A 57,671-nucleotide genomic window follows, 5' to 3' on the forward strand; every position below is an offset into this window, starting at 1 on the left:
GGGGTGAGGGGGGTGACCGGCTTGTCCTTGGCCTGGGACAGGTCCGGTCCGGCCTTCGTGGCGGTGTCGATCTCCTTGGCGGAGGTCTGCTTGCCCTGGCTGACCTGTCCGTCGACCTGCCCCTTGACGGCCTCCGCCTTGCCCGACCCGGAGAAGTTGTCGGCCTCGTCCAGGTTCTTCGGCGCCTGGGCGGCGATGGCCTGGTTGACGGCGGCGATGAACCCGGCCTTGTCGAACACGCCGGGCTTGGCGGCGTTCATCTTCTCGGCCTGCGCGGCCTTGCCCTGGGCCTGCTTGTCGTCCGGTGGGGCGACGGCGGCGTCCTGCGCGGCCTTCGCCTCCGCGGCGGCGGGAGCGTGCCGGGAGGCCGTGGTCTTCTTGACCCGCACCTCGGACTTCAGGCCCTGGAAGGCGGGCGACGCCGACGGCGGCGGCTTGACCGGCGGGGCCGGGGCGGCCGTGGAGGGCGGAGCCGCGGTCTGGCGCTGCGCGACCAGCCGGGCCACCGCCGCGTTCCCCGCCCGTGTCTGCAGCAGACGCAACTGCTGCGGGGCGAGTTCCGCCGGAGGGCCGCTCTCCGGCCCGGACACCGTGGTGGGTGAGGCGGACTCCTCGACCGTGGACCGGGTCTGGGCAGGGGCCGCCGGGCGTGCCGGCGCCGCGGTGGTCCTCGCGCTGGGTTTTTTGTCCGGCGCCGACTTCATGGCGGCAAGTGTTCGGGTTCGTGGCCACTCGTACACGAGAACGGTGGGAACGGCCGGGGGAAGGGCCGCGTGCCTGATCGGGCAGCGGGCTGTGCACCGCGCCGCGGACGACGACACGTTCCGGGTGATCGCGACCGAAAGTCAGAATCTGCTTCGGCCGCTGGTCAAGGGAGGAGTCAGTATGCCGTCGTATCTGTCCCCGGGCATCTACGTCGAGGAAGTGGAGGCCGGGGCACGACCGATCGAGGGAGTGGGCACCTCGGTCGCCGCGTTTCTCGGCTTCGCCCCGCAAGGGCCTCTGAACGAGCCGACACTCGTCACCAACTGGAGCCAGTACGTGGGTGTCTTCGGCGACTTCGTCGAGGGTTCCTACCTGGCGTCCGCCGTGTACGGGTACTTCGCCAACGGGGGAGGGAACTGCTACGTCGTTCGGATCGGCGACGGCGGGAACGGCGTCGCGGGAGAACTGCCGGGCGGGGCCGCCGGCGGGACGACGGGCGGTGAGTCCGCGGCCGAGGCGCTGCTCGGCGGATTCCGGGTCCGGGCGCTGCCGGGCGTCACCGGTGAGGTCACGGTGGAGGTCGGCGGGGCGGAGGGCGAGGCGCCGCCGAACGAGGCGTTCAAGCTGGTGGTCAAGGTGGACGGGGAGGAGAAGGAGACCTACCCCTCGGTGTCCGCCCGTCGCGGCAAGGACAACGTCGTCACCAAGGTCAAGGAGAAGTCGCGGATCATCGCCCTGGAGGAGGTCAGCCGGGCCGCCGCGTCGGCCAGGCCCGACACCGGCACGGTCGTCCTCGCGGCCAAGTCCGGCACGGCGCCCGCTCCGGCGGGGTCCGACGCGGTCGCGCTGTCGGCCGACACCTACATCGGTGACGCGGACGAGCGGACGGGCTTCGGCGGGCTGGAGGCCATCGACGAGATCACGATGGTGGCCGTGCCCGACCTGATGAGCGCCCACCAGCGGGGCATCGCCGATGACGAGACCGTCATCGCGGTGCAGCAGGCCCTGATCGCCCACTGCGAGCTGATGGGCGACCGGGTCGCCATCCTGGACGCTCCCCCCGGGCTGTCGCCGCAGCAGATCAAGAACTGGCGGATGGACACGGCCGGCTTCGACTCGAAGTTCGCGACGCTCTACTACCCGTGGATCAAGGTGTTCGACCCGTCGGTCGGCCGTAACACCTTCGTCCCGCCGAGCGGGCACATCGCCGGCGTGTGGGCGCGCAACGACGAGTCGCGCGGTGTGCACAAGGCACCGGCGAACGAGGTCCTGCGCGGCGCGGTCGGCCTCCAGACGCAGATCACCAAGGGCGAGCACGACCTGCTGAACCCCATCGGCGTCAACTGCGTCCGCTCCTTCCCGGGCCGCGGCATCCGGGTGTGGGGCGCCCGCACCCTCTCCTCCGACCCCGCCTGGCGCTACCTGAACGTACGCCGGCTCTTCAACTACCTGGAGGAGTCGATCCTGACCGGCACGCAGTGGGTCGTCTTCGAACCGAACGACGACGCCCTGTGGGCGCGCATCCGGCGCACGATCTCGGCGTTCCTGGTCAACGAGTGGCGCAAGGGCGCGTTGTTCGGGCTGACCCCGGACGAGGCCTTCTACGTCAAGTGCGACCGGGAGACCAACCCCGCCGAGAGCATCGACGCCGGCCAGGTCATCTGCGAGGTCGGGGTCGCCCCGGTCAAGCCCGCGGAGTTCGTGGTGTTCCGGCTGGCACAGCTGTCGGGCGGCACGGGATCGGTCGACGAGTAGCAGAACGGCAGGCGGATCACGGCCCGACGGCAACGGGCCGCCCGCGGATCGGTCCCGGGGCGGTGGAAGACCACCGTCCACACACGAGATGAGCCATGGAGGCTGGGATGGCACTCCCCGAACTTGACAGCTCTGTCGGCCACTCCTTCGGGCTGGAATTCGACGGCGTGGTGATCAAGCAGATCACCGAGGTCAGCGGCTTGAAAATGGAACAGGACGTCATCGAGCTCAAGCAGAACACCGCCGACGGAAAGTACGCCATCAAGAAGCTGCCGGGCCGCCCCAAGGCCGGCGAGGTCACCGTCACCCGCGGTCTGACCGAGGACAACAGCTTCGAGGCGTGGATCAAATCGTCCCGGTTCGGCAAGATGGGCGACGCCCGCAAGAACGGCGCGATCATCGTCTACGACTACGAGGGCAGCGCGATCAAGCGCTACCAGTTGATCAACGCCTGGCCGAAGTCGCTGGAGATCGGCACCCTCAAGGCCGGCGACACCTCGGTCCTCACCGAGAAGCTCTCGATCACGTACGAGAGCATGGAAGTTGAGTGATGCGCAGGACGGCGCCCGCGCAGGCGCGGCAGGCGGCACCGCCGGTCCCGGACGCACCGGGGCACGACCACATCGGGGAACCGGGCGAGAGCCCGAACGGTGCGGGGCGTGACACGCTCCGCACCGAGTTCGCCTTCGAACTGCCCCGGGGGTACGTGGACGCGTCCGGCACCGTGCACCGGCACGGTGTGATGCGGCTGGCCACCGCCCGGGACGAACTCATCCCGCTGCGGGACGACCGGGTGCGGGAGAACTCCGCGTACCTGTCGGTGGTCCTGATCGCCCGTGTGATCACCCGGCTCGGCACCATCGAGGACGTCCACGCGGGCATCGTGGAAGACCTGTTCGCCTCGGATCTCGCCTTCCTCCAGGACTTCTACCGGCGGATCAACGCGGAGGGCCACACCCGCGCCGCGGTCACCTGCCCCTCCTGCCAGGAACACTTCGCCGTGGACCTCGCCGGGGGCCGCCTGGGGGAATCGTGACGTACGCGGTCGACCGCCTCTACGAGGAGATCGCGTACCTGGCCTATCACTTCCACTGGCCGCTCGAAGAGCTGCTCGATCTGGAACACCCCGAACGGCAGCGGTACGTCGAGCAGATCGCCCGTCTCAACGGGCGGTGAGAGGACACCGAGATGGGACTGCTGTCCTGGCTGACGAGGAGCCGTGAAGGCTCGGGGGGCGTTCCGGAGCCCGGGCCACGAGCGCGCGCCGACGCCGGGACGACGCCCCCCGGACCGGACGCGGCGACGGACGCACCGGTCCCGGCCGGGTGGCGGTCGACGCCGCCCGTGCAACGCACGCTGGGCGCGGCCATGGGGCTGGTCACCGACCCCGGCGGGTTCGGCCGGCGCCTCGGTACCTGGCAGGATCCGACGGTCAGCGGACCGCTCGGCCATCTCGTGAGCCCGCAGGCCCCGTCCGGCGTCGGCCACGGGCTGGCGGAACCCACGCCGGTACAGCGGACGAGTTCACGGCCCCAGGCGCCGGCGCAGGCGTGGGCGGGCGAGTCCGGCGTGGACGCAGCCATCGCCTCAAGGGTCGGGGACCGGCAGGACATCGACGGCGGGTCCGTGGACCTGCGGGGTGACCCTCACGGCGCGGGTGACCCTCACGGCGCGGGTGGCCCGGTCATCTCCCGGTCGGTGTCCCCGGCCGGGGGCACGGCACGGCACCCGGACCATGCGTCGCACCCGACGCCGAGCCCGACGCCGAGCCCGACGCCGAACCCGATGCCGAGCCCGGACCGGGGCGCGGGCCGCGACCCGTCGGTGTCCGACGGCGTACGAGCGGCCACTTCCGCGCCGCTTCCCCTCGCGCCGCTCCAGCGGACGACCTTTCCGTCGCCCGGCCCGGGGCCGGACACGGCACCGTCCGCTCCGGTGCCGGTCCTGCGCTTGCGGTCCGTTCCGGCAGCCCCCGAGGGCCCCGCGCCCGCCCGCCCCCTGGTCGTCGCCGAGCCACCGGACGTACCCGTACGGGAACTCGAGGCGCTCCCCCCTTCCGCGCCGGACGCGGACCCCGGCCCCCTGGCCCCGGGCACGCCGGCCGAGCCCGTCGCCGACCTGCTCGCCACGCCCGGCACCCGTGCGGAGCGGGACGAGGAGGGCGGCGTCGTGCAGCGGACCGAAGCGTCGCCCGCCGGCCGGCCGACGGCGGCAGCGGACACGGCCGCACTCCCGCTCGCCGCGCCACGCACCGGCACAGCCGCCGGCCAGGGACCGGACGCCGCGCCCACCGCGCCGCTCGTCGGCGGCACGGACGGAGCGGAGCCCGCCGTGCAGCCGGTGGTGCAGCGTGATGTCACGGCCCCGCCGCGTCCGCGTCATCGGGGTCTCGGTGAGCCGCTCGCCGCGCTGCCGCCGACCGCCGTGCCCCTCCCGGGCCCGCCGGCGCCACCGGCCGGGTCCGCCGTTTCTCCTTCCGTCGCCTCCGAAGCGCAGGTCTCCCGAACCGTGGAGGTCCCGTGGACACCGGCGGCACCGCAGGATCCGCCCGTCCCGCACGCTCCGCCGGCGCCGGCGCCGCTGGACGCGGCAGGCTCGGCCGACCCTGGTGTGCCGTCGTCGGACGGCGAGGGCACCGCGCCGCTGCTCGGCGACGCGCCACCGTTGACCACGGACCCGGTGGACCTCGGCACCGGCCTCTCGCCCGAGACGGCGACCGGCTCCGGCGCCGACGCCGTGGAGGTCGGTCCCGTGTCCGTCCCCTCAGGCCCAGGCACCTTCCCCCTGGGCCCGGGTGCAGGACCGGATGCCGGCTCCGGACCCGTCACCGGTTCCGGTGGTGCCGCGCCGCTGGGCCCGGTCGCGGTGCAGCGACTCGACGCTCCCGGCGGCTCGCCCGACACACCCTCGTCGACCGGTGCGACGCCCGTGCTCGCGGAGGCCGGCCGGGCGCCGCTGCTCGGGGACGCCGGACCGCTGGGGGTGAGCGACACGGTGGTGCGTGAGGCGCCCGGCCCGGGCGAGATGGTGACGGCGTCGACGCCCATGCCGGTGCGGAGGCTGGACGCCGTGAACGCCGTGGACGCCGCCACGCTTCCCGGCGCGGTGCCCGAGGCGGGGGCCGGCGCCGGGTCGGCGGCCCGGGGCACCGGCCCCGTGTCCCCGCTGGTGGCGCAGCGCTCGCTGCCTCTCTTCACGGTGCCGGAACCGGGACCGTCCGCCGAGGCGACCGTCGCCTCCGAGCCGCCGGTCGCGGTCCCGGTCCGCTGGGAGCCGGTCGGGGGCGGGGCGTCCGTCTCGGGGGCCGGCGGTTCCGGAGGCCACGCTCCTCGGGCCGGCGGTTCCGGAGGCCATGGCCGGTCCGCCGACGCCGCGGCCGACGGCTTCGGCGGGCCCGGCGACCACGGCGGCCCCCGCGACGGGCACACCCCGACCGGCGGCGGCAGCGCGTACCCCGGCGCCGGCGCAGTCTCCGCCTCCGGCGACGCGGGCGGCGTCGTGCAGCGGATCGCGGGCACCGGTGCGGTGGCCCTCGCCCACGGCGCCCCGTCTGCCTGGTCCTCCGGAGACACCGCACTCCGAGGCGTCTCGGGGATCCCCGGACTCCCGGGACTCCCCGACGTCTCCCGACTCCCCGGGTCCCCGGAACCCTTCGGTGGCTCAGGTGCCGGTGCCTTCGGCCTCGGCGGCGCCCGCCAGCCGTTCACCCGGGGGCTCCAGGGGCCGGGCGCCCTCGGTCCCGCGGTCCCGCTCCAGCGGCTCCCCGAGGCGCCCGGCGCCGCTCCGCCGCCCACGCGCCGCGCTGTCCCGCCGGTGCCCCCGACCCCGTCCCCTCAGGGACGGACGCCGTCGGATCCCACGCTGCCCGGCGTCAGCGCGGGGGCCGCGGCGGTCGCCGCCGGAGTGGCCCGGTGGATGCCGGACGGCTCCGTGGAGTTCACCGCGCCCGCCGTGCAACGCGCCGAGGACGGCACGCCGGTCACCGAACCGCCCGCCGACCCGCCGGCGCAGGGCGAGCCGGCCGATCCACCGGCGCCGCCCGCCGGCGCCGAGGCCCCCGACGCCGCCGGCGGCTCCTCGACCCCGGCCGCCGGCCCGGGGAAGGCCGGCGGGGCCGGCGGGGCCGGCGCCCCCAAGGTCACGGACGAACTCGTCCGCGCCCTCGTCGCCCCCCTCAGCAGGCTGCTCAAGGCGGAGCTGCGCATCGAACGCGAACGCGCCGGGTCCTTGATCAACCTCCGGCACTGACAGAGCACCCGGTACCGACAGAAAGGCAGGGCACCCGATGTCCACGACCCAGGACCCGGCGGTCTCGGTCTGCTTCGTCGTCACGATCGACGGGATCGAGCTGGGGTCGTTCAACAGCTGTGAGGGGCTGGGCTGCGAGGTGGTGCTGGAGACCCGCGAGGAAGGCGGGAACAACGGCCACGTCTGGCAGTTGCCGACGCGCCTGAAGTACCCCAACGTCAAACTCTCCCGGCCGCTGACGAAGGAAACCCAGAAGGTGGCCCAGTGGTTCGCCAGCATGACCACCGGCTTCGCCCGCAAGACCGCGCACATCGAGGCGCGTACCGGCGACGACGTGATGGTCGCCCGCTGGGGCCTGCTGGAGGTGGTGCCGGTGCGCTGGACCGGGCCGACGTTCAACCCCGAGTCGCCCAAGGTCGCCATCGAGACCATCGAGATCGCGCACCACGGTTACATGATGGAGCCCGGAGCATGAGCGGGCCCGTGGCGTTCAGCGCGGCAGGCGGCGCGAAGTCGGCGTCGGCCGCGGGCGGTGGCGCGCGCCCCAAGCTGGAGCACGCCTACCTCGAACTGCGCACCCCGCCCTCGGGCGGCAGCCTCACCCCCGGCGGACCCTGCGGCCGGATCGACTTCCAGTTCAATCCCAAGGAACTCAGCCTGGGCAAGTCGGCGTCCTGGAAACGCACCCCCGCCAAGGGCGCCAAGAGCGCGGGCCCGCCGGAGTACCAGGGGCCGCAGCCCAGCAAGCTCACCGTCGAGATGTTCTTCGACGCGAGCGACACCCAGGACACCAGTGTCGTCAAGGCCGTGGAGAGTCTGTTCGCCTGCTGCGTACCGACCAACGAGACCCGGCAGGCGCAGCGGTCGTCGCCGCCCTGGGTCATCTTCCACTGGGGCGGCATCACCGGCTTCCCCGGCTACGTCAGCCAGGTCCAGGTCAAGTACACGCTGTTCACCACGTCCGGGGTGCCGATCCGCGCGGTCTGCCAGGTGACGATGGAGGAGATCAGCGGAGAGACAGCCGGCCAGAACCCGACCTCGGGGGCGCTCACCGCCCGCCGTGTCCACCGGCTCCGCGCCGGCGACACGCTCCAGGGGCTCGCCTGGGCCGAGTACGGCGACGCGGCCGCCTGGCGGGCCATCGCCGAGGCCAACGGGATCGACGATCCGATGCGGCTGGCCGAGGGGCGGGAACTGCTGCTCCCCGCGGTCGACGAACTGGACGCGGTGCCGGGCGGGGCGGCGGAGCCCCTCGCGTCCGGGTCCGCGGCGACCGGCGGCAGGAGGGACGTCTGATGGCCAATGACACCGTCGCCAAGATCCTGGTCGTGGAGATCGGCGGCACCAGGCTCCCCGCCGACCTCGCCAACACCCTGGTGGACGGCTACGTCGACGACAGCCGGATCCTGCCCGACACGTTCGTCCTGCGGTTCCGCGACCCCAGCCGGGTACTGCTCGACAAGGCCGGCATCAAGATCGGCTCCGAGGCGCGGCTGCTGGTCGCGTCCGGCGCGGGCGGCTCGCCGAAACCGCTGCTCAAGGGTGAGGTGACCGCGCTGGAACTGGACTTCGACGAGACCGGTACGTTCACCGTGGTCCGTGGGCTGGACAAGGCGCACCGGCTCTTCCGGGGCCGTCGCGTCGCCGCCTACCAGAACATGACCGTCGCGGACATCTGCCGCCGCGTCGCCCAGCGCGCCGGGCTCGGGACGGGGAAGATCGACGTGTCCGGCCCGGTCCTCGAACACGTCGCCCAGGCGAACGTCTCCGACTGGGACTTCGTCCGCGACCTGGCCGAGGACGCCGGAGCGCAGGCGTACGTCATCGACGGCGCCCTGCACGTCACCAAGCCCACCGACGCCTCCGGTGCGCCCGGCTCCTCGGCCCGCGCCGACCGGGACCCGCTCGTGCTGGAACTCGGGAAGAACCTGGTGCGCTGCCGCGCCGGGGTGACCGCCGCCGGGCAGGTCTCCCAGGTCCAGGTGCGCGGCTGGGACACCAAGACCAAGCGGGCACTGGTCGGCACGGCCGAAGCGGGCAAGGCGGACACCGTCCAGCTGGGCATCGGCCCGGCGGACGCGGCGGGCCCCTTCGGGAAGGCCGACTACCTCGTCACCGACAACACCTACGGCGTGCAGGCCCGCGTCGAGCAGGTCGCCAAGGCGCTGGCGCAGCGGATCGCCGGGTCGTTCGCCGAGATGGAAGCGGTCATCCAGGGAAACCCCGAGGTCAGGGCCGGTGGCGCGGTCGCGCTGTCCGGGGTCGGTGCCCCGTTCGAGGGCCGGTACACCGTCACCGCCTCCCGGCACGTGTTCGACGCACGGCGCGGCTACGAGACCTGGGTGACCGTCTCGGGCCAGCAGGAACGCTCCCTGTCGGCGCTGGCCGGCGGCGCCACGGGCCGGGCGGGCCGGCTCCCCGAGGTGGACGGCGTGGTCATCGGTCTCGTCTCCGACACCAAGGACCCGGACAAGCTCAGCCGCGTCAAGGTGAAGTTCCCCTGGCTGTCCGACGAGTACGTCAGCGACTGGGCCCGCTGCGCGCAGACCTCCGGAGGAGGGGGCAAGGACGGCAAGGGAACGTCCGCGTTCGCCCCGGAGGTCGGTGACGAGGTGCTGGTCGGGTTCGAGCAGGGCAGGCTCGACCGCCCGTACGTCCTCGGCTGCCTCTTCAACGGGCAGGACAAGCCGTCCACGGCGAGCGGCGACCTGATCGACGCGACCAGCGGCGCCGTCAACCGGCGGTCGTTCTCCTCCCGCAGCGGCAACCAGCTCGAACTGCTCGACAACGCCTCCGGCCCGCAGGGCGTCCGGATGGTCACCGGCGACGGCAAGCTCACCATCGACCTCGACCGCAAGGGCACCAAGATCATCGTGCACAGCGACGGAACGGTGGAGATCGACGCCAAGGACAAGGTCACCGTCAAGGCGGGCAACGGCGCGCTGATGGACGCCGGCAGCGGCACCCTCGAACTGACCGGCAAGTCGGTGAAGGTGACCGCGCAGACCGGCGTCCAGGTCGACGGCGGCAGCGGCCAGGTCGGGCTCACGACGAGCGGGGGAGTGGAGGTGAAGGGCAGCCAGGTCGCGGTCAACGGCACCGCGCGCACGGAGATCAAGGGCGGGGCGACCTGCACGATCAACGCGGGCCTGGTCCGGATCAACTGACGGGGCGCCGCGTGGCACGTACGACACCTCGCACGACGGCGACCGGCTCCACGGCCGGCCCCGGTACGACGAAGCGACGACGAGAAGCGAACAGCCGACGAGAAGGAGCCTCCTGCATGCCACCCGCCGCCCGCGTCGGCGACCCCACCGGCCACCCGGGGACGGTCGGCCCGCCCGGCGCACCCACCGTCCTCATCGGCGGCATGCCCGCCGCCACCGTCGGTACGACCCACACCTGCGCCTTCCCGCCGCCCGCCGTGCATCCGCCGTCCGTGATCATTCCGCCGGGGTGCCCCACGGTCCTGATCAACGGCAAGCCCGCCGCCCGCATCGGTGACACCGCCGCCTGCGGGGCACCGATCGTCGCGGGCTGTCCGACCGTCCTGATCGGCGGGTGAGCGGCTGATGGGACAGCAGTTCGTCGGCGCGGGCTGGGCGTTCCCGCCGCGCACCGACGCCACCGGGAGCATCGCCCTGGTGCGCGGCGAGCGGGAGATCGAGGAATCGATCCGGCTCGTGCTCGCGACCTCCCCGGGGGAGCGCCCCATGCGGCCGGAGTTCGGCTGCGCCATCCACGACTACGTGTTCGCCCCCGCCGACGCCGGCACCGCGGGCCAGGTCGCCTACGAGATCCGGCTCGCCCTGGACCGCTGGGAGCCGAGGATCGAGGTCGTGGGCATCGACGTCCGGTTCGACGCCGTGGAGGACGGCGTGCTGTACATCGACATCAGCTACACCGTGCGCGGCACGAACGACCCCCGCAACCTCGTGTTCCCGTTCTATGTGATCCCCGCACACGAGGAAGGAGCGGGTCCGTGACGCTGCCCAGCCCCAATCTCGACGACCGGAGGTTCCAGGGACTCGTCGACGACGCCAAGAGGTTCGTCCAGCAGCGTTGCCCCGAGTGGTCCGACCACAACGTCTCCGATCCGGGCGTGACGCTGATCGAGGCGTTCGCCACGATGGTCGACCAGCTCCTCTACCGCCTCAACCGCGTACCCGAGAAGAACTACCTGGCCTTCCTCGACCTGATCGGCGTCCGGCTGCACCCGCCCACCGCCGCCCGCACGGACGTCACGTTCTGGCTGTCCGCGCCGCAGCCCGAGCCCGTCCGGGTCAGGGCCGGTACCGAGGTCGCCACCGTGCGCACCGAGACCGAGGAGGCGGTGGTGTTCACCACCGTCCGTGACCTGTCGATCGTGCCGTGCGGGCTGACCCGGCTGGCGACCTGCCCCGGCGGGGGCGGCGCCGCCGACCGCACGCAGGAACTCGCCCTCGGCCGCGACGTGCCCTGCTTCGGTAGCGAGCCCGCCCCCGGCGACGCCCTGTACGTCGGCCTGAGCAACCCGGTCCCGGCCGGCGTCGTCGTGCTGCGCCTGGACTGCCGGGTCGACGGCGTCGGCGTCGACCCGCGGCGCCCGCCGCTGCGCTGGGAGGCGTGGGACGGCACGGTGTGGGCGCGCTGCGACGTCGAGGAGGACACGACCGGCGGCTTCAACCGCCCCGGCCAGGTGGTTCTGCACCTGCCGGAGAACCACACGGAATCCACGATCGCGCGTGAAGTCGCGGGGTGGGTGCGCTGCCGGCTGGTCTCCGCCGAGCCGGACCAGCCCACCTATCTCCAGTCGCCGACCATCCGTGAGGCCGAGGCCTTCACCATCGGCGCGACGGTCGAGGCCGTGCACGCCGAAACGGTGACGGACGAGGTCCTGGGGCTGTCCGAGGGCGTGCCCGGCCAGTCCTTCCACGTCGCCCGGCCCCCCGTCGTCCCGGGCGACGAGCCGTTCGTCGTGGAGGTGGCGGACGGCTCGGGCTGGTCGCCGTGGCACCGCGTCGACGACTTCGCCCACTCGGGCCCCGGCGACCGGCACGTGACGCTGGACCCGAACTCCGGCCGGATCGACTTCGGCCCGGCCGTTCGCGAGCCGGACGGGACGATCCGCTACTACGGCGCCGTGCCGGCCAAGGGCACCCCGGTGCGGATCCGCTCCTACCGCACCGGAGGCGGCAGCCAGGGCAACGTCGCCAAGGGCACGCTGCGGGTGCTGCGCACCTCCCTGCCGTTCGTCGCGCGGGCCGAGAACCGGCGGTCCGCCGTCGGTGGGGTCGACGGGGAGAGCGTGGAGAGCGCCAAGGTCCGCGGCCCCATGACGCTGAGCACCCTGTACCGGGCGGTCGTCCCACGCGACTACGAGGTGCTGGCCCGCGAGGTCGCCCCGGACGCGGCGCGCGTCGCCTGCGTCCCCGCGGGGGAGGGCGAGGAGGGCGGCGTACGGCTGCTGCTGGTGCCGGCCGTGCGGAGCGACGAACAGGGCCGGCTGCGCTTCGACGACCTGGTGCCGCCCCGGGAGACGCTGCGGGGCCTCGCCGACTACCTGGACGAGCGCCGTCCCATCGGCACCCGGCTGGTGGTCGAGCCGCCCTACTACCAGGGGGTCACCGTCGTGGCGTCCGTCCTGGCGGCCCGCGGCGTGGCCGCCGACCCGGTCCGCACCGCTGCGCTGGCCGCCCTGTACGGGTATTTCAACCCGATCACCGGAGGCCCGAGCGGACAGGGATGGCCGTTCGGGCGGCCGATCCACGCCGGTGAGGTGTACGCCGTCCTCCAACGGGTGCCGGGCGTCGACCTCGTCGAGGACGTCAGGCTCTTCCCGGCCGACCCGCTGACCGGGCAGCGCGCCGAACCGGTCACCAGGATCGTGCTCGACCCGCACGCCCTCGTCTTTTCCTACGAGCACCAACTCCGAATGCGGGAGGCCTGAATGCGCGCAGCGGTCGCGGGACTGCCCACGCCCCACCCACTCATCTACCAGCTCCCCGCCGTCTACCTGGGGGAGGACTTCATCCAGCGGTTCCTCGGGGCGCTGGACGAGGTCCTCGCGCCGGTGCTGCTGACCGTCGACAACCTTCCCGCCCACCTCGACCCGCGTACCGCCCCGGAGGACTTCCTGGCGTGGATGGGCGAGTGGGTGGCCACGGACCCGGCCGCCGGCCAGTCGGCCGGGCAGCGGCGGGCCGCGGTCCTCGGGGCGGTGGAACGGCACCGCAGACGGGGAACGAGAGGCGGACTCGCCGAAGCCGTACGGCTGGAGTTCGGCACCGAGCCGGAGATCGAGGAGACCGGCGGGACGTCGTGGTCCGAGACGGCACGCAGCCCCCTGCCCGGGCCGGCCGGTGCCCCGCCGCGGGTCACCGTACGGGTGCGGGTGGCCGACCCGGACGCGGCGGGCGCGCAGCGGCTGCGCCAGCTGGTGGCCGGTGAGGTGCCGGCGCACGTCGGATACGACACGCACCTGCTGCCCCTCGCGGACGCGTCATGAGCGGCCCCGGCGGGCCGGCCTGCCCGGACTGCGGCCACCGCAACGCGCCGGACGCGGCGTTCTGCGCGTCCTGCAACGCCTTCCTGGAGTGGGAGCAGAACGGCGCCGGCTCCGCGAGCGGCGGCCAGGCCACCGGAACCGCGCCCCGCACGGCGGCCGCGGGGACCGCCGTCTCCGGCCCGGCGGTGCCGAGTCCCGTGGCGTCGGGCACCGCGACACCGGACGCCTCCGGTTCCGGGCCGTCCGCCCGGACGGCCGCGGCCGCCGGTCCCGCGCCGGAGCCGGCGGCCACCCGGACCGCTCCCGTCCTGCCCCGGCCGCAGACCTCGGCACCCGCTCCGACACGGCCCGGGACAGAGGAGCCGCCCGCGTCCGCGCCGGAGCCGGCCGCCCCGAGTCCGGCGAACCCGTCCCCGTCCGTTCCCGCCGCGCAGGCCGGGCCGGTCCGGCCCCGGACGCCCGCGGATCCCGGCGTCTCGGGCACCGTGCGGCGGCCCGGTGAACGGTCGGCCGACCCGGACGACGTGCCCGCGCCGACGGACCCCCAGGACACCCCCGCGACCGGGACCGCGCCCCGCTCCCCGACCCCGGTCCACGACCTGGTCTGTCCGGCGTGCGCACAGGCCAACCCCCGTACCCGCACCCTGTGTCTGCGCTGCGGCGCCGTTCTCACCGCGACCGTGGTGACGCGGGAGCGGCTCTCGTGGTGGGAGCGGCTGCTGCGGCGGTTCCGCCGTCCGCCGCGCAGACTCGCGGCCGGACAGCGCCCTCCGTCCCGGGCCTGGCGACGGCCGAGCCTCGCGATCCCGATCACGCTGGCCCTCCTGCTCGGCGGCGGCTACCTCGCCCGGCCCCACCTGGGCAGCCTCATCGACAACCTGCGGAACAAGACGGCCGAACCCACCCCTGTCAACCCGAAGTTCGCGGACGCGTCCAGCCACCTCAGGGGCCATGGGCCGAACCTGGCCTTCGACGGGGCGAACAACACCTACTGGGCGCCGGCGCCGGTCGGCGCGGGGACGGGTGAGGCTGTGGAGGCACGCTTCGAACAGCCCGTCACGCTCGAGAAACTCATCATCCACACCGGCGTCTCGGTCAACAAGGACGAGTTCCTCAAGCAGGCCAGGCCGTCCGTCCTCGATGTCGAGCTGGGCGAACCGGGCGGCGCCATGGTGAAGAAGCGACTCGAACTGGAGGACAAGCCGGGGCCGCAGACGCTGGACCTCCAAGGGAAGAACGTCAGCTCGGTGCGGTTCATCGTCCGGTCCAGTTACGGAGCGGAGGCGAAGGGCCGGCACACGGCGATCCTGGAAGCCGAGTTCTTCGGCCGGCGATGACGTCGGCCGGAGCACACGGCGAGTTCGGCGGCCCGGTTCTTCGGCCGGCGATGACGGCGGACGGCGGCGACCGGGGGGTGGCGGCTCGTCGAACGGACGTGATCGTCCCCGGGACCGTCACCGAGCGTTGTTCCCGCGCACCCCGGCGCCCGCCGCTACATCGGGTGGGAGAGCCCGCCGGACGACGGGATCCCCAGCGAGGCCAGCATCGCCGAGTAACCACGCCGGGCCCGCGCGCTGTCGGCCGCGAGCCCCGCGGCGTCGCAGGCCCGGATCAGGACCCGCCAAGCGGCGTCGCGGTGCCCGTCGATCTCGAGGCAGCGCTCGGCCGCCTCCACGGCCTCCACGGGCCGGCTCTGGGCGAGACGTATCTCGGCCAGGGCCACGGCCGAGTTGGCCGCTTCCCGACGCAGCCGTTCCCGGTCGGCGATCACCCACTCGGCCAGCCCGTCCTCGGGCAGCAGCTCACCCGCGTAGTGGTCCAGAGCGACACGGAACGCCTCCGCCGCCTCCTCCAGCCGGTCCTGCGCCCGGGCGCGTCGGCCGTCGCGCACCGCCCGCTCGAACGCCACGACGTCGCTCACATCGCCGGGTGCCAGCACCAGCCGGTAGGAATCGCCCTGCCGGGCGATGAGCCGGGAACCGCCCCTGGGACGTTCCGGTTCCAGGAAGGAACGCAGACTGGAGACCGTCACCTGGAGGTTGTGCAGCGTGGACGGGGTCGTCACTCCGTCCCAGAACGCGAGCAGCAGATGGTCACGGTGGACCGCCTGGCCGGCGCGTACCGCGAGGAGCCGCAGTACCGCCTGTGCCCTGGGGCGCAGCTTCGCCCAGTCGTGCGCGCGCCCGGCCAGGGTGAACTCGAAACCACCGAGGCAACGCACCGTCAGGCCCGGTGCCGACGGTGCCGACGGTGCCGCGAGGACGCGTCCGGGCGCGGTGGGGTGGTGCCCGCCCGCTCTGGTCCTGCCCGTCGCCGCCGCGCCGTCCCCGACCGGGCCGGCGGGGGCCGCGAGCGCGGTGAGCCAGGAGCGCAGCCCGGCCACCGGCAACCCCGCGGACCGGGCGGTCGACCAGGCGGCCTCCTGCAGCTCGGCCCTGCTCGCCACGTCGGGCGCCGCCAGGGCCATCGCGCCCATGGCCAGCGCGCGTGCGCCCGGTACACCCGCCGACCGGGCGAACGCCTCCGCCTGTGCGGCGCGCTGTCCCGCGTCCGGCAGGTCGTGCGCGGCCTCCACGACGGCGAGGGCGGCCCGGCCCCACGCCTCCAGCGTGCCCCAGCCCAGCGCCCGGAACCGCCGCACGACGTCCTCCAGCTCGCCGATGCCGGGGTGCCCCGCCCGCACCGAGCGCAGGCACCCGGCCAGCGCGGCGAGCGCCGCCCCTTCGGTGTCGCCGAGCCGGGTGCACTCGTCCAGCACGACGACCGGCTGCCCGGCGTCCTCGGGATGCGGCCCGAGGCCCAGCAGGCACCGGGCGGCCCGGCTCAGCCACAGCAGGTCCAGCCGTTCGGCGTCGTAGGCGATCCGCTGGAGTTCCGGGTAGGGGACCGGCCCGGCCGGGCCCTCGGCCAGCACGTCCAAAGCCACCCGGACCAGCTGTCCGGACAGCGCGACCAGGGCGTCGTCCGTCGCCTCCGCCACGGCCCGGCGCACGATGGTGCCGGCCGTCCTGTCGCCGGTCAGGGCGGCGGCGATGCCCTGGACGAGGAGCGCGGCGGAGCTGTCGGAACCGCCCTCGGTGACGCGCCCGGGGGAGCGGCCGAGGCACGCGTCGGGGGTGCCCGCGACGACGGCGCGCAGCGGGTGGGGCCAGTCGGCGGGCCCGCGGGGGCGCACCGCCGAGAGCGGCGGGTCCAGTTGACCACCTGCCGCGGCGCAGGCGGCGGCCCGGCTGCCCAGCCGCGCCCGTTCGGTGTCGGTCAGCGTGCTGGTGAGCCACGCGCGCAGGGATTCGCGGAGCAGGGGCTCGGCGCCGTACGTCCGTCCGTCCGGGTCGGCGCGCAGGACCCCGTGGTCGTGGGCCAGGGACCAGAGCATCTCGGCGCTGTCGGCCCGGCCGGTCAGCGCCTGGCAGGCGTCGGCGGTGAGCCGGGTCAGCAGGCAGGTCTCCGTCAGGAACCGTCTGAGACGGTCGGGGAGCGGGGCGAGCACCTCCCGGTCCAGGTATTCGCGGCCGAACAACCCCTCGGCCAGGATCCGCTGCTGACCCGTGTCGGGGCGGGCCGCCACGGCCTTGGCGAACAGCCTCAGCGTCGCGGCCCTGCCGCCGGTGGACCGGACCAGGGGCAGTGCGATTCCGGGGCGCAGCGCCGTGTCGTACAGGTGCCGGAAGAGGTGCTCGACCTCCCAGGAACGGAAACGCAGCGCGTCGGCGTTCACCACCGTCGCGCTCGACGCCTCCAGCGCGGCCACCGACAACCCTGCGGCGGGGCGCGTGCCGATCAGTACCCGTGGGTGCGGCGGTGCCAGCTGCCCGAGCCGGACCACGAGCGCCCGCGCGGCCGCTGAGAGCAGGTGCATGTCATCGATGACGACCAGTCGTCCGGCCGCTCCGCCGCCGCCCGCGTCCCGGCGCCGCGCCACCTGCTGGGCCGCGCCGGACGGCCAGACGGCGCCCGCCAGGACGTCTGCCGGGTACCCGAGCGTGGTCAGCAACTCCCGCTCGTCGGCGCCGGGCCGGGCCTGGTACCACGTCACCGGGCCCGCATGCGCCTGGGCCGCGTGGGCCAGCAGCGCGGTCTTCCCGAAGCCGGGCGGGGCGACCACCAGGCCCGACGAGCAGTGGGTGAGCTGCTCGGTCAGACGACCCCGGGACATGGTGGCAGAGGCCGGTATCCGGAATGCGGTCCACTGCTGAGCCGGTAAAAGACTCGTCATATGTCTCATCTCCGTGGTTCCCGGACGCTCTTACGAGAATGTCCCATTCTGACGGTTTTTTCTTTTGTGCTGTTTTTCGTACGACAAAGCCTGGCAGATCATGGGGCGTAGGACTTGCGTGACCGTGGGGTGTCATTTTCGTGCTTTTCCCTCATCGGATGTGCCCGGAAACGGGTGATGACCAAGAGAGTTCTGTTCCGGGGCGCGGGGGACTGCTCGGCGCTCTCCCGCGGCATCCGGCATCCGGCAGCCGCTGGTGCTGCTGATGTCCGCTCTGACGAGCGCGCCGGGGAGCCGGCGAAACGCGAAAGGCCGCCCGACCAGGTCCTCCCTCTGGTCGGGCGCCCTTCCTCGCTCCGATGCCCTCTCCCGGACTACCAGGCGGCCAGTGAGCCGTCCGTGTTGCGCCAGACCGGGTTGCGCCAGCGGTGGCCGCGCTCCGCCGCGGCGCGGACCGCGTCCTCGTCGATGGTGATGCCGAGGCCGGGTGCGGTGGGGCGCTCGATGTAGCCGTCGTGGAAGGTGAAGGGTGTGGTGTCGGCGAGGTAGTCCAGCAGCCCGCCGCTGTCGCCGTAGCCGATGCCCAGTGCCTGTTCCTGGATGAGGAAGTTGGGGATCGCGAAGTCGAGCTGGAGGCTCGCCGCGAGGGCGATCGGGCCGAGCGGGCAGTGCGGGGCGACCAGGACGTCGTAGGTCTCGGCCATCGCGGCGATGCGGCGGGTCTCGGAGATTCCGCCGGCGTGGCTGATGTCGGGCTGGGCGACGGCGATGCCGTCGCAGAGCACCGAGCGGAAGTCCCAGCGTGAGTACAGCCGTTCGCCGGTGGCGATGGGGATCGAGGTGGAGCGCGCCACGGCGCCGAGGTCCTGGGAGAACTCCGGCAGCACGGGTTCCTCGACGAAGAGCGGCAGGAGCGGTTCCAGCAGGGGCAGCACTCGGCGGGACATCGCCCCGCTGAAGCGGCCGTGGAAGTCCAGCGCGAGGTCGCGGTCCGGCCCGATGGCCTCGCGGACCGCGCTCACGCCGTCCACGATGGCGTTGATCGCGGCGGGTGTGGCGAGCGGCTCCAGCTGGCCGCAGGGGTTCAGCTTGACCGCCGTCATGCCCTTGGCGACCTGTGCGGCCGCCGACTCGGCGAGTTCCTCGGGGCTCTCGCCGCCGACCCAGCCGTAGACCCGCACCCGGTCGCGCACATGGCCGCCGAGGAGCTGGTGCACCGGGACGCCGTGGGTCTTGCCCGCGATGTCCCACAGGGCCTGGTCGATACCGGCCAGGGCGCTGCTCAGGACGACACCGCCGCGGTAGAAGCCGCTCTTGGCGAGCACCTGCCAGTGCTCCTCGATCCGGGCGGGGTCCTGGCCGAGCAGGTAGTCGAACATCTCCTCGACGCAGCGGGCGACCGTCTGGGCCTTGCCCTCGACGATGGGCTCGCCCCAGCCGGAGATGCCCTCGTCGGTGTCGACGCGCAGGAAGAGCCAGCGCGGCTCGACGAGGAACAGCTCGTATCCAGTGATCTTCATGGAGTGGACCTCCGGGTCCTGTGTGAGGTGCGGCCTGGCGCGGGGAACCGCCCGCTCGGGGGCGGGGGGAGGAGGCGGGTGCGAAGGGGGTGCCGTGCGGCGGGAGGGGAGGGGGCCGCCGGCGGTTCTACTCGTGGGAGCTGATGCTGCGGCCACCGTCCACGAGCAGGTTCTGCCCGGTGACGAAGGCGGCGTCCTCGGAGGCGAGGAAGGCCACGGCGGCGGCGACGTCCTCGGGCACGCCGAGCCGGCCGACGGGGGTGCGCGCGATGGTCCGCGCCTTGTACTCGGGGGGTGTCTCGGCCCACAGCGCGGTGGTCACGGCTCCGGGCAGGACGGCGTTGAACCTGATCTGCCCGCCGTACTCGACGGCGAGCTGGCGGACCAGGGCGTCGATCCCGCCCTTGGCCGCCGCGTACGCGGGAAAGCCCTTGAAGCCGACGGCCGCGTGCACGGACGAGGTGACCACCACGGCGCCCCGGGCCGACCTGAGCAGGGGAACGGCGGCCCGGACGCCGTAGAACACCGAGTCGAGGCAGAGTCGCAGCTGGTCGTGCCAGAGAGTGTCGTCCAGTTCGTGTGCCGCTGCGGGCAGATTGCGGCCGGCGTTGAGGTGGAGCACGTCCAGACGCCCGGTCCAGGACTCGACGTCGGTGACGGCGGCTGCCCACTGGCTCGGCGAGGTGACGTCGAGGGGCCGGTCCCGCGCCCGCCCTCCCGCGGCGCGGATCTCCTCGGCCACGCGGTGGGCGCCCTCGGCGTCCACGTCGGTGACCAGGACGGACGCTCCCTCCGCGGCCAGCCGGTGGGCGGTGGCCGCCCCGATGCCGGAGGCGGCCGCGGTGAGCAGGGCCGTACGGCCGGTGAAACGCGCCGGTGCCGCGGCGACGGTCATGGTGTTCCTCCCGGTCCCGCCGGTCTGGTCGTGGATTCGCGCAGCACCAGCCGCGGCTCGGTCGGTACGACGACATCTCCCACCGGCGCACCCCGGACGGCGGCCACCAGGGCGTCCACGGCCGCGGTCCCCAGCTCGTACAGGGGCATCGCCACGGTGGTCAGCGGGGGATGGAGATGCGCGGCGACGGGCAGGTCGTCGTTGCCGATCACCGAGACGTCCTCGGGGACGCGCAACCCGAGACTGCGGATCGCGGCCATCGCACCCATCGCCTGAGCGAGCGAGCTGGTGTAGAGCGCGGTGACCGGCGGACGGCCCTCGCCGTCCAGGGGCCGCAGCAGTTCCAGCGCCGCCGACCGGCCGCCGTCCTCGGTGAAGTCCCCGGACGCGACCGGCGCGGCCGACAGCCCCAGCTCCCCGGCGTACCGCAGGAAGGCGTCCTTACGGGTGTCACTGGGGGTGATCCCGGGCGGGCCCGCGATGTGGCCGACCGCGCGGTGTCCGAGGCCGTGCAGGTGGTCGAGCGCGGTCACGCTGGAGCGGGCCACGTCCATGGTGACGTTGCGGCCGGAGCCCTCGACCGAGCGGTTGAGAAAGACATGCGGGACGGGGCTGCGGCTCAGCGCGTCCAGCAGGGGGTGACCGGGGCGGGCCGAGGCGATGAGCAGTCCGTCGACCCTGCCCTCCTGGACCAGGTCGTTGAAGGACTCGTCGGCCTCCTGCCCGTCGAAGTCCTCGGCCAGCAGGGAGAGATAGCCCAGTTCACGGGCGCGCTGGTAGGCGCCGCGGGCGATGGTGACGTACGTGGGGTTGTCCAGGGCGGGGACCAGCAGGGCCAGGGCGTGGGTGCTCGCTCCGGCCAGCGCCCGGGCCCCGGAGTGGGGGCGGTAGCCCAGCTCTTCGGCGGCCTCGTGGACTCGTCGGCGGGTCTCGGGCCGGACGTTCAGGTCCTGTCGGCCGTTGAGCACCTTGGACACGGTCGCCTTGGAGACTCCGGCCCTCTCCGCCACGTCCACCAGCCTCGCCCTGACGGGCTGTTCCGACACGTGGATCTCCCCTTCTCGGTGGGCGCCAGGGACCGCTCGACGTTGCGGCGGTGGCGCGTTCTGTTCTCTCAGCAACCTCTTGACACCTTCTGGCGCTGCAACCTAACGTTCGCCGCAGTTCGAGTCAACCGGTTTCCCCAGACGGAAATGAGCGACATGTCTGGGCAGAGCCCCGGAAACCGGTCCGTCGAGAACGCAGCAGTTCCATGGCCGAATACCGGCCATGGGCGGGGGTGTGACATGACGCCCCCGGACGAGTCACCGCGGACGCGACCACCGTCGCCGTCGCGGACGACGGTGCGGTGCCGACACACGTGCACGACAGCCGTGTGGGCGCCCGGTCCGGACATCTCGCGCCAGGGCGGTGCTTCCCGCCCGATCCGTCCCGCTCCTCTACCCCGTGCTCCTCCGCCGCTCTCCCCACGGCAACTCCGTATGCCTCGTTCGAGCCGCCCGAAAGGCAGTCCAGCTATGACCATCCCGACCGCAGGGTCCCTCGACAGACGTCGTTTCCTCACCTACTCCGGTGCCGCGCTCGGCGCGGCCGCGCTGTCCGGCTGTGCCGCTTCCGTCGACGACGGCTCGGGCGGCGGCGGTGCGCGGAGCGGCAGCACGACGCTCACGGTCATGTGCGAGAAGGACGACTTCGACATCAAGGCCGCCCAGGAGGCACTGGGTGTGAAGATCACGTACCTCAAGAGCGACCCCACCAAGCTCAACGCCATGCTGGCGAGCAAGACCCCGCCGGACCTGGTGCGCGGCCTCGGTGCCGTGGAGACCCCGTACTTCGCGGCGCGCAAGCTGATGACCGACCTGGACCCGTACTTCGCCAAGAGCACCGTCCTCAAGCCCTCCGACCTCGACCCGGTCAACGACCTCTGGCGTTACGAAGGCGGCAAGCAGGGCACGGGCCCCCGCTACGGCATGGCCAAGGACTTCTCGCAGGACCAGATGTTCTGGTACCGCACCGACCTGTTCGAGGCCGCGAAGCTGGACCTGCCCAGCGAGACCGAGGCGCTCTCCCGCGACGAGTGGCTCGACCTCGGCAAGCGCCTGGTCAAGCGCCGGCTGGGCAAGGTGAAGGTGTACGGCATGAACGCCACGGGACTCGGCTACTTCACCCAGATGATGGGCATGACCGCGTCGGCCGGCGGCAGCCTGTTCGCCGAGGACCTGGCCTCGGTGGACTTCTCCTCGCCGGAGGCGCTCAAGGCGCTCCAGTGGTACCTGGACTACACGAAGGCCGACATCGGACCGAGCGTCGTCAACCCCAACCCGGACGGCTGGGACTGGCCCACCTACCAGGCCGGCCGGATGGCGATGGCCTGCGACGGCTACTGGTTCGGCGGGGCGATCGCCGGCGATCCCAAGGTCGCCGAGGTCTCGCGCCTCGCCCCCGCGCCCCAGCTCGGCAGCGACCGCGTCAGCCCCTGTTTCGGCGCCACCGGCTTCTGGATCCCCAGGGACGCCAAGAACAAGGACGCGGCCTGGAAGTTCTTCGAGTGGTTCTTCGGCGGAGCGCCGGCCCAGGCCCGGGCCGCCGGCGGCTGGGGCATTCCCACCCTGAAGTCACTGCGCTCGAAGATGCCGCAGGAGAAGCCGTACCAGAAGCAGGCCTTCAAGGTGCAGGAGCAGGAGCTCGCGCACTTCTCGGCCCTGACCTTCACCCCGTACGCCCAGATCTCGTCCCTGGACGGAGTGATCAGCAAGGTGCTGCCGGGCGCGGTCAAGTCCGGCCACTCCGCGGGCAAGGTCGCGGACCAGCTGAACAAGCAGATGAACGACGTGCTCGCCCAGGGCAAGGACGTGCTGGGGTGAGCACCGAACAGCTCGCCGAACCCGCTGCCGGGCTCGCTGTGCGGGGCCCGGCCGGGGCCGCGGCCGCCGGGCCGCCGCGCCGGCGCCGCTCGTTGACGACGCGCAGGGCCTGGGCCTTCTACCTCTTCGCCGGCCCCTGGGTGCTGGGCTTCCTGACTCTGACGGCCTTCCCGCTCGGGTACGCGCTCTGGCTGAGCCTCACGAACTCCGACGGGCTGTCGGAGAACGCCCGCTTCGTGGGCCTGGACAACTACAGGGAGGTCCTCTCCGACTCGGAGACGCTGGCGTCCCTGGCACGCACGGGCGTGTTCACCGGGATGACCGTGCCGCTGACGATCGTGGCCGGGCTGTTCCTGGCGGTGCTGGTGAACCAGCCGATACGGGGCCGCGGCCTGTTCCGCACACTGCTGTACCTGCCCGCCGTGGTGCCGCCGGTGGGCGCCGCCCTCACCTTCAGGATGATCTTCGACCGTGACTCCGGGGCGGCCAACGGCCTGCTGGACCTCTTCGACGTCAACGGGCTCGCCTGGCTGGCGGATCCCTACGCCCGCTGGGTGCTGATCGTCCTGACCCTGTGGGGCGTGGGCAACGTCATGATCATCTCGCTGGCGGGACTCCAGGACATCCCCAGAGAGCTGCACGAGGCGGCCCGGGTCGACGGCGCCAGTCCCTGGCAGTCCTTCACCCGGATCACCCTGCCCCTGCTCTCGCCCGTCCTCTTCTTCCAGGTCGTCACCGGGATCATCGCCGCGCTGCAGACCTTCGCACCGCTGCTCATCTCGCTCGACCCCACCCCGAGGGGCCTCGGAAGCGTCCCGGAGAGCAACAACCTCTTCATGATCCACGTCCTCGACCAGTACCTCGTCGGAGGCCGTTACGGCTACGCCTCCGCCCTGCTCTGGGTGCTGTTCCTGATCATCGTCGCCGTCACCTTCGTCGTCTTCAAACTCAGCAAGGGCGCGGTCTTCTACTCCGTGGAACCGGAGCGCGCGAAGACCAAGACCCGCACGATCGGAGGCGCGTGATGGTGCTCTCCCGGCGCAGTGTCGTCTACATGCTCCTGGTCAGCGTCCTCGTCCTCATGCTCAGCCCCTTCGCCTGGCTCGCGATCACCGCGTTCAAGGACCCGTCGGAGCTGCGCGCCGTCCCCATCCACTGGTGGCCGCACCACCCGAGCCCTCAGAACTTCCTGGACGCGCTGACCAGTTGGGACTACCTCGGCTACGCCCGCAACTCCCTGACGATCGCCGTCATCTACTCGGTCCTCGCGACCCTCGCCTCGGCCTGGGCCGGGTACGGCTTCGCCCGGCTCGAAGCACCCGGGAAACGGGTCGTCTTCGGCGTGCTGCTGTCCACGATGATGCTGCCGCAGGTCATTACCCTCATCCCGACCTACCTGCTGTTCGCCAAGGTCAACCTCATCAACACGTACATGCCGTGGGTGCTGTGGGGTCTGTGCGGCGCACCGTATCTGATCTTCCTGTTCCGGCAGTTCTTCACCAACATGCCGAAGGAACTGGAGGAGGCCGCGATCGTCGACGGCTGCGGGCAGATCCGCATCTTCTGGCGGATCTTCCTGCCTCAGTCGTGGCCGGTCATCGCCACCAGCCTGATCCTGTCCTTCTCCTGGACCTGGGGTGACTGGATCGCGCCCGCGCTGCTGCTGGACACCGGCCGCACCACCCTCGCCGTCCAGCTCACGTACGGCTATGTCAACGCGCACGGTGGCCAGCTCAACAACCTCGTCGCGGCAGGCACCCTGGTGTACGTCGTGCCCGTGCTGGCGCTCTTCCTCATCCTGCAGCGCGGCTTCGTCGCCGGGATATCCACCTCCGGACTCAAGTGACGCTGTTTACCAACGCACCACAGTGCAAAGGAACTTCCCATGACCACTACCCAGGGCTCCGGCACGTCGTCCGCGGCGGTGAGGCCATGACGGAGCGTCCGGCTCCCACCCCGCAGCTGGGCCGGGCCCGGGTCATGGCCATCCTGCGGTCGGCCGACGCGACGGGACTGCCCGCCGTGGCCCGGGCCCTCGCGGACGGCGGCATCACCTGCCTCGAGGTCACCCTCACCACACCGGGCGCCCTCGACGCGCTGGCCGCCATCCGGCGGGAACTCGGCCCCGAGGTGGCCGTCGGCGCCGGCACGGTGATCACCACCGGGCAGGCACGGGACGCGCTCGCGGCCGGAGCCGAGTTCCTGGTGGCCCCGGCCGTGGACACCGACGTCATCCGCGACACCGCCGACAGAGGCATCCCCTGCTACCCGGGCGCCTGGACACCGACCGAGGTCTCCACCGCCTGGCGGGCGGGCGCCGCCGCCGTCAAGCTCTTCCCGGCGAGCACCGGCGGCCCCGCCCACCTGCGACAGCTGCGCGCCCCGCTCCCGGACGTCCCGCTCATCGCCGTCGGCGGAGTCGGCGTCGAGCAGGCCCGCGACTACCTCGACGCGGGCGCCCTCGCCGTCGGCATCGGCTCCCCGCTGCTGCACGGAGCGGACCGCGACCCGGTACCGCAGACCCTGCACGCCCTCACGGCGAGGACCCGCGTCCTGCTCGACGCGGTCCGGGCCACGCCCGGTCATCAGGAGGTGGGCCCGTGAACGCCCCCTACCTGGTGACCGTCGGCGAGGTCCTCGCGGTCCTGGCCGCACCGGACGCCGGTCCGCTGGCGCTGGGTTCGGGTCTGCGTCTCGGGCTGGCCGGAGCCGAGTCGAACGTCGCCGTGGGCGTCAGCCGGCTCGGCGGGTCCGCCACCTGGATCGGCCGCGTCAGCGACGACCCGCTCGGCGACCTCATCCTGCGCGAACTGCGCGCCGAAGGCGTCACCACGGTCGCCGCAAGAGACCCCGCCCCCACCTCGCTGCTGCTGCGGGAACGCCGCACGGCCACGCACAGCCGTACCCGCTACTACCGCACCCACACGGCCGGTTCCCGGCTCGCCCCCGACGACATCCCCGAGCACCTCGTCGCCGGCGCGGCGGTCCTGCACATCACCGGCATCACCCCGGCGCTGGGCGAGGGCCCGGCCCGTGCCGTCGCCCGGGCGGTGGACATCGCCGTCGACGCCGGCGTGCCGGTCTCCCTGGACATCAACTACCGCTCACTGCTGTGGACCGAGACCGAGGCCAGGCACACACTGTTGCCGCTGTTGCGCAGGAGCGACCTGGTCTTCGCCGGAACGCACGAAGGCCGGCTCGTGGTGCCCGACGCCGAAGGACCGGGCCAGCTCGCCAAGGGCATCTGCGACCTCGGCCCCGCCGCAGCCGTGATCAAGCTCGGCGCCGAAGGCGCGTACGCCCTCCTCGACGGGCGGTCCTACCGGCAGCCCGCCCTTCCCGTCACCGCGCTCGACTCGGTGGGCGCGGGAGACGCGTTCGCCGCCGGGTACCTCGCCGAACTCCTCGCCGGTGAGCCCCCGCAGCGGCGGCTGCGGACGGCGGCCCTGCTGGGCGCCTTCGCGGTCAGCACCACCGGCGACTGGGAAGGCCTGCCCCGGCGCTCCGAACTGGGGCTGCTGGACCACCACGACGACATCGTGCGCTGATCCCCCACCGGCGCCACGTCCGCTCGAGCACCCACCCGCTCAAGGAACTCCCAGGGATCACACCCATGCCCACACATGCCTCCGACGACGAGGTCCTCGTCCTCACCGGCTCCCACACACCCGACTCCGGCGGGGACGGCGCCGGGATCGCCGCCCTACGACTCGCCCCGGGGACCGGTCACCTGACGTACGACACCTCGGTGCCGCCGGTCCCCGTCAGCGGGGCGTCCTTCCTGGCGGCCCACCCCTCTCTCGACGTCGTCTACAGCACGAACGAGACCGAGCCGGGCACCGTCAGCGCCCTCGTCCAGCACGGCGACGGCCACCTCTCCACGCTCGGCGACCCGCTGAGCAGCGGCGGCACCAACCCCTGCCACCTCACCGTGCACCCGGACGGGGGCTGGCTGCTGACCGCGAACTACGGCAGCGACACGGCGCCCGGCAGCGTGGCCGCGCACCGCCTCGGCACGGACGGACGTCTGCTGGAGCCGACCGACGTCGTGGTCCACGAGGGGTCGGGCCCGGTCACCGGACGGCAGGAGGGCAGCCACGCCCATCAGGTGCTCGTCGACCCGGCCGGCCGTTTCGTCCTCGCCACCGACCTGGGCGCGGACGCCGTCTTCACGTACCGGCTCGACACCCGGACCGGCGCCCTGGAGCGGTTCGCGGTCAGCCGGCTGCGCGCGGGGTCGGGGCCTCGCCACCTCGTCTTCGCCCCCGGCGGTGAGCTGGTGTTCAGCGCGGACGAACTGTCCTCGACCGTCACCTGCCACCGGTACGACGCCGGTACGGGCACGCTGACGGCGCTCTCCAGCGTGCCCGCCACGGCGCTGAGGGACGTCGCCAATCAGCCCGGCGGTATCGTCGCCTCGCCCTGCGGCCGTTTCGTGTGGGTGACCAACCGGGGCGCGGACACCGTGGCCGCGTTCCGGGTCACCGACACCGCCGCGCTGGAACCGATCGGCGAGACGTCCGCCGGCGGTACCTGGCCCCGCAGCCTGGCCTACGCGGCCGGTCATCTGCTGGTCGCCAACCAGCACAGCGGCACCCTCGCCGCACTGCGTGTCCTGGACGACGGGTCGCTGCGGCCGGCGGGCCCGGCGCTGTCCGTTCCGTCGGTGGTCTGCACGCTCGCCCTCTGAAACCGGCGTCTCAGCTTTCTTTCCCTTGAAAGGCAGTCATGTCCCACCCCACCACCCCCGCTCGCTTCACCCTCGACTCGGCGTTCGGTATCGGCGCCGTCGACCCCCGGCTGTACGGGTCGTTCGTCGAGCACCTGGGCCGCTGCGTCTACACAGGCATCTACGAACCCGGCCACCCCACCGCGGACGCCGACGGCCTGCGCCAGGACGTCCTGGAGCTGGTCCGGGAACTGGGCGTCACCACGGTGCGCTACCCGGGCGGCAACTTCGTCTCCGGCTACCGCTGGGAGGACTCCGTCGGCCCGCGCGAGGAACGCCCGGCCCGGCTGGACCTCGCCTGGAAGACCACCGAGACCAACGAGTTCGGCCTCGGTGAGTTCATGGACTTCTGCGCCAAGACCGGCATGGAACCCATGATGGCCGTCAACCTCGGAACCCGCGGGGTCGAGGACGCCCTGCGTCTGCTGGAGTACTGCAACCATCCGGGCGGCACCGAACTGTCCGACCGCCGCGTCGCCCACGGCGCCAAGGAACCGTACGGCGTCAAGATGTGGTGCCTCGGCAACGAGATGGACGGGACCTGGCAGATCGGCCACAAGACCGCCGAGGAGTACGGGCGGCTCGCCGCCGAGACCGCCCGCGCCATGAAGATGATCGAGCCCGATCTGGAGCTCGTGGCCTGCGGCAGCTCGGGTTCCGGCATCGAGACGTTCGCCGCCTGGGAGGCCACCGTCCTGGAGGCCGCCTACGACAACGTCGAGTACGTCTCCCTGCACGCCTACTACGAGGAGATCGACGGAGACCGGGACTCCTTCCTGGCGTCCGCCGTCGACATGGAGCACTTCATCGAGTCGGTGGTCGCCACCTGCGACCACGTCCGCGCCCGGCTGAAGGCGACCAAGCGCATCAACCTCTCCTTCGACGAGTGGAACGTCTGGTACCAGAAGCGGCCCAACCCGCACGCCGTGGAGGACTGGCAGCAGGCCCCGCGCCTGCTGGAGGACGTCTACACCGTCACCGACGCCGTGGTGTTCGGCTCGATGCTCATCGCGCTGCTGCGGCACGCCGACCGGGTCACCGCCGCATCCCTGGCCCAGCTCGTCAACGTCATCGCGCCGATCATGACCGAGCCCGGCGGCGCGGCCTGGCGGCAGACCACGTTCTTCCCCTTCGCCCAGGCGTCGACGTACGGGCGTGGGCGGGTGCTGCGCGTCGACGTGGACAGCCCGACGTACCCCACCGCCCGCTTCGGCGACGTACCGCTGCTGCACGCCACCGCCGTCATCGACGACGAGACCGGCGACATCACCGTCTTCGCGGTCAACCGCGGCCAGACGGACGCCCTGCCGCTGAACATCGACCTGCGCGGCGTCGACGCCCACACCCTGGCGGAGCACCTGGTCCTGGCCGACAGCGACCCGGAGGCCGTCAACACGGCGGAGCGGCCCGACCGTGTCCTCCCGCGCCCCGCCACCGGAACCACCGTCACCGACGGCGTCCTCCACGCCGAACTCGAACCGCTCTCCTGGAACATGATTCGGCTGACGGCCCAGCAGGACTGACCACTCCGACACAGCCGCCGCCCATGAGCCGCTGCCACCGCCGTCGTCCCCGTCGCGGAGACCGGCTCATGGGCCCGCGTGCGGCACGATGACACTCACACCTGGGAAGAACCGATGACAACCGTTGCCCGGCCCTTGTTCCGAGACCCCATGCACGACGGCGCGACCGACCCCACGGTCATCTGGAACCGGCAGGCCGGCGAGTGGTGGATGTTCTACACGAGCCGACGCGCCGACGCGCCACCGATGGACGACGCGAGCTGGATACACGGGACCGACATCGGAATCGCGTCCTCCGCGGACGGCGGAGCCACCTGGCTGTACCGGGGCATCGCCGAAGGGCTGAACATCGAGCCCGGGCGGCACACCTACTGGGCCCCCGAGATCATCGACGACGGAACCGAGTACCACATGTACGTCAGCGTGATCCGCGGCGTTCCGACCCAGTGGCCGGGGCACCCGCGCGTGATCCGCCACTACACCAGCCACGACCTCTTCACCTGGACCTACCGTTCCACCCTGACGCTCTCGTCCGACAGAGTCATCGACGCCTGCGTCCTGCGGCTCCCCACCGGCGGCTACCGCATGTGGTACAAGGACGAGGCCGATCACGCGCACACCTACGCGGCGGACAGCGACGACCTGGCGCGGTGGACCGTCCGGGGACCCGCCGTCGAGATCTCCAAGCACGAAGGCCCGAACGTCTTCGAGCTGGACGGCGGCTACTGGATGCTCATCGACGAATGGCACGGGCAGCGGGTTCTGCACTCACGGGACCTGGAGACATGGGAACCGCGCGGACTCGTCCTCGATCGCCCCGGGCAGGGCCCGGACGACGGGGGATACGGCTACCACGCCGATGTCGTCACCAGCGAACTCGGCGCGTTCGTCTTCTACTTCTCCCACCCCAGGCGACCCGACGACCACCCCCGCCCCCACACCAGCCACGAGGACCGCCGGAGCTCGGTGCACGTCGCCCGCCTGCGGGTGAGCGGGGACACCCTCGTGTGCGACCGCGACGAGATCCTCGAGGCCCCCATCCTCCCCCTCCAAGGGCCTGCCCGGTGACACGGGAGGCCTCGCGGTTCCCGCTCTGACGCCGGAACGTCGGCAGCACGAAGCCGCTTCCCGGCAGGCCCGAAGCGTTCGAACGAAGGAAACAAGCAGTCATGCAGTCGCTTCCCCGAGGCGCGGTACGCCTTCTGCCCGGCCCGTTCCTGGACGCGCAGGCCACCGCCCTCGACTATCTGCTGTCCCTCGACCCCGACCGGCTCCTCGCGCCCCTGCGGCGCGAGGCCGGCCTGCCACCGGTCGCCGAGTCCTACGGCAACTGGGAGAACTCCGGTCTCGACGGTCACACCGTCGGGCACGCGCTGTCGGGTGCCGCCCTCATGAGCGCGGTGACGGACGATCCCCGGCCGAAGGCCCTGGTCGAACGTCTGGTCGAGGGTGTCGTCGAGTGCCAGGACGCCCTGGGCACCGGCTACGTCGGAGGTGTCCCCGACGGCGTGCGGCTGTGGCAACGAGTGGCCGCGGGGCAGGTGGAGCGCGACTCGTTCGAGCTCGGTGGTGCCTGGGTGCCGTGGTACAACCTGCACAAGCTCTTCGCCGGCCTGCTGGACGCCCACCGGTACGCCGGTTCGGACCCGGCCCTGACGGCCGTCCGGCGGCTGGCCGACTGGTGGGACCGGATGGCGGCCGGGATGGACGACGACACCCACGAGGCCATGCTCCGCACGGAGTTCGGCGGGATGTGCGAGGTGCTCGCGGACCTCGCCGACATCACCGGCACCGACCGGTACGCCGCCCTGGCACGGCGCTTCCTCGACCACTCCCTGCTCGGCCCGCTGCGTGAGCACCGCGACGTCCTCGACGGGACGCACGCCAACACGCAGATCGCCAAGGCCGTCGGGTACCAGCGGCTGGGCGAGGTCGCCCGCGACCCCGGTCTGCGGGACGCCGCCCGCTTCTTCTGGCAGACCATGACCCGGCACCGGACGTTCTCCTTCGGCGGCAACTCCGTACGCGAGCACCTGCACCCCCGCGACGACTTCAGCTCCGCGCTCCGGTCGCCGGAAGGCCCCGAGACCTGCAACACGTACAACATGCTCAAGCTGAGCCGCGCGCTGTTCCTCGAACGGCCGGATGCCGAGGTGCTCGACCACTACGAGCGCGCGACGGTCAACCACATCCTCTCGTCCCTGCATCCGAACGGCGGGCTGGTGTACTTCACCCCGGTCCGGCCGGGCCACTACCGCGTGGCGTCGACGCCCCAGAACTGCTTCTGGTGCTGCGTCGGCACCGGGCTGGAGAACCACGCGAAGTACGGCGAGCTGGTGTACACCACCGAGGGCGACGACCTGTTCGTCAACCTCTTCATCGCCTCCCGACTGAGACTCCCCGAACAGAACCTGGTGCTCGAGCAGACCGGGACGGCCCCCTACGACGACGAGGTGAGAGTCGTGGTGCGCGGCGCTCCCACCACCCCCGTGGCGATCCACATACGCGTGCCCGGCTGGCACGAGGGGACTGCGCACCCCCGCGTCAACGGCACGCCGCCCGAGGACGGGACGGCCCCGCTCACGACGCGCCTCGGAACAGGCGGACAGCCCCTGACCTACGTGCGTCTCGAACGGCAGTGGCGTGCGGGGGACACCATCACCATGCGCCTTCGCCCGCGCGTCAGCGCCGAGCTGCTCCCCGACGGCTCGCCATGGGTGTCGTTCCGCTACGGGCCCACCGTCCTCGCGGCGGAGGGAGACCGGAACGACCTGGTCGGCCTCTTCGCCGACGACTCCCGGATGGGGCATGTCGCCAGTGGTCCGCTGCGCCCCCTGGAGCACCTGCCCGTCGTACTCGCCCGGAGCACCTCGGATCCGGCGGCCGGCGTACGCCGGCTCGGCCCGGACCGGTTGGCGTTCGCCCTTGATCACGTGGACGCGCGACCGGGCGAGTCCATCACCCTCGTCCCCTTCGCCGGCATCCACGACGCCCGCTACCACCTTTACCTCCCCCTGGCGGAACCGGAGCGGCTGTATGAGCGGCGGGCGGAGCTGCGCGCGGCCGACGACGCGGCACTCGCACTGCGTGACCGCACCGTCGACGCCGTCGCCGCCGGTGAGCAGCAGCCCGAAAGTGATCACCGGTTCATGGGACACGACACCTGGTCGGGGCGCACCGACGGGCTGAGGTGGCGGGCCGCCACCGGATGGTGGTCCTACCGCCTGGCAGACCCGGACGGCGCCGCCACCGGCCTTCAGGTGATCCACCTCTCGGGCGGAAACGCAGGGCCGACCCGCGTGCTGGTCGACGGGCGGGCGCTGGGCACGATCACACCCTCGCCCTCGGGCGAGGGCGAGGAAATCTGCCAGGTGTTCCCGCTCGACTCCGACCGTCCCGCCGGACTCGTGAAGGTTCGCTTCGAAGCGACCGGCTCCGCGACCACCGTCCGGCTGCGCGAAGCGCGTCTGGTGCGCTGACGCGACCCACACCCGTCCCAGAGCACTCGCCGAGCACACCTGACGGCCGCCGCAGGTTCTGCGAACCCGGCCGGAAAGGAAACGATTCAGTCATGACCCGATTCCCCCGTCCGATCCCCGAGCGGCACCTGCGTCCGCCGATGGGCTGGAACAGCTGGGACTGCTACGGCACGACCGTCACCGAGGACGAGGTCCTCGCCAACGCGAGTTTCATGCACGAGCACCTGCTGGCCCACGGCTGGGACACCGTCGTCGTGGACATCCAGTGGTACGAGCCCACAGCCCGCGCCCACGGCTACAATTCGGACGCCCCGGTGGTCCTCGACGGCCACGGTCGGCAGCTGCCCGCCCCGAACCGATTTCCCTCGGCGGCGGGCGGCGCGGGATTCGCGCCGCTGGCCGACCGCGTTCACCGACTCGGCCTGCGATTCGGCCTGCACATCATGCGCGGCATTCCGCGCCGGGCCGTGGCCGCCCGACTGCCCGTGGCGGGCACCGACTTCACAGCCGACGAGATCGCCGATACCGACTCCGTCTGCCCCTGGAACCCGGACAACTACGGCCTGAACCATGACCACCCGGGGGCCCAGGCGTATTACGACTCCCAGGTCGCCCAGTTCGCCCGGTGGGGCGTCGACTTCATCAAGGCCGACGACATGCTCTTCCCGTACCACGAGCGGGAGATCGCCGCCTACGCCCGGGCCATCGCCCGGAGCGGCCGGCCCATCGAGCTGAGTCTGTCACCGGGCACCGACGTGTCGGTCGCCCACCTGGACCACCTGCGGGAGAACGCCACCATGTGGCGTGTCTGCGACGACCTGTGGGACCGGTGGGAGGACGTGGAGGCGCAGTTCGCCCGCATGGCCCGGTGGGCTCCGTGGCAGGGCACAGGATCGACGGGCGGCTGGGCGGACGCCGACATGCTGCCCCTCGGCCGCATCGGCATCCGGGCCGAGCGGGGCGACGACCGTCTCTGCTCCCTCACCCGCCCCGAGCAGATCAGCCTGCTCACACTGTGGCTGATCTCCCGCTCCCCGCTGATGATGGGCGGCGACCTGCCCACCAGCCCGCCGGAGACCATCGAGCTGCTCACCAACGACGAAGCACTCGCCGTCCTGTGGCACAGCACCGGCAACCGGGAGGTCCTCCGCGAGCGGGACCTCGTCCTGTGGACCGCCCAGGACACCGACGGACGTACCCGCTACGCCGCCGTGTTCTCCCTCGCCGGCACCCCTCGGCGCGTCACCGTCCCGCTCGGCTCTCTCGGCGCCCGTCCCGACGACCACGTCCGCGAGCTGTGGACCCGCACCGACACCCCGCACGACGGCCGTGGCCTGGCCGTCGACCTGCCCGCGCACGGCGCGGCCCTTCTCCGTCTGGGCCAGGACGTGAGGTAGATGAGGTTCCCCTTACCGTCATAGTGGGGGCGACGGGTCGCCGGCAGGCAGGTCATCTTGATCGCGTCGCTGGTCACGGCCTGGCGGCGCCAGGTCCGGGGCCTGCGGCGCGGATGCCGGCTCCGTATACGCTGAGGCGGATGACTACCGAACCGTCGCTCGATCTGCCGCCGGCGCAGCAGGCGCGCAGCCGGCTCACCCAGCAGCGGATCCTGGAAGCAGGCACGGCCCTCCTCGAAGAAGGCGGCACCGAGGCGCTCACCGTGGCGGCCGTCGCCTCTCGGGCGGGCGTCTCGGTGGGCAGCGTCTACCGGCGGTTCGGCGACAAGGATCGTCTGATCGCGGCGCTGCAGCACGCCATGATCGACCAGTTCCGCGCCGACATCATCCGCCGCTTCGCTCCGCTGCGCGCGGATCCGGCCGCGCTGGTCTCCTCGGCGGTCGCGGGGCTCACCGAGACGTTCGAGACGCACGCGCGCCTGATGCGCGTCTTCATCACCGCGGGCACCACCGATCCTGCGGTGGCCCGAGTGGGGTCCGAGGCCAGCGTCGACGCCGGCCGGGTCTTCCGGCAATTCCTGGAGCCGGTCCTGCCGGCCATGGCCGGCATCCCGGAGCCGGAGTTGCGCCTGGATGTCGTCTTCCGTCTGGTCTACGGGGCTTGTATGAACCGTGTGCTGCACGGTGAACGCTTCGAATCGGAACGGCCGCTGACCTGGCGTCAACTGACCGACGAGCTGGTGAACATGGCCTGCCTGTACCTCCTCGGTGTGCCGGGGCGGTGAGCTCCCGCTCTCCCAGGTGAAGCGCGTCGGCGGTGCGGCCGGATGCCCGCGCCGGGTCGGCCGACGTCGTCGGGCAGGGTCCCGCGCCCTGCGGGCCGAGCCTGGCCCGGCGTCGGCGCATGGCTCAGATCGTCGCCCGGATGATCCCCACGGTGCGTGTCAGATGCGGCTCGGAGCGGTCGGCGCGGTGGGCGACGGCCAGCTCCACGCGCGCGTGGGTACCGGTCAGTGGCAGGTAGGCGACGCCTTCGAGAGCCAACGCCGTGACGGGCTCGGGCACGACCGCGACGCCGAGGCCGCCGGCCACGAGCGTGATCAGTGTCGAGGTCTCGCCGACCTCGTGGCGGATGCGCGGCTCGACGCCGGCGTCGCGCAGGAGGCCCAGCACCACGTCGTACATCACCGACCTGCGGTCCGCGGAGTGCACGATCAGGTCGGCACCGGCCAGGTCCGCGGTCCGCAGCCGTTTCCGGCGGGCGAGGGGGTGGTCGACCGGGACGGCGACGACCAGCCGGTCCCGGCGCAGGGTGTGCACGGTGAGGGAGAGGTCGGCCGCCGGAGGCCGCAGCAGCGCGACGTCGATCGCGCCGCCGCGCAACGCCTCGACCTGGTCGGGCGCCAGCATTTCACCGCGGAAGGCGAAGTCGACGCCGGGAAGCTCCTCCGAGAGCCGGCGCGAGAGCGCGGGCAGGAGGCTGTACGTCGCCGAGCCCACGCACCCGATCGCCAGGTGGCCCACCGAGCCGGCGGCGACGAGCCGTGCGTGGTGGGCAGCCTCGTCGACGTCCTCGAGGATCGCGCGTGCCCGCTTCAGGTAAGCACGGCCGGCCTCGGTGAGGTCGACGCGGCGCGTGGTGCGGTTCAGCAGTCCGACGCCGAGCTCGGCCTCGAGCTGGCGGATCTGCTGGGAGAGCGGCGGCTGCGCCATGTGGAGCCGCTCCGCGGCCCGACCGAAGTGGCGCTCCTCGGCCACCGCGACGAAGTACCGGAGATGACGCAGATCCATATGTCAACCATATCAATCGACTCGGATATGTGTACTTCAGAATATCGAGTCCGGGGGTTAGCGTCGCTGCCATGAGCGCTTTCCTCTACGCCGCGACACGGACGCCGTTCGGCCGCTTCAACGGCGCGCTGGCCGGCGTCCGCCCCGACGACCTCGCCGCCGCCGCGATCACCTCGACGCTGGCCACGGTGCCGCATCTCGACCACGCCGCGATCGACGACGTGGTGTGGGGCAACGCAAACGGCGCGGGGGAGGAGAACCGCAACGTCGGCCGTATGGCGGCGCTGCTCGCCGGGCTCCCGGTGAGCGTGCCCGGCGCCACGGTCAACCGGCTGTGCGGGTCGAGCCTCGACGCGGCGATGATCGCCAGCCGGGCGATCGAGTCCGGCGACGCCGAGGTGGTGCTGACCGGTGGTGTGGAGTCGATGACCCGGGCGCCGTGGGTGCTGCCCAAGTCGGCGAAGCCGTTCCCGGCCGGAGACGTCACCGCGGTGTCGACCACGCTCGGCTGGCGGCTGGTCAACCCGCGGATGCCGAAGGAGTGGACGGTCAGCCTCGGCGAGGCCAACGAGCAGCTCGGTGAGCGCTTCGGGATCTCCCGTGAGCGGCAGGACGAGTTCGCCGCCCGCTCCCACCGACTCGCCCACGCCGCCTGGGAGTCGGGCTTCTACGACGACTTGGTCGTGCCGGTCGAAGGGGTCGACCTGACCCGCGACGAGGGCATCCGCGCCGGATCCACACCGCAGGTGCTGGCGGGGCTCAAGCCCGTCTTCCGCACCCCGCAGCAAGGCGGCACCATCACCGCGGGCAACGCCAGCCCGCTCAACGACGGTGCCTCCGCGGTGCTGTTGGGCAGCGAGACGGCAGCGGCCACGATCGGGGCCGACCCGATCGCCCGCATCGCCGGCCGAGGGGTCATGGCTCTGGAACCGCAGGCCTTCGGCTACGCCCCGGTCGAGGCGGCCAACCGTGCGCTGGCCCGGGCCGGGATCGGCTGGGACCAGGTGGGCGCGGTCGAGCTCAACGAGGCCTTCGCGGTGCAGTCGCTCGTCTGCCTCGACACGTGGAAGATCGACCCCGCCCTCGTCAATCAGAAGGGCGGCGCCATCGCGATCGGACACCCGCTGGGCGCCTCGGGCGGCCGCATCCTCGCCACCCTGGCCAAGGTGCTGCGCGAGACGAGGCAGCGCTACGGCGTCGCCGCGATCTGCATCGGGGTCGGCCAGGGGCTGGCCGTCGTACTGGAGAACTGCGATGTGACGGGGGTGGCCCGGTGAGCCGGACGGAGATTCTCGAGAGCACCGACGCCGCGGTCGCCGGGATCGAGGACGGATCCACCGTCCTCGTCGGCGGATTCGGCCTGGCCGGGATGCCGTTCGACCTGATCGACGCGCTCATCCGGCAGGGCGCGAAGGACCTCACGATCGTGTCCAACAACGCCGGCAACGGCGATGTCGGGCTGGCCGCGCTGCTGGCCGCCGGACGCGTACGCAAGGTGGTCTGCTCCTTTCCGCGCCAGGCCGACTCCTGGGTCTTCGACGGCCTCTACCGCGCGGGGAAGATCGAACTCGAGGTGGTGCCGCAGGGCAACCTCGCCGAGCGGATGCGCGCGGCCGGTGCCGGCATCGGCGCCTTCTACTGCCCGACCGCGGTCGGCACACCGCTGGCCGAGGGCAAGGAGGAACGCGAGATCGACGGCCGGAAGTACCTGCTGGAGTACCCCATCAAGGGCGACTACGCGCTGATCAGCGCGCATGTCGCCGATGCGATGGGCAACCTCGTCTACCGCAAGACCGCCCGCAACTTCGGACCGGTCATGGCCACGGCCGCCACGACGACCATCGTCCAGGTCGACGAGATCGTCGAGATCGGGAAGCTCGACCCCGAGGCCGTCGTCACCCCGTCCATCTACGTCGACCGCGTCGTCCAGGTGACGGCCCGCCATTACACCGTGCAGGGGGCACGATGACCACCACCTACTCCGGGGTGCCGACGGTCGCGGACCACCGGCTCTCGATGGATGAACTGGCCGCCGTCATCGCACGCGACATCCCGGCCGGCGCCTTCGTCAACCTCGGCATCGGACAGCCCACCAAGATCGCCGACCAGCTGCCGGCCGACTCCGGGGTCGTCCTGCACACCGAGAACGGCATGCTCAACATGGGCCCCAGGGCCGTAGGCGACGCGATCGACCCCGACCTGACCAACGCCGGCAAGGTCCCGGTGACCGAGCTGCCGGGAGCGGCGTACTTCCACCACGCCGACTCCTTCGCCATGATGCGCGGTGGACACCTCGACGTCTGCGTCCTCGGCGCCTACCAGGTCGCCTTCAACGGCGACCTCGCCAACTGGACCACCGGCGGACCCGACGACATCCCAGCGGTCGGCGGAGCCATGGACCTTGCCATCGGCGCCAAGGACGTCTACGTGATGATGACCCTCTTCACCCGCTCCGGCGCGCCGAAGCTCGTGCCGCGGTGCACCTACCCGCTCACCGGCGTGGGCTGCGTCAGCCGCGTCTACACCGACCACGGCGTCTTCGACGTCGGTCCTGATGGCGTACGGATCAGGGAGACGTACGGCATCAGCGCGGAAGAGCTCGCGAACCGATGCGGCGTCACGCGTCCTGGACCGACGGGTGACTCGGAGGGATGACGTCGTCGCCCGACCCGGGCGGGCTCGGCCCTCAGCCATGAGCCCGCCCGGGTCGGCTCCCTTATCGGAGTCGGATCCGTGTCATGCCGTCAGCGCTGCAGGGTCAGCAGGCCGGGGCGGTAGGGGAGGAGGCCGTAGTCGACGCCGTCGGAGCTGGGGCTGCGCCCCTGGTAGAGCAACTGCAGGTTGCAGGGGTCGATGGTCATGGTCTGGTCGGCGCTGGTGCGGAGCAGTTCGCCGTGGCTGATGTCATTGGTCCAAGTCGCGCCGCTGTTGGCCTTGCCGGCGAACGGGTTGCTCTCGGTCGCGGCCTGGGGTGTCCAGGAGCCGTTCAGGCTGGTCGCGGTGAACGAGCGGAAGTAGCGCTTCTCGTCCGCACCCCGAGCCTCGACGATCATCAGGTACTGGTTGCGGTCCTTGACCTTGTAGACCTGCGGCGCCTCGAACAGGTTCTTCACCGTGTCGCTCATGATCGTTGTGTACGAGGAGCCGAAGCTGCCCGGGAAGTTCCCGATGGGCATGCTGGCCCGGTAGATCTTGCCGTTGTCACCGGCGAAGAACAGGTACATGTTCGTCCCGTCACCGATGATCGTCTGGTCGATGGGGCCGGTTCCGGAGTCGGAGATGCTGCCGGTGAACAGCGGCTGCGGTGCTGACCAGCCGTTCGGGTTGGTCGGATCGGCCGACGTCCGGTAGTTGAAGGCGGCCGCGCCCCACTGGTAGGTGAGCACCCAGATGTTCTTCGGTGCGAAGTAGAAGAGCGAGGGGGCGACGGTGCCGGACGACATCGTGTTCTGGCTGGCCGAGGCCATCTCCGACCAGTTGGTGAACGGGGTGAAGTTCATCGAGCCCCAGGCCCTTCCCGTTCCCGCGGCGCCGTGTGTCGTCGCATAGACGAGCTGCTTGCCGTTGTAGGGGGCGACGGTGAAGTCCTTGAGCGAGGCCCACCCCGACTTGGGCTGCGCCAGCGCGCCCGTCGACGTCCAGCGGTAGGTCGACGGGAGATTGCAACCCGGGCCGGGGTTGTCGGCACCGACCTTGACGAGCTGCCACTGCTGGTTGCTGCCGCCCCAGTCGTCGTACTGGACGATGTTCGCGTTGTCGGCGGTGGAGGCGCCCTGTACTTCGAGGGCCTTGTTGCTGTGGCGCGAGATGAGCCGCACGTAGCCGTCCGAGCTGTCGGCCAGCCGCCACTGCTGGTTGGTGCTGTTCAGGTCGGTCCACTGGACGATCGAGCCGCCGTTCGCGGTGGACCAGTTGTGAACGTCCAGCACCTTGCCCGAGTGCCGGGACTTGATGCGGTAGTAGCCGCCCCCGGAATCGACGAACTGCCACTGCTGCTGGTTCTGATCGTTCCTGGCCCACTGGGTGATGCGGGCGCCGTCGGTGGTCGCCATGTTGTAGACGTCCAGGGCTTTGCCGCTGTTGCGGTTGACCAGCACATACGAGGCGTTGGGGTCTACGGTCGCCGCGCTGGCGGGCTGGGCACCGAAGAAGGTGGCCACGAGCAGCAGGGGCGAAAGAACGGCGAGTAAGCGTCTTGGACGCAGCAGGGACGGGTGGCGAAACCGCATCAGAGGGCCTCCTTGGGGGCGGGGTGAGGTGACGCCGATGAATAGCGGAGCGGCCGTGCTGGGTGCAGGGAGAATTTCGAAACATTCGAAGGGCTTCCCGAACCTTGACGCCACAAGCTAGGAATGTGGGGCCCTCTGGTCAAGGTCTGTCGCTGATCTGTCCACAAACCGTCCCTCCGTTTTCGGGCTTGGCGAGCTGTCGCGCGGACCGGAAGTGCTCCCAAAGTTCGCGATATGTCTCGCCGCCCCAAGGGTCTGCGGGGTGGGAAGTTGAGTGAACAGCGTCCGCGCGCTCGTCCTGTTCCCGGCCCGGGGCCTACGGCATCCGTCGACGGCGGCGCCGGAGGGTTCGCGGTTCGGCCGGGTTCCGAAATTTTCGCGGGAAGAACGAAACTTTCTCTGCGCTGAGTATTGACGATTCACCGTCAATCCTTCAACCTCCCTCACGGGGTGACCGGTCACGGTTCGAAATTCCGAACTGTGCCGGCCCTGGGTAAAGGTGCTGCACGGCGGATCCACGTACGGCTGCAGCAGATCCGCGCGCCGAAGCACCTGCGCGACCCCGTTTCGTTCCGGTGAGGTTCGCACCAGCATCCTGGCTCTTCGTGCAGTTGGAGAGGTATGCGACGCCGCGTGACGGTCCCCCGGCTGAGCCGCGATGGAGTTACCCGTGCCTGTGTCGAAACACCGCTGCCGTCGGCCGTACGTCACCGGCGGCCGACCCGGGTGCTGTCCGGGCCGGTCGAGATCGTCCCGAACCCATGACCGCGGTGTCCGGTGATTCGGTGCCGCCCGGGTTCCGTGCCGCCCCGTCCGTCTGCCAAGTGGGAGCGGACGACCCTTTCCCCTGCGCTCCAGTCATTCCGTGATGTCTACCTTGGAGGCACAGTCATGGGTTTGTACGTCCTTCCCAGACCCGTTGTCCGCCGGAGGATCCGCGACCTGCTGCTGGCGCTGGTCGTCGGTGTGCTCGGCGCGGTCGCCGCACTCGTCGCGCCGCCGACCGCACACGCCGCCGAGAGCACGCTCGGCGCCGCGGCGGCGCAGAGCGGCCGCTATTTCGGCACCGCCATAGCCTCGGGCAGGCTGGGCGACTCGGCGTACACGACGATCGCGCGCCGAGAGTTCAACTCGGTGACGGCCGAGAACGAGATGAAGATCGACGCCACCGAACCACAGCGGGGCCAGTTCAACTTCGCCGCCGGTGACCGCGTCTACAACTGGGCGGTGCAGAACGGCAAGCAGGTGCGCGGCCACACCCTGGCCTGGCACTCCCAGCAGCCCGGCTGGATGCAGGCCCTCAGCGGCAGCACGCTGCGCCAGGCGATGATCGACCACATCAAGGGCGTGATGGCCCACTACAAGGGCAAGATCGTCCAGTGGGACGTCGTGAACGAGGCCTTCGCCGACGGCAGTTCGGGGGCCCGGCGCGACTCCAACCTGCAGCGCACCGGCAACGACTGGATCGAGGTCGCCTTCCGCACCGCGCGCGCCGCGGACCCGGCCGCCAAGCTCTGCTACAACGACTACAACGTCGAGAACTGGACCTGGGCCAAGACCCAGGCCATGTACGCCATGGTCCGAGACTTCAAGCAGCGTGGCGTACCGATCGACTGTGTCGGCTTCCAGTCGCACTTCAACAACGACAGCCCCTACAACAGCAACTTCCGCACCACCCTGCAGAGCTTCGCCGCCCTCGGTGTCGACGTGGCCATCACCGAACTCGACATCCAGGGCGCTTCGGCCACGACCTACGCCAACGTGACCAACGACTGCCTGGCCGTCCCGCGCTGCCTCGGCATCACCGTCTGGGGTGTGCGCGACACCGACTCCTGGCGACCGCAGCACACGCCGCTGCTGTTCAACGGCGACGGCAGCAAGAAGCCCGCGTACACCGCCGTCCTCAACGCACTCAACGGCGGCTCCACCACGCCCTCTCCGGGTTCCGGAACGATCAAGGGCGTCGGGTCGGGCCGCTGCCTGGACGTGCCCGGCGCAAGTACCACCGACGGCACCCAGCTCCAGCTGTGGGACTGCCACAACGGCACCAACCAGCAGTGGACGTCCACCGCCGCCGGTGAGCTCAGGGTCTACGGCAACAAGTGCCTGGACGCCGGCGGCACCGGCAACGGCGCCAGAGTCCAGATCTACAGCTGCTGGGGCGGCGACAACCAGAAATGGCGCCTCAACTCCGACGGAACCATCGTCGGCGTCCAGTCCGGCCTCTGCCTCGAGGCCGCCTCGGGCGGCACCGCCAACGGCACCCTGATCCAGCTCTACTCCTGCTCGAACGGCAGCAACCAACGCTGGACCCGCACCTGATAAGCCCGCCACCAACGAAAGGGTGAATCGATGACGGCCTACGGTCCGGCTTCCCTCGTCCCTCCACCAAGACATCGATGGTGGTCCCGGGTCGCCGCCCTGGTGGCGGCGACCCTCGCGATCGGCGTGCTCGCCGTGGTGCGTCCGGCGCCCGCCGAGGCGGCGACGGTGGACACCAATGCCTGGTACGTCCTGGTCAACCGCAACAGCGGCAAGGCGCTGGACGTCTCTGGCTCCTCCACCGCCGACGGCGCGCGGGTCAGCCAGTGGACGCGCAGCGACGGAGCCAACCAGCAGTGGCAGTTCGTGGCCTCCGGCGACGGCTTCTACCGCCTCAAGGCCCGGCATTCGAGCAAGGTCCTCGACGTGGCCGGCGCGTCTTCCGCGGACGGTGCCGCGATCCAGCAGTGGGCCGACCACAACGGGGCCAACCAGCAGTTCCGCCTGGCCGACTCCGACGCGGGCCACGTCCGGCTGATCAACCGCACCAGCGGCAAGGCGGTGGAGGTGCAGGGCGCCTCCACCGCCGACGGAGGCAACGTCGTCCAGTACGCCGACTGGGGCGGCGCCAACCAGCAATGGCAGATGATCAAGCTGTCGACCGGTGGCGGTGGCGGTGGCGGATGCGGCAGCGCGCCGACTCTGACGAGCGGTACGCACACGATTCAGAGCGGTGGCAAGAGCCGCAGCTTCATCCTCAGGGTTCCCGCCAACTACGACAACAGCCACCGCTACCGGCTGATCTTCGCGTTCCACTGGCGGGGCGGAACCGCCGGCGACGTCGCCTCGGGCGGCACGAGCGGGAACGCATGGTCCTACTACGGCCAGCAAGAACAGTCGAACAACAGCGCCATCCTGGTCGCCCCCCAGGGCCTCGGCAACGGCTGGGCCAATGCGGGCGGTGAGGACGTCACCTTCGTCGACGACATGATCCGGCGCATCGAGGGCGGCCTCTGTGTCAACCCGGCACAGCGTTTCGCCACGGGATTCAGCTGGGGCGGCGGTATGAGCTACGCGCTCGCATGCAGCCGGGCGAACGTCTTCAGGGCGGTCGCGGTCATATCCGGCGCCCAGATCAGCGGGTGCAGCGGCGGCACCCAGCCCATCGCCTACTTCGGAATCCACGGCATCAGCGACAACGTCCTCAACATCGGGCAAGGACGGTCCCTGCGCGACAAATTCGTCAGCAACAACGGCTGCGCCGCCCAGAGCCCGCGCGAGCCCGCGCCGGGCAGCCGAACGCACATCACCACCACCTACTCGGGCTGCCGTGCCGGATACCCGGTCCAGTGGGCCGCGTTCGACGGAGGCCACATACCCGGTCCGGTCGACGGCTCCTCCGGCGAGAGCGGCGTCACCACCTGGACCAAGGCAGAGATCTGGAGGTTCTTCGCACAGTTCCAGTGACCCACCCGCACCACGGAGTGGAGCCAGGATGATCCTGGCTCCACTCCGTCGACGTCTATCCACGCTGGAGACCGGCTGACCCGCCCGGCCGCGGACTCCCCGTCGCCATGGGAGCCCGCGGCCGGGTCTCTTCCATCCGCGTCATCTAGATCACGGGTGATCCCCAGGTGGCCTGAGGTCCGGCCGGGCTGAGGTAGTGGACGGCGGTCTGTGTGGTGTGCGGGGCGAGCAGGCCTTGCAGTTCTTCCGCCGCGGCCTTGAGGAGGCCGCCGTCGCGGGTGGCATGGAGGGTTTCGAGGACGAGGGCGACGTGGGTGGAGTCCTCGGTGACGCGGGTCTGGTGGGCGTCGCGGTGGTTCCAGTGACGGGTCAGGACAATGCCGGCGTCTGCGTAGATGATCTCGCCTGGTTTGGGCTGCTCGACAGTGCCGGGTTCGCCGAGCGGGGTGAAGGACTCGGTGCCGTCCGCGTACCGGATGTCGACGTCGCCGGTGACGTGGTCGAGGTCGAAGGCGCCGGCGGGCAGGCCGTGACGGACGGAGACGGCGTTGTAGGAGTCGACGGCCGGGTTGATGCGCGGCAGGCTGCCCTTCTTGGCCAGGCGGCGGCCGAGCGCGTCGACGCTGGGGCGGATGCGGCGGGGGTTGGTGCCGAAGGAGCGGTAGGCGGTGTGCCACGCCTCGATCCGGGGGTCGGTCTCGTCGGCAGGCTGCCAGGTGCCCTCGGCGAGCTGCTGCTCCAGGTCCTCCAGAGCGGCTGTGGTGTGCGGCCAGGGTTCACGGCCGCGCAGGCCGGTGGCGGTGACCAGAGCGATGAGCGTGTCGGGGAAGGCATCCGCGACGGCGGGGGCGATGCGGAAGGCGGGCATGAGCGGGGTTTCCGTTTCCTAGGTCCGGGTGTGGGCGGTCGAGGCGGGGTCAGGCCTTCCAGGGACCGATGCGGTCCCGGCGGCGCTGCTGCCGTGCGGTGGGCACGTCGAGACCCTGGCCGCGTACGGTGAGACGGTCGGCGACAGCGGTGCGGTACTCGACGGGCTTGTGGTCGTCGTACTTGAACTCGGCCAGGACGTCGGTGACCTCCAGACGCGGACGCTCGCCGCCCCCAGCGGCGACCTCGCCGTCGTCGCGCGGTCACGGGCGACAGCACGTTCATCGGACCGATCGCCGGCGTGCGGTAGAGCAGGGTGAACGCGGCGGCGGAGGCGACCCCGGACGCGGCACCCCAGCCAGGGGCGTCGGCGCTGAACGAGGCGCCGAGCACCGGCCACGGCAACAGTTCGACCGCGCCTTTCGGGCGCCGAGGCCGCCGAGAAAGTCGGCGCATCCATAGGCGAGTGAGCTGCCCAGGGCCAGCGGCAGAGCGATCACAGCACATCCCTTACTGTCATCTGAACGACCGAAGAGTACAATGCAACGACCGGTCCGTGTCAATTGAACGACCGCACGGTGCATTGCAGTGGTCGATGGCGAGGATGGAGATCAGATGGTGGAGACAGCCGCAGCCCTGCGGACGGTCGCGCACAACGTCCGGGCGGCCCGCACCAGGGCGGGTCTGTCCCTTGAGGAACTCAGCCGGCGCGCTCAGGTCAGCAAGGGTGCCCTGGTGGGACTCGAGAAAGCCCAGGGGAATCCCAACCTGGCCACCCTGGTCCGGCTGGCCGACACCCTCGGCATCTCGGTGTCCGACCTGATGCAGGGACCGCCCGAAGGCCGCGTCCGTGTCGTGGCCGCCGACGCCGTGGCACCGCTGTGGACCGGCGACCGAGGCAGCGAGGCCCGGCTCATGCTGACGACCTCGGGCCCGGCTCCTGTCGAGGTCTGGCGCTGGCACCTGGAACCGGACGAGGAATATCCCAGCCACCCCCACCAGGCCGGCGTCGTGGAAACCGTCAGTGTCATCTCCGGCCAGATGATCTTGGTCGTCGGCGGCACCGAACACACCGTGGAAGCCGGACAGACCGCCACGTTCGACGGCGACACCGCTCACACCTATCGCGGCTCCGGCACCGAGACCTGCCACCTGATCATGACGGTCCACCTTCCGCCCGGTCCCGCTGCCACGACCTGACCCACGGCCCGGGCGCGCAGCCACGCATCCGCCAGGTCATGCCTCCCCGGTGGCGGGTGTGTGCGAAGCGGCGCCGTCCTCGGCGCCAACGGCATCCCTCTGGAGTACTCGCCGCTGCGCCACGCCAACAACCTGGAGTCGGTGCTCACTTACGAGGGCACGAGCGAGATCCACACTCTGGTCGTCGGCCGGGCCCTGACCGGCAGGCGGCCTACCGCCGATATGCCGGAAGTGACGGGAATGCCACCTGGAGAAGCGCAGTTGGATTAAGTGCGGCCGGTGGAAATAAGTCGAGGATTTGGAACTGATTGCGGTGCCGAAAAAAAGGAGGCTGCAGGGTCCGTTTGGTAGGCGTCGATCCTCGTTTACAATAGGACCATGACGGAGGGGAACGGAAGCCAGGGCAAGGCGCGGCCGATGAGTGACAAGGCCTATGAGACGCTCCTCGAGGCCGTGGTGAGCTGCGAACTGGTACCGGGTGCATGGATCAAGGCGTCCGAGCTCTCGGAGTCGCTCGGCCTGGGCCGGACGCCGACGATGCAGGCGCTGCAGCGCCTGGAGGCGGCCGGGTTTGCCCGCCCGGTGAAGCGCAAGGGCTGGCAGGTGGCTCCGGTTACGCTGCAGAGCGTCCACGACATCCTCGAAGCCTTCGAGTTGACCGCCCCGGGGCTGGTGACGTTGGTCGTCCGCAATGCCACCGATGAGCAGATCGCCACGCTGGGGCAATTGGTGACGGCGTGGGCGCCGGGCCGGCCCCCGTCCGAAACCATGCCTGACTTGAAAGCGGCCCCGATCCGTTACCTCGCCCACATCTGCGGAAATCCGATGATGACGGAAATGGCGCTTCCTTTGGCGACACATGTGGAGCGGGTTCTCAATTTCGGACTGCTGCAGGATAATTTCCTGGACTCCGCTTACGTCCGCTGGCGCAACGTCTTTTTGGAAGCCGCTGCGGCCCGTGATGAGAAACGTGCCCGGGAGGCGGTCCTCAAAGTGATCCACGTCGGCGGGGCGGAGGTCAACCGGATTCTTCAGGGTGCACAGTCCATCCGGTCGGTTCCCCTGCACATCGAACGTGCCTCCTGATCAGATCGAGATCCCGCCGTCGACAGGCAGCACCACGCCGGTGACGTATCCCGCTTCGTGGGAGGCGAGGAAGCCCACCGCGGCGCACATCTCGGAGGCGTCGCCGAACCTGCCCAGCGGGATGCCAGAGGCCAGTTCGGCCTTCTTGTCCTCCGGGATGGAAGCGACCATCCGGGTCTCGGCGTTGGGCGAGATGGCGTTGACGGTGACTCCGAACCGGGCCAGTTCCTTGGCCGCGGTCCTGGTGAACCCGATGATGCCCGCCTTGGCGGTGGCGTAGTTCGCCTGACCGGTGTTGCCGTGCAGACCCGTGTACGAGGTGACGTTGACGACGCGGCCGTAACCCCGGGTGCGGAAGTGCGGAACGCAGGCGCGGGTCAGCCGGAAGGTGCCGCCGGCATGGATGGCCAGGACGCTCTCCCAGTCGTCGTCCGTGAGCTTCCACAGGACCTTGTCGCGCAGGATTCCGGCGTTGTTGACGATGACGTCGATCCGGCCGGTCTCGGCGATGACCTGTTCGACGGCCTGCTCGATGTCCTCGGTGCTGCTGACGTCACCGGGGACGGCTCGTGCTCCGACCTCGGCCGCGGCCTTGCGGACTTCTTCGCGGTCGTAGTCGATGAGGAAGACGTCGGCACCGGAGCCCGCGAAGAATCGGCCGAGTTCGAGACCGATACCTCGGGCACCGCCGGTCACGATCACGGTCTGGCCGGTGAAGTCGAACGACAGGTTCATCGCGAGTTCTCTCCTGGGACGGGGACTGCTTGTGGTTCGTGTGGTTCACCTTGCGCGTCGCTTCTCGATCCTCACCGCAGTTCGCGGCGCAGGATCTTGCCGGCCGGGTTCCTGGGCAGTTCGTCGACGATCTCGATGGCCCGGGGGTACTTGTACGCCGCCATCCGCTGCTTGCAGAACATGACGAGGGCGTCCGGAGTGGTCGCCCGGCCGGGCTGGAGGGACACGAACGCCTTGACCGTCTGCCCCCGGTACTCGTGGGCGACGCCGATCACCGCGGCCTCGCGGACGGCGGGGTGGCCGAGGAGGACGTCCTCCACCTCCCGGGGCCACACCTTGTAGCCGGAAGCGATGATCATGTCGCTCTTCCGTCCGACCAGGTAGAACCAACCGTCTTCGTCCATCATGCCTATGTCGCCGGTGTGCAGCTCGCCGTCGACGATCTTCTCCGCGGTCTCTGCCGGCTTGTTCCAGTAGCCGGGAGTGACCTGCGGACCGGAGACGACGAGCTCGCCGGTCTCGCCCGGCAGCAGTGGCGTTCCGTTGTCGTCGATGACACGCACGGACGTGTTGAAGACGGGGAGGCCGACCGACAGGGCGCCCGTCTCGGGGTCGACGGGTGCGTCCAGACCCAGCGGTACGGCGTGTGTCGGCGAGGTGGTCTCGGTCATCCCGTAGATGTTGTGGATGTTCATTCCGGTGCGGGCCAGGATCTTGTCGCGCAGCCGAGGCGCGATCGGGGCGCCGCCGGAGTAGACCGCCCGCAGAGACGCGAAGTCGTCCCTGGTCGCCCCGGGAAGCCCGGAGAGATGGTTGAAGACTGTGATGGCGCCGACGGTGAACGTCGGCCGGTGCTCGCGGATCGCGTCCAGGATGACGCTGCCCTCGAAACGGTGAGCGAGCACGAGCTTGGAGCCGATCACCAGACAGACGCAGACGTGCGCGACGAGCCCGGTGATGTGAAACAGCGGAGCGACACCGAGAAGGACGTCGTCCTGGTTCAGTTTCATCCACTCGCGGTAGGTGTGGCTGTTGAACGCCAGGCCGCCATGGGTGTTGATCGCCGCCTTCGGCACGCCGGTGGTGCCGGAGGTGTAGGTCAGGACCGCCGTATCTTCGGCGTTCGCGCTGACCGGTGCCGGCGCGCGGTCACCGTATCGGGAGTACACGTCCGTCAGCCGTAGGGCCCCGGAGACCACGGGTTGCTCCGTGACGGGGATGACGCGTTCGTCGTCGCGCTCCTGGTCGTCGCGTACGGAGGCCACGAAGACCTGCCGCACCTCGGTCTGCCCGCCTTCGAGCACCTCACGGGCAACCGACACGTACAGATCGTCCAGGCTCAGCAGGGCCGTCGCGCCCGAGTCCCTGAGCAGGTGGGACAGTTCGCGCGCCTTGTTCATGGGGTTGACGAGAACCGCGATGCCACCGGCCTTCCAGGCCGCGAGGAGGCCGACCGCGAACGCCGGGTTGTTCTGGGTGTAGAGCGCGAGCCGGTCGCCGGCGGCGAAGCCGCCCTCCGTCAGGGCGACCGCCAGCGCGTCCGAGCGCTGGTCGAGGTCTCGGAAGGACAGGGCACCGTCGAAATAGGCGATCGCGGTTCTGTCGGGGAACTCGGAGACCGTGGTCGCGAACAGTTCGAGCATCGACTCGGACTCGGGGGCGATCTGTCTCGGGAGATCACCGGGATACGTGTCCAGCCAGGGACGCCCGTTCACCGCCGGTCCTCCGGCGCCGCCACGACGTCGTTCCGGAGAACCCCGACGCCCGATACCTCGATCTCGGTCACGTCGCCGGGGACGAGGAGGCGCGGCGGCTTCGCGGTCAGTCCGATACCGCCGGGTGTCCCGGTGGCGATCACGTCGCCGGGGGCCAGGGTGGTGAACCCCGTGACGTACCCCAGAATGGCCGTGAAATCGAAGACGAGTCGGTCCAGTGTGGCGTCCTGCCGCAGCTCGCCGTTGACCCGTGTGGTCAGCCGTACCGATCCGAGGTCGTCGAACTCGTCCAGCGTGACCAGCCACGGACCGAAGGAACCGACGCCGCGGAAGTTCTTGCCGGGCAGCCACTGGCTGTTGTGCAGCTGCCAGTCCCGGACGCTCAGGTCGTTGTAGCAGGACAGACCCGCGATCGCCGCCCGTGCGTCGGCGTCCGTCTCGATCACCGACACATGACGGCCGATGACGATCGCGACCTCTCCTTCGTAGTCCAGCTGCCTGGTGTTCGGCGGATGCACGACGGGCTGTTCGTGACCGACCTGGGTGTCGGCGAACCGGCTGAAGATGGTCGGGTGTTCGGGCTTGTCGACGTGCCCGGTCTCCTCCCGGTGGTCGACGTAGTTGACGCCCACACACAGGATCTTCGCCGGGTCCGGGACCGGCGGAAGGTACTCGATCTCGGCCAGCGAGTGGGTGGCCTCGCGGCCGGCGCTGAGTTGCCTGAGGCGGCCCGTGAGATCGCGTTCCAGGAGCTCCCGGATCGAGGTGGCCTCTCCGCCGAGTGCCTCGGCGCCGTCGATGACGCCGCCGGCCGCCAGGACGCCGAACGACACCTTGTCGCCGATGCGGTACGTGAGCAGTTTCATCGGTGCTTCTCCTCATGGATTCCTGGCCGGAAGCGAGCGGGACGAGTCACGCCGAGTCGCGGCCTGATCAGGCGCTCTTGCAATGCGCGCGGATGTGATCCGCGTCAATGTCCGCCCGAGCCCGTCCTCGACCGCGGCGCGCGACCGCGTCGCATCGAGGCCGACGACATCGACGTGCAACCGGCCGAAGCCGTCGGAGTCCACCAGCGAGACCGGCCGGTCGGGGGCATCGGCGATACGGACGAACATCTGCGGTTCTCCTTGCCCTGTGAGCCATGACGCGCCGGCCGCCGCGAGCGACGGGCCGAACGCCCGGTGAGGTTCACGGCGTTCAAGCCACGGGCGGTCAGGCGGCGCCCATGTAACGGCGACGGTGGAACACCAGCGGTCTCTCTCCCGGTACCGCGTCGAGGTCGGCGACCTCACCGAGAACGATGAAGTGGTCCCCGGCCTCGTGCAGCGTCGTGATCCGGCAGTCGATCCACGCCGCCACTCCCTCCAGCACCGGGGAGCCGGTGGCCGGTGCCGGACGCCAGGACAGGCCGGCGAACTTGTCGGCGCCACTCGTGGCGAACGCCTGGGAAACGTGTTGCTGGTTCACGGTCAGCACGTTCGCGCAGAAGGCGCCGGCCTGTCGTATACGTCGGAAGCTGCTCGACGTCGCCGCGGGCAGAAAGCCGACCAGGGGTGGATCCAGCGACACCGAGAGGAAGGTGCCGACGGCCAGCCCGACCGGCTCGCCGCGGTCCAAGGCGGTCACCACCACAACGCTGGTGGGCACCGCGGAGAGGACGTCGCGGAAACGGGCGGCTTCCAGGGGTGCTTCGCTCCCGGAAGAGCGGCTCTCGGAGGCCGGTGATGATGTCCATGCCATCGTTGCAGTCCTTTTCGGTCAGGCGGGGGCCACGTCGTCGCAGAGAGTGCGCACGGCAGGCAGCACCTCAGCGGCGAACAGCTCCCAGGTAGGGCTGGTTGTACGACGGATCACTCAGCAGCGCACCTGCGGGTCGGGCATCACCACCGGACGCGTTCGGCGGCGCGGGCGATGCCCGGCTGACTCAGGCCGAGGTCGGCCCGGTGACGGGCGACGAATTCCATCGGGGATGGCGTCGGGGGTCATCACCACGCTGTACAACCTCCTCGGATCGGCTCTCGCCGACCGGACCACCTGGACCGCGGCCATGCGCGAACCGTCCGGCGACGCCCTTGGGAAGCCAAGCCGAACGTAACATAGACATGTCTGTCTTGAAAATAAACATTTCTATTGACGCTTGAGATGTTCCATGCTCCGATCAGAGGCACGGTTCAGTAGTGGTCCGCCGGATGCCCGCCCGCGCCGCCTGTTTGGAGAACACCATGACCGAGTTCGATCCCGCCCGTACCGCTCTCATCAACATCCACTGGCAGTACGACATCGTGAAACCCGAGGGTGTCTTCGGACCGTTCTTCGCCGAGGGCGTCGAGCGGCACGGCCTGATCGCCAAGAACGCGCGGCTCAGGAAGGCGGCCCGAGCCGCAGGTGCCGCCGTGATCCACGTCCGGACGGCCTTCCGCCCCGGCTACACCGATCTGATCGTCAACAGCCCTCTGCTGGCCCTGGTGGAGGAGCGCAAGGCCCTCGTCGAGGGAACACGTGGCGCCGAACTCATCGAGGAGCTCACGCCCGAGATCGGGGAGGTGGTCATCACCCATACCCGCCTCACCGGCTTCCACGGCACCGACCTCGACGGGATCCTGCGCGGCAGGGGCATCGACACCGTCGTCTTCTCCGGCGTCGCCACCGACCACGCCGTCCAGGGCACCGCCCGCGAGGCGGTCAACCACGGCTACCGCACCCTCATCGTCTCCGACGCGTGCTCGACGACCAACGACGAGGCGCACCAGGCCGCCCTGGACACCTTCACGCTGCTGGGCGAGATCGTCACCACCGAAGACGTCGTGGCCGCCTTCTCCCGATGAGCCGCGCACACCACGAGAACACCAAGACGGAGGAGTAGGCCGATGTCGCCCATCACACCGCGGACCCGCATGCAGTACGTCCGCCCCTTCGACCCGGACCAGGCCATCGACACGGGATTCCCCGGCTACCGCGCCCAGTTCCTCTCCCATCTGGAGAGCACGATCCTGATCAACAGCCGCATCGAGGAGGGCGGTTGTGGCCCCGGCCTGCACTACCACCACGTCGATCAGCTGTACTACCTGGTCGAGGGAACCATGAACGTCCAGCTGGGGCACGAGGTCCAGCACATCGACGCCGGCACCCTCGTGTTCATCCCCGCGGGGCTGGCACACCGCAACTGGAACGACGGGCCGGGCGCCGAGACCCACTTCGAGATGCTGATCCCCGCTCCCGGGCCGATGGCCCAGCTGGCGTACATGGTGGACTCTCCCGACGACGTACCGGCCTCCCACCGCACCGACCACCCCGGGTACACCCAGCGCGTCGATCCCGACACCCTGGACGAGCCGATGCCGGGTCTCAAGATGGTCGCTCTGGCCGGCCCCGCGACCGGCGCGCGGCACTCCGTCGTCAACTACATGGAGGTCGCCCCGGGTGGGGCGGGTCCGGGCACCCACATCCACGCCTTCGACCAGTACTACCTGGTGCTGGAGGGGGAACTGACCGTCGAGGTCGCACTGGAGAAGCATGTCGTGGGCCCCCGCACGCTGGTGGTGCTGCCCGCCGGCGTGCCGCACCGGCAGTACAACGCGGGCACGGTGACAGAGAAGCACCTGGCGGTCCTCTCACCCGCGCCCGAGCCGGTGAAGCCCTGGGACAGCGGTGTGGACTTCAGCGCCAATGGCGACGACGCCACCGGCCCGCAGTCCGTCTTCGAGCAGATCGGAGCGGGGCGGTCATGACCGATCTGCATGGTGGTTACCGACCGCGCCCGGAGCAACTGGCATTGAAGCGGGGCGCGGTGGACTTCTCCGACGACGCCGGTGTGGCCGCCATCATGAAGCTCGTCGGGGACGCGGAGCTGCCGCCGGTGGCGGAGACCGCCGCTGAGCCCTTCGTGGGGATCACGACCGACGGGCAGCCCCTGACCGACCTCTTCACCCTGGCCGACGAGGGTGCCCCGACCGAGCGGGCGGTGCGCGAGGCGCTGGGTTATCTGGGCCGGCTCACGGCAGCGCAACAGGCGCTCGGCGTGCTGCCGGTCGACGCCACCGAATGGCGGCTGTGGTCCAACGCGTTTCTGACGTTCCCCGAACACGGCCTGCTGTTGCAGGAGTTGCCCGGGCCAGTGCGTGAGTCGGCGCTGTCGGTGATCGAAGCCACCATCAGCCCCGAAGGTTACGAGCTGCTGCGTCAGGCGATGCGTCTCAACGCCGAACTGGGGGAACTGGTCGGCAGGTACCCGGACACACTCACCGAGTACTGCTACCGGTTCACCCTGTTCGGCGAGCCGTCGCTCGAACAGCCGTGGGGCTGGCAACTGGCGGGGCACCACATCGATCTGCACGCGCTCTTCATCGGCGGCCAGTTGGTGCTCACACCCACCTTCCTCGGCGTGGAGTTCGGCGGTGAGGCCGTGTTCGCCGACCAACGCGAGCGGGCCCGGGAGTTCATGGAGTCCCTGAGCGCGCCACAGCGCGACCGGGCCCTGCTGTACGGCTCGATGCTGTCCGCGGACCTTCCCCCCGAACTGTCCGGCATCGTCGACGGCCGCCACCGCACGGCAGCGGGCCGGGACAACCGCGTGCTCCCGTACGTGGGGCTGGCGGGCGACCGGCTGACGCCGGGTCAGCGAGAGCTGCTGTTGTCGCTCACGGACCCCTATCTGGAGGCGCTGCCCCCACAGCCTCGTGCGCACCGCCGGAACCAGATCGAGCGCTTCCTCGACGACACCCACCTGGGGTGGATCGGGACGTGGGAACCCGGCGCGCCCTTCTACTACCGGGTGCACAGTCCGGTCGTGCTCATCGAGTACGACAACCACGCCGGCATCTTCCTCGACAACGACGAGCCGGAGCCGTACCACGTGCACACCATCGTGCGCACCCCCAACGGCGGCGACTACGGCAAGGACCTGCTGCGGCAGCACTACGCACACCAGCACCCGCACACGTGACGGAGGAGCGCGCACCGGAAGGAGAACCGCCATGGACGTTGGTTTCCTGTTCAACATCCGCCGTCACCCCGAGGAGCAGCGCAGCCTGCGGCAGGTCTACCAGGACCACATCGACGACGTCGTCCACGCCGAGAGGCTCGGATTCACCCACGCCTGGGCCGGCGAACACCACTTCGCCTGGGACCAGGCGACGCCCGGACTGTTCCCGGTGCTGGCCGCGGTCGCCCAACGGACCAGCACGATCCGCATCGGTACCTACGTGACCGTACTGCCCTACCACCACCCGCTCCGGGTGGCCGAGGACGCCGCGGTGCTCGACATCCTCTCCGGGGGCAGATGCGAACTCACCGTGGGCGCCGGGTCGTTCTACGAGGAGTTCCGCTCCTACGACGTCGACGCCGCCGAACGCTTCGGCCGCCTCTACGAGGGGCTGGACGTCATCCTCAAGTGTTTCACCGAGGACGAGTTCAGCCATGAGGGCAAGTACTTCACCTTCCCCGACGTGCGGATGACCACCAAGCCGCTGCAGGAGAGGCTGCCGGTCTGGGTCGCCGCCAGCGGTCCCGTCGGAGTGAAGCGTGTCGCGCGCCGCGGACTGAACGTCGCCGGCGCTTCCATGTTCGGTCCGCAGCTCATGGACCTGTTCGACAGCGAGCTGCGCGCCCATGGGTACGACCCCGCCGACCACGGATCAGGGCTCCTGTCCATGGTGCACGTCGCCGAGGACGAGGACCGGGCGTGGGCCGAGGCCGCCCGCGGAGTCCACCACTGGCTCACCTTCCTCGCCGGCCACGAATGGGTCGGGCTCGAATTCACCGGCGGCACACTCGACGTCCCCGCACCCGACCGACTGCGCGACTGGGCCGCCCACTCACCGATCCCGTACCACGTCGGCACGCCCGACCAGGTCGCGGAGTCACTGCTCAAGCGGGTCGGGTCGGCGCGTAACACGAACCTCGCCCTTTCCTTCCGCCAGGTGTTCATGGACACGGCCACGGTCCACCACTCCATGGACCTGTTCGCCGCACACGTCATGCCCGCACTCCGGGCCTGGCAGCACCCGGCGGACACCGCCGACCTTCGTTCGGACAAATGATCAATCAATGGGGAGATACACCATGCGTGCTGCAGTAGTGAACAGCTTCGGCGGACCCGAAGTCGTGGAGATCGTGGACACCGAGGTGCCCGAGCCGTCGGCGGGAGAGGTGCGGATCAAGGTGGCGGCAGCCGCGCTGAACCCGTGTGACGTCGCGGCGCGGTCCGGGGCCTACGGGGGAGCGGGACAGCGGATAGGACTCGGCTGGGACGTCGCCGGGACCATCGACGCGGTCGGCGAGGGAAGCGACTGGAACGTCGGCGACAAGGTCGTGGCACTCTTCTTCGGCCTGATCAAGCGGCTGGGCACGCACGCCGAATACGTCGTCGTGCCCGCGGACTCCGTCGCCGGGGCGCCCAAGACCCTGGACTCGACCCACGCCGCGACCCTGCCGCTGAACACGCTGACCGCGCTCCAGGCCCTGGAGCTCCTGGAGCTGACGGAGGGACAGTCGCTCCTGGTGACCGGTGCCGCGGGTGCGGTCGGCGCGTACGCCGTGCAGCTCGCCGTCCGCCGCGGGATCGTGGTGACGGGGCTGGCGCGGGAAGGCGACGCGGAGTTCGTACGGTCGCTGGGGGCGGCGCATGCCACGAGCGGAGAGCCGAAGAGCTTCGACGCGGTCCTCGACGCGGCGGTCCTCGGTGAGCGGGCCCTCGCATGGGTGCGGGACGGTGGAGCCTATGTCGGCCTCCTGCCGCCCCTGCTGCCGGCGGCCGAGCGCGGCGTACGGACCAGTGCCATCGAGGTGAACGCCGACGGGGCGAGCCTGGCCGAGCTGGTCCGGCTTGCGGACGAGGGGGCGCTGACCCCTCGCGTGGCCGGGACCTACGCCCTGGAGGAAGCGGCGAAGGCGCACGCCCGGTTCGCGGAGGGCGGGGTGCGGGGGCGGCTGGTGCTGCTTCCCTGACAGGCCTTGGTCCTCCGTACCCAAGGTGGCCTGGCGGGTCTCGTGCCTGGCCGGGGATTCTCCGGCCAGGACGCCCGCCGGGCACGTGGTCCAGAGCGCATCGAAGGACATCTGCGAAACAAACAACGCCATCTCTGATGGCTCCACCGAGGACCCGCCGAGGTTGACGGCCTGCCCGTTCGACCGTTCCCGCGGCCCTCGCACCGAACAGCGTAGTTCTCCCGGATAGAGGTTCCCATGACCACCATTTCCGATGTGCCCGGCGTGACCGGCACCGACTCCGCCGCCGGCCGCGACCGGCTGCTCGCCGCCCTGGACGCGGCCGCCGCCGAGCTCCAGGTCGAAGGCCCGGCCTGCGATGAAGCGGGCATGCTCACGGACCGCACGATGGAGTTGCTGCGAGACATCGGCATGGGCTGGATGTATGTCAGCAAGGACCTGGGCGGCCTGGACTTGGGAGCTGGCGACTCAGCCGTGGTCTTCGAACGCATCGCCTACATCGACGGGCCGATCGGCTGGACAGGGGGAATCTTCGCGGGCGTCGGCCTGCTCGCGGCGCTCTTCGAGAAGTCCGCCGCGAAAGCACTCCTGGCCGACGGGGCGCCGAACTGTTCCGCGACCGCCTACCCCAGCGGACGCGCCGTGCGGGTCGAGGGCGGCTACCGGCTCACCGCGTCCTACTCGTACTGCAGCGGACTTCCGAACGCCGACTACGTGTTCTGCAACTCCCTGGTCTTCGACGGCGACCAGCCCGTCCCCGGTCCTCCGCTCATGTTTCTCGTACCGGCCTCGGCGGCCACCCTCCAGGGCAACTGGGACACGATGGGGCTCCGCGGCACCGGCTCCGTCGACTTCACCGTCACCGACTACTTCGTTCCGGATCACCACGCCGTCTCGCTGTTCCCCCCGCCGGGGACGTCCGGGCTCGCCGCAGCCGGCTTGCTGGTAGCGGTTCACCTCGGGCGCCAGGCGTGGGCGTCCGGCACCACCCGTCGACTCCTCGACGAGATCGCCGCCCACGCGAGCCGTGAGCCCAGGCCCGGGGCGACCCGGCTCGCGGACAACCCGGTCTTCCGCACCGAATACGCGGACTTCGAACTGGCGTACCGCTCCGCTCGTGCACTCGGGGCCGAAGTCTTCGCCGAGATCGACGCCACGGTGGCACGTGGGGAGCCCCTCAGCCGTCGGCAGAACACTCTGCTCGCCGGCGCCAGCGTGCACATGCACGACATCTGCCGCGATGTCGCCGTGTGGGCGTTCAACAAGGCGGGAGGCACCGCACTGCGCGCCGGAACGCTTCAGCGTGTCGTCCGCGACGCCCTCTCCGGGTGTCAGCACGCGGTGGCCGGCCGCAGCCTGCTGCCGGACATCGGTCATGAGCTCGTCGGTGCGCCGCCGGAGCTGCAGTGGATCGGAACGACACTGGGTGCGCTTCCCGGGAAGTGACCGCGCGCGTCCATGAAGGGGCGGCTTGATCGGTGACAGAACTGGGCGGTTGGTTCGGGGTTCCGAACCAACCGCCCAGATTCATGACGCTGTCGCCACGCTCCCGCGAG

At 71.0% G+C, this 57,671-nt stretch carries 49 protein-coding genes and 3 pseudogenes; 38 read left to right on the forward strand and 14 right to left on the reverse strand.

The features are described 5' to 3' along the window. Positions 1-704, reverse strand: a pseudogene (locus tag ALMP_RS28725) (hypothetical protein); the annotation flags it as partial. 181 nt (positions 705-885) lie between these two features. Here ALMP_RS28725 and ALMP_RS28730 point away from each other — a divergent pair. From ALMP_RS28730 to ALMP_RS28790, 13 genes are all read left to right on the forward strand, one after another. Further along, positions 886-2,460: a phage tail sheath family protein gene (locus tag ALMP_RS28730; protein WP_264933504.1), complete on the forward strand. Its 1,575-nt coding sequence runs from the start codon at positions 886-888 to the stop codon at positions 2,458-2,460. 107 nt (positions 2,461-2,567) lie between these two features. Next, positions 2,568-3,011 carry a phage tail protein gene (locus ALMP_RS28735; RefSeq protein WP_264933505.1) on the forward strand — a complete coding sequence of 148 codons (444 nt, stop codon included), beginning with the start codon at positions 2,568-2,570 and terminating at the stop codon, positions 3,009-3,011. Further along, complete coding sequence (locus ALMP_RS28740) at positions 3,011-3,496, forward strand: hypothetical protein (protein ID WP_264933506.1); 486 nt, start codon at positions 3,011-3,013, stop codon at positions 3,494-3,496. The genes ALMP_RS28735 and ALMP_RS28740 overlap by 1 nt, the downstream gene beginning before the upstream one ends. Beyond that, entirely contained in the window at positions 3,493-3,636 is a 144-nt protein-coding gene (locus ALMP_RS28745; protein ID WP_264933507.1) for a DUF6760 family protein, read from the forward strand. The genes ALMP_RS28740 and ALMP_RS28745 overlap by 4 nt, the downstream gene beginning before the upstream one ends. Positions 3,637-4,395: 759 nt before the next feature. Beyond that, a complete protein-coding gene (locus ALMP_RS28750; protein WP_264933508.1) occupies positions 4,396-6,708 on the forward strand; it encodes a hypothetical protein in 2,313 nt (770 codons plus the stop codon). Positions 6,709-6,745: 37 nt separating this feature from the next. After that, positions 6,746-7,183, forward strand: coding sequence for a phage tail protein (locus tag ALMP_RS28755; protein WP_264933509.1), 438 nt, complete (start codon positions 6,746-6,748; stop codon positions 7,181-7,183). Beyond that, a complete protein-coding gene (locus ALMP_RS28760; RefSeq protein WP_264933510.1) occupies positions 7,180-8,004 on the forward strand; it encodes a LysM peptidoglycan-binding domain-containing protein in 825 nt (274 codons plus the stop codon). The genes ALMP_RS28755 and ALMP_RS28760 overlap by 4 nt, the downstream gene beginning before the upstream one ends. Next, positions 8,004-9,875, forward strand: a complete 1,872-nt coding sequence (locus tag ALMP_RS28765) for a VgrG-related protein (RefSeq protein WP_264933511.1) — start codon at positions 8,004-8,006, stop codon at positions 9,873-9,875. The genes ALMP_RS28760 and ALMP_RS28765 overlap by 1 nt, the downstream gene beginning before the upstream one ends. A gap of 116 nt (positions 9,876-9,991) precedes the next feature. After that, positions 9,992-10,273: a PAAR domain-containing protein gene (locus ALMP_RS28770; RefSeq protein ID WP_189941071.1), complete on the forward strand. Its 282-nt coding sequence runs from the start codon at positions 9,992-9,994 to the stop codon at positions 10,271-10,273. Between the two features lie 7 nt (positions 10,274-10,280). Further along, on the forward strand, positions 10,281-10,694 hold the full coding sequence (locus tag ALMP_RS28775; RefSeq protein ID WP_264933514.1) for a GPW/gp25 family protein: 414 nt from the start codon (positions 10,281-10,283) through the stop codon (positions 10,692-10,694). Next, entirely contained in the window at positions 10,691-12,637 is a 1,947-nt protein-coding gene (locus ALMP_RS28780; protein ID WP_264933516.1) for a putative baseplate assembly protein, read from the forward strand. Before ALMP_RS28775 ends, ALMP_RS28780 begins: the two co-directional genes overlap by 4 nt. Next, the gene (locus ALMP_RS28785) at positions 12,638-13,195 is read left to right on the forward strand and encodes a phage tail protein (RefSeq protein WP_264933518.1); all 558 of its coding nucleotides are present in this window, start codon (positions 12,638-12,640) and stop codon (positions 13,193-13,195) included. Further along, positions 13,192-14,532 carry a hypothetical protein gene (locus tag ALMP_RS28790; protein WP_264933520.1) on the forward strand — a complete coding sequence of 447 codons (1,341 nt, stop codon included), beginning with the start codon at positions 13,192-13,194 and terminating at the stop codon, positions 14,530-14,532. The genes ALMP_RS28785 and ALMP_RS28790 overlap by 4 nt, the downstream gene beginning before the upstream one ends. Positions 14,533-14,687: 155 nt before the next feature. Here the strand turns inward: ALMP_RS28790 and ALMP_RS28795 are convergent, their stop codons facing one another. From ALMP_RS28795 to ALMP_RS28810, 4 genes are all read right to left on the reverse strand, one after another. Then, positions 14,688-17,351: a BTAD domain-containing putative transcriptional regulator gene (locus ALMP_RS28795; protein ID WP_264933522.1), complete on the reverse strand. Its 2,664-nt coding sequence runs from the start codon at positions 17,349-17,351 to the stop codon at positions 14,688-14,690. Positions 17,352-17,785: 434 nt separating this feature from the next. Further along, on the reverse strand, positions 17,786-18,931 hold the full coding sequence (dgoD, locus tag ALMP_RS28800) for a galactonate dehydratase (protein ID WP_264933523.1): 1,146 nt from the start codon (positions 18,929-18,931) through the stop codon (positions 17,786-17,788). 127 nt (positions 18,932-19,058) lie between these two features. Next, complete coding sequence (locus ALMP_RS28805; protein ID WP_264933524.1) at positions 19,059-19,826, reverse strand: SDR family NAD(P)-dependent oxidoreductase; 768 nt, start codon at positions 19,824-19,826, stop codon at positions 19,059-19,061. Further along, entirely contained in the window at positions 19,823-20,872 is a 1,050-nt protein-coding gene (locus ALMP_RS28810; protein WP_264933525.1) for a LacI family DNA-binding transcriptional regulator, read from the reverse strand. The genes ALMP_RS28805 and ALMP_RS28810 overlap by 4 nt, the downstream gene beginning before the upstream one ends. 471 nt (positions 20,873-21,343) lie before the next feature. Here ALMP_RS28810 and ALMP_RS28815 point away from each other — a divergent pair, with 471 nt between their 5' ends. From ALMP_RS28815 to ALMP_RS28865, 11 genes are all read left to right on the forward strand, one after another. After that, entirely contained in the window at positions 21,344-22,690 is a 1,347-nt protein-coding gene (locus ALMP_RS28815; protein WP_264933526.1) for an extracellular solute-binding protein, read from the forward strand. Then, complete coding sequence (locus tag ALMP_RS28820) at positions 22,687-23,715, forward strand: carbohydrate ABC transporter permease (protein ID WP_264933528.1); 1,029 nt, start codon at positions 22,687-22,689, stop codon at positions 23,713-23,715. Before ALMP_RS28815 ends, ALMP_RS28820 begins: the two co-directional genes overlap by 4 nt. After that, positions 23,715-24,536 (forward strand): carbohydrate ABC transporter permease, encoded by an 822-nt coding sequence (locus ALMP_RS28825; protein ID WP_264934001.1) that lies wholly within the window; start codon positions 23,715-23,717, stop codon positions 24,534-24,536. Before ALMP_RS28820 ends, ALMP_RS28825 begins: the two co-directional genes overlap by 1 nt. A gap of 86 nt (positions 24,537-24,622) precedes the next feature. Further along, entirely contained in the window at positions 24,623-25,294 is a 672-nt protein-coding gene (locus ALMP_RS28830; RefSeq protein WP_264933530.1) for a bifunctional 4-hydroxy-2-oxoglutarate aldolase/2-dehydro-3-deoxy-phosphogluconate aldolase, read from the forward strand. Beyond that, positions 25,291-26,238, forward strand: coding sequence for a sugar kinase (locus ALMP_RS28835; RefSeq protein WP_264933532.1), 948 nt, complete (start codon positions 25,291-25,293; stop codon positions 26,236-26,238). The genes ALMP_RS28830 and ALMP_RS28835 overlap by 4 nt, the downstream gene beginning before the upstream one ends. Positions 26,239-26,303: 65 nt before the next feature. Next, positions 26,304-27,380, forward strand: coding sequence for a lactonase family protein (locus ALMP_RS28840; RefSeq protein ID WP_264933534.1), 1,077 nt, complete (start codon positions 26,304-26,306; stop codon positions 27,378-27,380). Between the two features lie 38 nt (positions 27,381-27,418). Then, positions 27,419-28,942, forward strand: a complete 1,524-nt coding sequence (locus ALMP_RS28845) for an alpha-N-arabinofuranosidase (protein ID WP_264933536.1) — start codon at positions 27,419-27,421, stop codon at positions 28,940-28,942. 150 nt (positions 28,943-29,092) lie between these two features. Further along, a complete protein-coding gene (locus ALMP_RS28850; RefSeq protein WP_264933537.1) occupies positions 29,093-30,010 on the forward strand; it encodes a glycosyl hydrolase in 918 nt (305 codons plus the stop codon). Between the two features lie 101 nt (positions 30,011-30,111). Then, on the forward strand, positions 30,112-32,421 hold the full coding sequence (locus ALMP_RS28855; RefSeq protein ID WP_264933538.1) for a glycoside hydrolase family 127 protein: 2,310 nt from the start codon (positions 30,112-30,114) through the stop codon (positions 32,419-32,421). Between the two features lie 92 nt (positions 32,422-32,513). After that, the gene (locus ALMP_RS28860) at positions 32,514-33,818 is read left to right on the forward strand and encodes a glycoside hydrolase family 27 protein (RefSeq protein ID WP_264933540.1); all 1,305 of its coding nucleotides are present in this window, start codon (positions 32,514-32,516) and stop codon (positions 33,816-33,818) included. A gap of 140 nt (positions 33,819-33,958) precedes the next feature. Then, positions 33,959-34,603: a TetR/AcrR family transcriptional regulator gene (locus tag ALMP_RS28865; RefSeq protein ID WP_264933542.1), complete on the forward strand. Its 645-nt coding sequence runs from the start codon at positions 33,959-33,961 to the stop codon at positions 34,601-34,603. Between the two features lie 124 nt (positions 34,604-34,727). Here the strand turns inward: ALMP_RS28865 and ALMP_RS28870 are convergent, their stop codons facing one another. Further along, positions 34,728-35,609 (reverse strand): LysR substrate-binding domain-containing protein, encoded by an 882-nt coding sequence (locus tag ALMP_RS28870; protein ID WP_264933544.1) that lies wholly within the window; start codon positions 35,607-35,609, stop codon positions 34,728-34,730. Positions 35,610-35,680: 71 nt separating this feature from the next. On the opposite strand from ALMP_RS28870, the gene ALMP_RS28875 reads away from it, so the two are divergent. The 3 genes from ALMP_RS28875 to ALMP_RS28885 are packed head-to-tail and all read left to right on the forward strand — an operon-like array spanning position 35,681 to position 38,264. Further along, positions 35,681-36,886, forward strand: coding sequence for a thiolase family protein (locus ALMP_RS28875; protein WP_264933546.1), 1,206 nt, complete (start codon positions 35,681-35,683; stop codon positions 36,884-36,886). Further along, a complete protein-coding gene (locus ALMP_RS28880; protein ID WP_264933548.1) occupies positions 36,883-37,578 on the forward strand; it encodes a 3-oxoacid CoA-transferase subunit A in 696 nt (231 codons plus the stop codon). The genes ALMP_RS28875 and ALMP_RS28880 overlap by 4 nt, the downstream gene beginning before the upstream one ends. Next, positions 37,575-38,264 (forward strand): 3-oxoacid CoA-transferase subunit B, encoded by a 690-nt coding sequence (locus tag ALMP_RS28885; protein ID WP_264933550.1) that lies wholly within the window; start codon positions 37,575-37,577, stop codon positions 38,262-38,264. Before ALMP_RS28880 ends, ALMP_RS28885 begins: the two co-directional genes overlap by 4 nt. 89 nt (positions 38,265-38,353) lie before the next feature. On the opposite strand, the gene ALMP_RS28890 is transcribed toward ALMP_RS28885, so the two are convergent. Next, positions 38,354-39,838, reverse strand: coding sequence for a non-reducing end alpha-L-arabinofuranosidase family hydrolase (locus tag ALMP_RS28890; protein WP_264933552.1), 1,485 nt, complete (start codon positions 39,836-39,838; stop codon positions 38,354-38,356). Positions 39,839-40,729: 891 nt separating this feature from the next. Here ALMP_RS28890 and ALMP_RS28895 point away from each other — a divergent pair. Further along, positions 40,730-42,160, forward strand: coding sequence for an endo-1,4-beta-xylanase (locus tag ALMP_RS28895; protein WP_264933554.1), 1,431 nt, complete (start codon positions 40,730-40,732; stop codon positions 42,158-42,160). A gap of 99 nt (positions 42,161-42,259) precedes the next feature. Further along, a complete protein-coding gene (locus ALMP_RS28900) occupies positions 42,260-43,567 on the forward strand; it encodes an RICIN domain-containing protein (RefSeq protein WP_264934003.1) in 1,308 nt (435 codons plus the stop codon). 145 nt (positions 43,568-43,712) lie between these two features. Here ALMP_RS28900 and ALMP_RS28905 read toward each other — a convergent pair whose 3' ends face one another. Both ALMP_RS28905 and ALMP_RS44200 read right to left on the reverse strand, forming a co-directional pair. After that, positions 43,713-44,435 (reverse strand): B3/4 domain-containing protein, encoded by a 723-nt coding sequence (locus ALMP_RS28905; protein WP_264933556.1) that lies wholly within the window; start codon positions 44,433-44,435, stop codon positions 43,713-43,715. 257 nt (positions 44,436-44,692) lie between these two features. Continuing rightward, a pseudogene (locus tag ALMP_RS44200) lies at positions 44,693-44,934 on the reverse strand (EamA family transporter); the annotation flags it as partial. A 115-nt stretch (positions 44,935-45,049) separates the two neighbouring features. Here ALMP_RS44200 and ALMP_RS28910 point away from each other — a divergent pair. The 3 genes and pseudogenes from ALMP_RS28910 (at position 45,050) to ALMP_RS28920 (ending at position 46,720) form a co-directional block, all read left to right on the forward strand. Beyond that, entirely contained in the window at positions 45,050-45,634 is a 585-nt protein-coding gene (locus ALMP_RS28910; RefSeq protein ID WP_264933558.1) for a helix-turn-helix domain-containing protein, read from the forward strand. 75 nt (positions 45,635-45,709) lie between these two features. Beyond that, positions 45,710-45,904, forward strand: a pseudogene (locus ALMP_RS28915) (hypothetical protein); the annotation flags it as partial. A gap of 108 nt (positions 45,905-46,012) precedes the next feature. Next, complete coding sequence (locus tag ALMP_RS28920; RefSeq protein ID WP_264933560.1) at positions 46,013-46,720, forward strand: GntR family transcriptional regulator; 708 nt, start codon at positions 46,013-46,015, stop codon at positions 46,718-46,720. On the opposite strand, the gene ALMP_RS28925 is transcribed toward ALMP_RS28920, so the two are convergent. From ALMP_RS28925 to ALMP_RS28945, 5 genes are all read right to left on the reverse strand, one after another. After that, positions 46,721-47,455, reverse strand: coding sequence for an SDR family NAD(P)-dependent oxidoreductase (locus ALMP_RS28925; protein ID WP_264933561.1), 735 nt, complete (start codon positions 47,453-47,455; stop codon positions 46,721-46,723). 71 nt (positions 47,456-47,526) lie between these two features. Further along, positions 47,527-49,170, reverse strand: a complete 1,644-nt coding sequence (locus tag ALMP_RS28930; protein WP_264933563.1) for a class I adenylate-forming enzyme family protein — start codon at positions 49,168-49,170, stop codon at positions 47,527-47,529. Continuing rightward, positions 49,167-50,036: a fumarylacetoacetate hydrolase family protein gene (locus ALMP_RS28935; RefSeq protein ID WP_264933565.1), complete on the reverse strand. Its 870-nt coding sequence runs from the start codon at positions 50,034-50,036 to the stop codon at positions 49,167-49,169. The genes ALMP_RS28930 and ALMP_RS28935 overlap by 4 nt, the downstream gene beginning before the upstream one ends. A 12-nt stretch (positions 50,037-50,048) precedes the next feature. Next, positions 50,049-50,285, reverse strand: coding sequence for a hypothetical protein (locus ALMP_RS28940; protein ID WP_264933567.1), 237 nt, complete (start codon positions 50,283-50,285; stop codon positions 50,049-50,051). Positions 50,286-50,382: 97 nt separating this feature from the next. Continuing rightward, on the reverse strand, positions 50,383-50,910 hold the full coding sequence (locus ALMP_RS28945) for a flavin reductase family protein (RefSeq protein WP_264933569.1): 528 nt from the start codon (positions 50,908-50,910) through the stop codon (positions 50,383-50,385). Positions 50,911-51,392: 482 nt separating this feature from the next. On the opposite strand from ALMP_RS28945, the gene ALMP_RS28950 reads away from it, so the two are divergent. The 6 genes from ALMP_RS28950 to ALMP_RS28975 all read left to right on the forward strand — a co-directional run bounded on the left by ALMP_RS28950 (position 51,393) and on the right by ALMP_RS28975 (position 57,561). After that, positions 51,393-51,995, forward strand: coding sequence for a cysteine hydrolase (locus tag ALMP_RS28950; protein ID WP_264933571.1), 603 nt, complete (start codon positions 51,393-51,395; stop codon positions 51,993-51,995). A gap of 42 nt (positions 51,996-52,037) precedes the next feature. After that, entirely contained in the window at positions 52,038-52,898 is an 861-nt protein-coding gene (locus ALMP_RS28955) for a cupin domain-containing protein (RefSeq protein WP_264933572.1), read from the forward strand. Then, positions 52,895-54,112, forward strand: a complete 1,218-nt coding sequence (locus ALMP_RS28960) for a DUF3500 domain-containing protein (protein ID WP_264933574.1) — start codon at positions 52,895-52,897, stop codon at positions 54,110-54,112. The genes ALMP_RS28955 and ALMP_RS28960 overlap by 4 nt, the downstream gene beginning before the upstream one ends. A 31-nt stretch (positions 54,113-54,143) precedes the next feature. After that, complete coding sequence (locus tag ALMP_RS28965) at positions 54,144-55,208, forward strand: LLM class flavin-dependent oxidoreductase (protein ID WP_264933576.1); 1,065 nt, start codon at positions 54,144-54,146, stop codon at positions 55,206-55,208. A 22-nt stretch (positions 55,209-55,230) separates the two neighbouring features. After that, the gene (locus tag ALMP_RS28970; RefSeq protein WP_264933578.1) at positions 55,231-56,115 is read left to right on the forward strand and encodes an NADP-dependent oxidoreductase; all 885 of its coding nucleotides are present in this window, start codon (positions 55,231-55,233) and stop codon (positions 56,113-56,115) included. 237 nt (positions 56,116-56,352) lie between these two features. Next, the gene (locus ALMP_RS28975) at positions 56,353-57,561 is read left to right on the forward strand and encodes an acyl-CoA dehydrogenase family protein (RefSeq protein WP_264933580.1); all 1,209 of its coding nucleotides are present in this window, start codon (positions 56,353-56,355) and stop codon (positions 57,559-57,561) included. Positions 57,562-57,671 lie beyond the last annotated feature (110 nt).

It is taken from the genome of Streptomyces sp. A012304 (assembly GCF_026008495.1).
Classification (GTDB): Bacteria; Actinomycetota; Actinomycetes; order Streptomycetales; family Streptomycetaceae; genus Streptomyces.

Coding starts and splice junctions, on each gene's coding strand:
- ALMP_RS28970 (WP_264933578.1), top strand. CDS start 55,231: ATGCGTGCTGCAGTAGTGAACAGCTTCGGCGGACCCGAAGTCGTGGAG.
- ALMP_RS28955 (WP_264933572.1), top strand. CDS start 52,038: ATGTCGCCCATCACACCGCGGACCCGCATGCAGTACGTCCGCCCCTTC.
- ALMP_RS28935 (WP_264933565.1), bottom strand. CDS start 50,036: ATGAAACTGCTCACGTACCGCATCGGCGACAAGGTGTCGTTCGGCGTC.
- ALMP_RS28895 (WP_264933554.1), top strand. CDS start 40,730: ATGGGTTTGTACGTCCTTCCCAGACCCGTTGTCCGCCGGAGGATCCGC.
- ALMP_RS28755 (WP_264933509.1), top strand. CDS start 6,746: ATGTCCACGACCCAGGACCCGGCGGTCTCGGTCTGCTTCGTCGTCACG.
- ALMP_RS28860 (WP_264933540.1), top strand. CDS start 32,514: ATGACCCGATTCCCCCGTCCGATCCCCGAGCGGCACCTGCGTCCGCCG.
- ALMP_RS28950 (WP_264933571.1), top strand. CDS start 51,393: ATGACCGAGTTCGATCCCGCCCGTACCGCTCTCATCAACATCCACTGG.
- ALMP_RS28905 (WP_264933556.1), bottom strand. CDS start 44,435: ATGCCCGCCTTCCGCATCGCCCCCGCCGTCGCGGATGCCTTCCCCGAC.
- ALMP_RS28945 (WP_264933569.1), bottom strand. CDS start 50,910: ATGGCATGGACATCATCACCGGCCTCCGAGAGCCGCTCTTCCGGGAGC.
- ALMP_RS28825 (WP_264934001.1), top strand. CDS start 23,715: ATGGTGCTCTCCCGGCGCAGTGTCGTCTACATGCTCCTGGTCAGCGTC.
- ALMP_RS28770 (WP_189941071.1), top strand. CDS start 9,992: ATGCCACCCGCCGCCCGCGTCGGCGACCCCACCGGCCACCCGGGGACG.
- ALMP_RS28920 (WP_264933560.1), top strand. CDS start 46,013: ATGACGGAGGGGAACGGAAGCCAGGGCAAGGCGCGGCCGATGAGTGAC.
- ALMP_RS28960 (WP_264933574.1), top strand. CDS start 52,895: ATGACCGATCTGCATGGTGGTTACCGACCGCGCCCGGAGCAACTGGCA.
- ALMP_RS28790 (WP_264933520.1), top strand. CDS start 13,192: ATGAGCGGCCCCGGCGGGCCGGCCTGCCCGGACTGCGGCCACCGCAAC.
- ALMP_RS28845 (WP_264933536.1), top strand. CDS start 27,419: ATGTCCCACCCCACCACCCCCGCTCGCTTCACCCTCGACTCGGCGTTC.
- ALMP_RS28840 (WP_264933534.1), top strand. CDS start 26,304: ATGCCCACACATGCCTCCGACGACGAGGTCCTCGTCCTCACCGGCTCC.
- ALMP_RS28735 (WP_264933505.1), top strand. CDS start 2,568: ATGGCACTCCCCGAACTTGACAGCTCTGTCGGCCACTCCTTCGGGCTG.
- ALMP_RS28805 (WP_264933524.1), bottom strand. CDS start 19,826: ATGACCGTCGCCGCGGCACCGGCGCGTTTCACCGGCCGTACGGCCCTG.
- ALMP_RS28855 (WP_264933538.1), top strand. CDS start 30,112: ATGCAGTCGCTTCCCCGAGGCGCGGTACGCCTTCTGCCCGGCCCGTTC.
- ALMP_RS28775 (WP_264933514.1), top strand. CDS start 10,281: ATGGGACAGCAGTTCGTCGGCGCGGGCTGGGCGTTCCCGCCGCGCACC.
- ALMP_RS28965 (WP_264933576.1), top strand. CDS start 54,144: ATGGACGTTGGTTTCCTGTTCAACATCCGCCGTCACCCCGAGGAGCAG.
- ALMP_RS28885 (WP_264933550.1), top strand. CDS start 37,575: ATGACCACCACCTACTCCGGGGTGCCGACGGTCGCGGACCACCGGCTC.
- ALMP_RS28740 (WP_264933506.1), top strand. CDS start 3,011: ATGCGCAGGACGGCGCCCGCGCAGGCGCGGCAGGCGGCACCGCCGGTC.
- ALMP_RS28785 (WP_264933518.1), top strand. CDS start 12,638: ATGCGCGCAGCGGTCGCGGGACTGCCCACGCCCCACCCACTCATCTAC.
- dgoD (WP_264933523.1), bottom strand. CDS start 18,931: ATGAAGATCACTGGATACGAGCTGTTCCTCGTCGAGCCGCGCTGGCTC.
- ALMP_RS28870 (WP_264933544.1), bottom strand. CDS start 35,609: ATGGATCTGCGTCATCTCCGGTACTTCGTCGCGGTGGCCGAGGAGCGC.
- ALMP_RS28890 (WP_264933552.1), bottom strand. CDS start 39,838: ATGCGGTTTCGCCACCCGTCCCTGCTGCGTCCAAGACGCTTACTCGCC.
- ALMP_RS28760 (WP_264933510.1), top strand. CDS start 7,180: ATGAGCGGGCCCGTGGCGTTCAGCGCGGCAGGCGGCGCGAAGTCGGCG.
- ALMP_RS28865 (WP_264933542.1), top strand. CDS start 33,959: ATGACTACCGAACCGTCGCTCGATCTGCCGCCGGCGCAGCAGGCGCGC.
- ALMP_RS28795 (WP_264933522.1), bottom strand. CDS start 17,351: ATGTCCCGGGGTCGTCTGACCGAGCAGCTCACCCACTGCTCGTCGGGC.
- ALMP_RS28850 (WP_264933537.1), top strand. CDS start 29,093: ATGCACGACGGCGCGACCGACCCCACGGTCATCTGGAACCGGCAGGCC.
- ALMP_RS28765 (WP_264933511.1), top strand. CDS start 8,004: ATGGCCAATGACACCGTCGCCAAGATCCTGGTCGTGGAGATCGGCGGC.
- ALMP_RS28910 (WP_264933558.1), top strand. CDS start 45,050: ATGGTGGAGACAGCCGCAGCCCTGCGGACGGTCGCGCACAACGTCCGG.
- ALMP_RS28925 (WP_264933561.1), bottom strand. CDS start 47,455: ATGAACCTGTCGTTCGACTTCACCGGCCAGACCGTGATCGTGACCGGC.
- ALMP_RS28940 (WP_264933567.1), bottom strand. CDS start 50,285: ATGTTCGTCCGTATCGCCGATGCCCCCGACCGGCCGGTCTCGCTGGTG.
- ALMP_RS28815 (WP_264933526.1), top strand. CDS start 21,344: ATGACCATCCCGACCGCAGGGTCCCTCGACAGACGTCGTTTCCTCACC.
- ALMP_RS28730 (WP_264933504.1), top strand. CDS start 886: ATGCCGTCGTATCTGTCCCCGGGCATCTACGTCGAGGAAGTGGAGGCC.
- ALMP_RS28830 (WP_264933530.1), top strand. CDS start 24,623: ATGACGGAGCGTCCGGCTCCCACCCCGCAGCTGGGCCGGGCCCGGGTC.
- ALMP_RS28975 (WP_264933580.1), top strand. CDS start 56,353: ATGACCACCATTTCCGATGTGCCCGGCGTGACCGGCACCGACTCCGCC.
- ALMP_RS28875 (WP_264933546.1), top strand. CDS start 35,681: ATGAGCGCTTTCCTCTACGCCGCGACACGGACGCCGTTCGGCCGCTTC.